The sequence below is a fragment of the Sedimenticola hydrogenitrophicus genome (assembly GCF_029017505.1).
Lineage (GTDB): Bacteria > Pseudomonadota > Gammaproteobacteria > Chromatiales > Chromatiaceae > Sedimenticola > Sedimenticola hydrogenitrophicus_A.
The window spans coordinates 1-57,671 of the sequence record NZ_JAQGEI010000035.1 but is presented as its reverse complement, the minus strand read 5'-3'; the positions used below and the strand labels follow the sequence as shown (position 1 = coordinate 57,671).

The window sequence follows — 57,671 nt, the reverse complement described above, 5'->3', positions numbered from 1 at the left end:
ACCTGCTACCCTCGGCTTAGAAGGCCGATGCTCTATCCGAATGAGCTACGGGCGCATGATCGATAATTTGGTCGGGGTAGAGAGATTCGAACTCCCGACATCCTGCTCCCAAAGCAGGCGCGCTACCAGACTGCGCTATACCCCGATAACCGGACCCCCGCCTCTGTGCGAAGAGGCCGGAATGATACGCAGCCAACCGCACTGAGTCAACGAATAATTTCCCCGTTCCAGGCGCTTGTGCGGTGAAAATTCCGGGCATTCGCGCTATCATGCGCCCCTTCCTTTGAAACTGTAGTGGAATCTCACCCATGAGTGCAAATATCCTTGACGGCAAGGCGATCGCCGCTGACCTGCGCAGCGACATCAAGGCCCAGGTAACCCGCATGACCGAGGCCGGGGAACGCCCACCCGGGCTGGTGGTGATCCTGGTGGGCGAGGACCCCGCTTCCCAGGTATATGTGCGCAACAAGCAGCGCTCCTGCGAGGAGGTGGGCTTTCTCTCCGAACTGCGCCGCCTGCCGGACGACACCACGGAGGCGGAGCTGATTGCCCATATCGACGAGCTGAACGGCCGCGAGGATGTGGACGGGATTCTGGTTCAGTTGCCCCTGCCCCGGCAGATCGACGAGGAGACGGTGATCGAGCGCATCCTGCCGACCAAGGATGTGGACGGCTTCCACCCTTACAACGTGGGCCGTCTGGCGCTACGTATGCCGATCCTGCGCCCCTGCACCCCGAAGGGGGTGATGACCATGCTGGAGCGTACCGGACAGCAACTGGAGGGGCTGGATGCGGTTATCATCGGCCAGTCCAACATCGTCGGCCGGCCGATGGCACTGGAGCTGCTGGCGGCCCGCTGTACCATCACGGTGTGCCACAGCCGCACCAAGGATCTGCCGCAGAAGATCGCCAATGCCGATGTGGTGGTGGCCGCGGTCGGCCGCCCCAACTTCGTCAGGGGCGAGTGGATCAAGCCGGGGGCACTGGTGATCGATGTGGGCATCAACCGGCTGGAGGACGGCAGCCTGTGCGGCGACGTGGAGTTTGCGGGCGCCAGCGAGCGTGCGGCGTGGATCACGCCGGTACCGGGCGGCGTTGGGCCGATGACCGTGGCGACCTTGTTGGAAAACACGCTGCAGGCGCGCGAGCTGCACGGCAGCTAGCGATCGCTACTCGTGTGCCGCCCCGCGCTCGCCGGCCTCCGGCGGGGCGCTCCGCAGCCACTCCAAGCGGGCGCGCAGCACCCGTTTCAGCAGCTGCCACAGCAGCCAGAGCGAAAACAGCGGAAACAGCACCGTCTGCATCAAAAACACCACGATCATGTTGATGGCATTCTCACTGATATTGGTCGCCGCCCGGTTGAACGCGGCCATCCGCGCCTCGATATCCACCGCCCGGGTAGCGGTATCGTAGACCCGCCGGGCCTGATCCAGCAGCGACTCCGCCTGCCCTTCCGGCAGGGTTGGCCGCAGCTCGCTGTTCACTTCACCGATCTGGCTCGCCGCCCGCTCCAGTTGCCCCCGCGATTCGCTGTACTGGGGCTCCAGAAAGGCCTGGTAGAAGCGCTCACCGCCGATGGCGATCAGGGCGATGGAGAGCCGCAGAATCAGCAGGGCGAGCGCCAGTCGGCAAACCATACGGCCGATCCCGCCAATGCGTCGCCGACCCGGCCACCAGATGACCAGCAACAGCGACAGGATGGCCACAACCGTGGCATAGGTCAGCCAGGGAGAGGCCATCACATCCAGCAGGATGCGCTGAATTCCGAACGAGGCGCTGCTGGCCAGCATGACCCAGGAGAAACGCTCCACCAGGTCGTTGATCGGGTCGAGGATCTCGCCCGGCTTGAAGTTGAGGCCGATGCCGACCGGTTCCACCGCTACCTCGGTGCCCTGGGCCACCGAGATCACCCCGTTCAACCCCCGGCTCACGGCAAATACCAGTAGCGCCCGTTTGAAGCCCGCCTCGGTCTGCGTATGACCGATCCGGTCCAGGCTGCCCTCCTGGATCACACCGACCAGCAGTAACAGCAGCAGGGTGATGGCGAGTTGTCTGAACAGCGGCTTGAGCATGATCCCTGGCGACCCGATAGCGTGGCGGAGGCCCCCATCTTACGTGAAGGTGCCGGCGCAAATCCATGTGTCGATCAAACTACCGCCGGTTGTCCGATCCTGTCCCGACGTTGTTCTATGCAGGGACCGGGGTCGGCGCCAGCCTTGACGCCGACCCCGGTAAGGTGGCTCAAACGGAGGGGTAGGCCTCCAGCCCCGGGTTGCCCGACATGCCCACCAGTTTCGGCGTGTTGAGCTTGTCGATCTTGACCTGTTTGCGGTCGCGCAGGTAATCCGCCACCACGTCCCAGATCGGCCTACCGGGCGACTCACTGCCGACCGTGGCCCAGCCGGCGACCATGTACTGCTTGCCGGCCTCGATGGCGGTGCCGTCGTTCAGGGTCATGTTGCTGATGCGCTGACCGAACGACTGGTTGGGATCGCACACATAGTCCATACCGCCCAGGCGCACCATGTCGCCCCCCTGCTGGAAATAGGGGTCGGGGTTGAACAGGTTGTCGCACACATCTTCCAGGATCGCCTTGATGTCGGCACCGCTCATCTCCCGGCGGTAGGTCTCCGGGTAGGTGATGCAGGTCTGGTCCATCACGTGCTCCATGGTGATGGTCTGGCCGGGTATCACCGTGGTGCCCCAGCGGAAGCCGGGCGAGAGCGAGATCTGCGCATCGTTCACCTTGAGCAGGGCATCGCAGATCACCTGATCGAAGGTGCCGTTGAAGTTACCCCGGCGGTACAGGGTCTCCTCGGCCACCGCCAGCGGCTCCTGCAGTCTGGCCAGGTAGGGTGCGCGCATTTCGTCGATATAGGCCTGCATCCCGGCATCGGCCGGCAGCAGGTTGGAGAAGATCGGCAGCAGGCGGTACTGATAGCCCTGCAGTTTGCCGTTGCGCACATCCAGGTCCATCACCCCGAGGAACTTGCTGTTGGAGCCGGCGTTGGTCACCAGGGTCTTGCCGGAAGCGTTCTCCACCACCGTGGGGGCCGGCATGCCGTCATGGGTATGGCCGCCGAGGATGACATCGATACCGGTTACCTGGGCGGCCATCTTCAGGTCCACGTCCATGCCGTTATGCGACAGCACCACTACCAGGTCCGGTTTCTCGTCGGCCCTTACCTTGTCCACCATGGACTGCATCCGCTCATCCTGGATACCGAAGGTCCAGTCCGGGATGAAGCGGCTCGGATTGGCGATCGGGGTATAGGGGAAGGCCTGGCCGATCACCGCCACCCGCACCCCGTTAACCGTGCGCAGGGTATAGGGCTTGAAGGCGAGCCCGGTATCCTCGTCAAATCCGCCGAAGTCACTGAATTTGTAATCGAACAGCGCCTCTTCCGTCACCTTCACATTCTGGGCGAGGAACGCACCCTTGAACTCACCGATATTCTCGATAATCTCACTGTCCTGATAGGTGAACTCCCAGTGGCCGGTCATGACATCGACCCCCAACAGGTTACACGCCTTCACCATGTCCTTGCCGCGGGTCCAGTAGGAGGTAGCGGAACCTTGCCAGGTATCGCCGCCATCCAGAAGCAGGGTGTTACCATCCCCGCGCTCCGCCCGCAGACGCTTGATCAGGGTGGCCAGGTGGGCAAATCCCCCCACCTTGCCGTAGGTCCTGGCGGCGTTGTCATAATCGAGATAGCTGAACGCATGGGCCGCGTGGCTGCCGGCGGCGATGTCGAAATGTTTCAGCAGGGCGCTCCCCACCAGATGCGGCGCCCGGCCCAGGGCGGCGCCGACCCCCAGGTTTACGTTGGGCTCGCGAAAGTAGATGGGATTGAGCTGGGCATGACAATCGGTCATGTGCAGCAGGCAGACATTGCCGAAACGGGGGACCTCGTAAAGGTCTCCCGGCCGTCCGGCGGTGGCCCGGAGCGAACCCGGCAACAGGCCCGCCACGCCTGCCATGCCCATCAGGTGCAGGAACTCTCTTCTGGATATGCTCATGTCGGATCAACCTTGGTGTCAGGCTCCGGTCAGCACTGCCGCCTGGCCTGTATTGTGTTATGTAGCGTCATATTATATAGCACCATGTGGTTCCCGGGATCCGTACGGATCCCGGGAATGGTGACGCCGGTTTGTGCTGCACCCGGGGTGCGGTTACCTCCCGATGAAGCGAATCAGCCGATGGCCTCTTCGACGCTGTCGCTCTTGCCCATGTTGTCGGTCCAGGTGAGCTTCAGGGTCTCGCCCTTGCCGCCATCGAACTTGAAGGAGAGATAGGGGTTCTTGGAGACACCGCCACTCCAGTGGGCGTTCATCACCATCTTGCCGCCCACTTCACACATCACCTCCTGGATAAAGTGTGCCGGCACCATACTGCCGCTCGTGGAGTCCTTGCGGAAACCGGATTCCATGGGATGGGTCATCAGGGCCTTGACGGTGGTTACCCCGTCCTTCTCTTTTGCGCGAATCTTGATTGTTGCCATGTTCTATACCTCGAAAAATAGTGTGTCTGCTGTCAAATGCCGATGGCGTTCTGACGAGGCTTAGCCGCCGCAGCCGCCGATCGTCACCTTGACCTCCTTTTTCGCGGTATAGAGCTTGCCACCGGCCTTGACCACCGCGACCACATCACCGCTCTTACCCATCTTGATCCGGGTGGAGGCGTAACCGTGGGCGCCGTCGGCCAGATCAAAACTGGCCACCAGCGGCGACGGATTGTTGGGCGCGGCGATGGTGATGGACTCCACACCGGCCATGGTGGCCGTCACGGTGACGGGAACCACCGCGCCGTTCTCGGCAATCTCCGGCGCCTTGATATTGATCTCCGCGCTCTCAGTCATCCCTCCGGAGCCCAGCAGGGTCGAGATCGCATCGTCCATCTTTTTCTCGCCAAACGCCTTGTCCGGCCAGGCGGCCAGCACGCTGGTGGGTACCAGCAGTCCGGCGCCCACGGCAACACCCAGTGTGCCGGCGGCCACTGAACCCTTGATAATCAGTCTGCGTAATTCATTCATAGCTGTTTCCTGTCTCTAGATGCTTCTGTAGATACTTCCGATCAGGGCATGACCGTGGTCAGACCGACGCTGACCCAGTCCTGCATACCACCGCGATACCATTTCAGTTTATAGGCGGGGTAACCCATCTTGGTCAGGGTCTTGATATTGACCGACGACTGGGGACACCAGATGCCGTTACAGAACAGCACCAGGGTCTTGGCTTTGCGGAAATCCCACTTGCCATCCACCATCTGTACGCCAAAGCTGTTGACCAGGATATCGCTCAGGGTCTCCGCCTCGGTTTCGATCTCGAAGTTGCCCGCCACATCGATATTGATCTTGTCCCAGGGAATATTGACCGCGCCGGGGATGGTGCCGCGCCGGGTCCAGTCCGGGGTGCGGGAATCCACCAGCATCACACTGCGGTCGCCATTGCTGATGCGCTTCAGGTAACCCAGCACATCCAGCTCACCGATCGTATCCACCCCAGGAATGAGGTGCATCGGCTGGATGCAGAAGGGTGGGCAGTGGCGGGAGGGATGGTTATAGGCTGCCGGAATAGTGGCATCCTTGTCATCGACCCGCCGGATGGTCACCGTCTTGCCGTTGTGCACCACGTCCAGCGACTCCATTCCCGGGGTAATCTTGGCCATGGGGCCGGCCATCGCCAGGCCGGCCAGCGCCACACCGCCAATCAGGGCCAGGGTAATCGATACCTTGCCGTATTTCATTATGTCTCTCCTTCGGTTTGATCCGTATCAGTACTTCAGATAGGAGGGTATTTTGAGCTCGCTCTGCGACACCTGCTGCTCATAGCCGAGCCGGCCTTCCGCTTCGGCCTTTTTGGCCAGTTTCACGGCCTTGTCATACTCACCGGCCTTGGCCGCGTCCTGGGCCTGCTTGATGAACTTGCCGGTATCCCGCCACTCGCCATTCACCGAGGCCGCCTGCTTGCGCGCCGCCTCCGCCTTGGCGATGGCATCGGCGGCCATCGCCGCATCGGCCTTCATGCCACCCGCCAGAACGGCGGCGGACCCGGCCAGCAGCCCGAATGCCAAAACCAGCATTGCTAGTACAGTTTTAATCTTCATATTCCTCTCCAGTTTCTCTTGTTGCCCGATCCTGAATGACAGGGGACGCCTATTTGCGGGCACTCGGACCATTCAGCTCCAGGCCGTTGCTCATAGCGGTGAGGAAATACTCCAGGTTGCGATACTCCTCACCCTGCGCCTTCAATGCCTTGGCACGGATGTTGTTGTTGCAGCCGGAGAAGCGGCGATGCAGCGTGCCGACGGTACCCCACTTGGAGCGATACACCGGCCAACCGGTGACATGACCGACCGTCGGACTGAGGATCTCGGTACGCACCCGCAGGCCGGCATTTTGCAGGTGACAGCTGGCGCAGGAGAAGTTCAGCTGACCGCGCCGGGTGAAATAGAATTTCTTGCCGTCCTCATAGGCCGCCATGGCGCGGGGATCGTCCTTCGGCACCTCCACGTTGATCACCTTGCCGCGGGACTGGAAGGCGACATAGGCCAGAATGTTGTTGATCGGCCCCTTCTTGTACTTGAGCGGTTTCTCGCCATTGGCCTCAAGGCACTGATTAAGCGCCAGCGGCAGGGTCACCACCATGCCCTGCTGTTTATCCCAGCTCGGATACTTGTCGGCCATCGCCGGTCCGTCCGGGAAACAGTCCTTGTAGCCCTTACCGTTGGCGAAGGGCTTCTCCCACATCGCCTGGCCGGCATCGATGAACGGCTCATAGGGAGGAAACTCCTCGATCGCTTCCCAGTTTTCACGCCCTATCGGATCGATGGCGTAGACCCCGTTGGCGTACTCCTCCATGGGCACTGAGGGGAACTTGGCCTTGTAGTACTTGATGAACGCCATGCGGTCCTCCTCGGGACCCGCCTGGGCGGTAACGGCGGTTATCGCCAGTAGCGCCAGAGTAATCAGTATTTTTTTCATAGTTTCTCTTCCCAAAACCCTAAACCAAAAATAATCAGTCGCGGTTGTGCAGCGCTGTTGCCTCAGAGGGTCCAGATATACTCGACGATCTTATCGATCTCTGCGTCCGACAGGACCTGCAGCCGACCGAAGGGCACCATGGCGGACTCGGGATTGGCCGCGGTGGCATCCCAGATCTGCGTGCGCAGCTTTGCCTTGTCGGGATAGCGCGCCTTCATCGCCAGCAGCGGCGGCCCGACATTCCCGGGCGTGGGCTCGTCTTCGATCAAGTGACAGGCGAGACAGTTGCCTTTTTTCCGGTCGACCGCGATGGCTTTGCCTTCGGCGACGACCGCGGGGTCAACCTGGGCGGCCATCGCCTTGGGCGCTTCTTTTGTCGTGGGTTTGCCGGAGCAGCCAGTCAACCAAGCCGCCGACGCTATGATGACCAGTGTGGAAACCAGTCTGACAGTTTTTTTCATCATCTCCTCCTAAGGAATGCTGAAGGGGTGACCGCCTGCCCAATAGCTGAACGTCAGCCTGTGCGCATCCCTGCACGTTCATTTATCGGACAAGAGGTCAGTTATGTCGTCACTCTACCTGATTTATTGGTTTAGCGGTCCCAGAGTATAGTCGGCAGGGTTGCGACCGGTTACTCGATTCCGTGGCAGATTTTCGGACGTAGCTGATTATGGAAATTGATCCAGGTTAAAGAAATTGGAATATACAGCAGCAGATATTGTGGTTTTCCACTACTGGGATTCCAGGGTCAACATCATGCGCATCAGGTCGGAGAGGGTTTTCGCCTCCATCTTGTCCATCACCTTGGCCCGATGGGCCTCGACCGTGGACTGACTGACCGATAGCTCGGCGGCGATCAGCTTGTTGCGCAGCCCCTGCACCACCAGCTCCAGCACCTCGCGCTCCCGGGGGGTGAGGCGCGACAGCTTCTGCTTGATCTCGGCCAGATGCGAGGCCTCGCCCCGCTGCCGGGCATCATACTCCAGCGCCCGATGCACACTGTCCAGCAGCGCCTGATCGTTAAACGGCTTCTGGATGAAATCCACCGCACCCGCCTGCACCGCGCGTACCGCCATCGGCACATCGCCATGACCGGTGATAATGATAATGGGCGGACAGAGCGGCTGCTCCAGCAGCTGGTTCTGCAGGTCCATGCCGCTCATGCCGGGCATGCGCACATCCAGGATGATACAGCCGGGCCGTGAGGCATCGAACTGATCCAGATAGGCATTGGCGGAATCAAACGACTCCACGTCGAGCCCGACCGACTCCATCAGCAACTGGAGTGCCTCACGGACCTCCCGGTCATCATCGACGATAAAGACTGTACTCTCGCTCATGTTTCTGTTTCTCTTTGTGGGCATGTGGGCAGCAGGAAAATAAAGCGCACCCCGCCACCCGCCACGGGTTCAACGAAAATCCGTCCCTTGTGCGCCTCGATAATCCCCTGGCTGATGGAGAGACCGAGTCCCATGCCGTTGGGCTTGGTGGTGACGAAGGGGTTGAACAACTGACCCGCCACCGCCGGGTCCAGCCCGGGACCGGTATCGGTAAGGGTGACCCGCGCATAATCGACCGCTTCGTTGCGCGTGGCGATACTCAACAACCGCGCCCCCTCCGGGATATCGGCCATCGCCTCGATGGCATTTCTCGCCAGGTTCAGGATCACCTGATCGATCTGCACATGCTGCGCCAATACCTTGCCGATCCGTTCATCCAGGTCCAGAACCACCTTGGCCCCGGCCTTCCTGATCTCGGTGCGCAGCAGGGTGATCACCTCATTGATCACCTCATTGATATCGATCAGGCTCAGTTCCGGCTGCTCTTTCTTTACGAACTGCCGCAGGTGGCGGATGATCTCGCCCGCCCTGGCGGCCTGGGCGCCGATACGCTCCATCACATCGATTACCCGTTCCGTCTCGCCATTGCCGCTCTCCAGCATGCGGATGCAGGCGTGAGCGTTGGTGGCGATCGCCGTCAACGGCTGATTGATCTCATGGGCGATGCCGGAGGCCATCTCACCCATGGTGCTGAGACGAGCCACGTGGGCCAGGTCGTCCTGATGTTGGCGCGTCTCCTCGCTGATCCGCTTGCGGTCGCTGATATCCCGGAACACCACCACACTGCCCACGGTCTTGAGCTGCCCGTCCCTGATCGGGGTGCTGGAATACTCCACCGGAAAGCTGCTGCCGTCCTTTTTCCAGAACACATCGTCCTCGACAAAGCGGGGGACCTGGTCACTGTTGGTGGCATAGACCGGGCACTGATCGGCCGGGTGCGGCGTGCCGTCGACGCGGGTATGGTGCAGGATCTGATGCTGATTGCGGCCGATCAGGTCGTCGGCCTCCCAGCCGGTAATCTGGGTCATGGCGCGGTTGGCAAAGGTGGTATTGCCGTTCAGATCAACGCCGACAATACCATCCGCCACCGAGTTCAGGATCAGTTCATACTGCCGCTCCAGGTGCCGTTTGGCCTTTTTCAACTCGCGGTTGAGCCGCGCCACCCAGGTGGTCATCAGCAACATGAAGAGCAGGAACACCAGGGCCACCAGCAGCCAGTACCAGTACTTTTTTATCGCGTCTTCGAGGGTAAAGCGCCCGGTGTACTCATAGGGGGGCAGCTGCAGCTCCCTGAACAACTCATGCACCGGTTGGTAATCCAGCGGAATGGTCCAGCCGGCATAGCTGCCGGCACGGGCGGCCGGATGGTTGCTCGGCATGTTCAGCAGCGCCACGGCGACCTTCTGCGCCAACTCGTTGGAGGTGTGGAGCACCTTGCTGAACGGCCACTCCGGATAGAGCCGGGTACTGCGGCTCAACAGGAAACCGGGATTGACCTTGCGGTTGATAATCTTGAAGTCAGCCATATCGATCTGACCGGCCTTGGCCATGCGCTCCAGAATGTCTGTACGCACCGTACCGACATCGACCCGGCCATCCCTGACCGACCTGACCACCCGGTCATGAATGCCGCCAAAAGTGATGGAATGCATATCCCGATACGGGTTCAGTCCCCGGGTGTTCATCTCCCGCCAGGCCATCTGAAAGCCGCCCAGGGAATAGACGTCCACCGCCATCAGGCTTTTTCCCTTGAGATCATCCAGGGTATTGATATCGTCGCGATCACGCCGGGTGAAGATCACGCCGCCAAATACGTTTTTTGCCGTCCCGCCCGCCAGGTTGTTGAGCGTGGCAATACGCGAGATACGATGACGCACCTCCAGATTCACGTACATCCCCGGGTTGGTGAGGATAAAATCCACCTGGCCGAACTTGACCGCCGGGTCCACATCGGAAAAATCGAGCGGGACAATTTCAAAGGTATAGTCGGGAATTACCCGACTCAGGTAGATCGCGGTGGGCGACCAGGCGTCAGAGGTGGCCTGGTCGCCGCGATGGCTCAGCACCCCGATCCGGATCAACTGATCCTCGGCCGGAAGCGACTCAGAAACCAGCGGCAGCAACAGAAATAACAACAGCGCCCGACGCCACATGCAACATTCCTTCAAGGGTAGTGAGTCGAGACTACGGAATATTCCCGGTACAGGCAAGCCCGGGCCGGGCCGGGCTACGGTGCCGACCACCCGCATGGGTAACCACTCACCCGAGGGATCCACCGGAGGCACACCAATGCACCACGGAGACACAGAGGCGAAACCGGGTGATGTAACGGAACGGATCGTTGGAACAGCCATTGCCCTCACGGACCCAAGGACGGAACCCACGGGAGAATCTTATGAATTCTCCGTGCTCTCTGTGTCTCTGTGGTTCCAATAGAAGCAAGCAGTTACCCCCAGGGGAGCATATGTCTGGAAAAAAAAGCCTGCGCGCACCATAATGGCTACAGCAGAGCGCAGGAGACAAGCGAATGGCCAATTATCAACACATCCTGGTGGCGGTGGATTTTTCCAAAGAGTCTGAAGCGGTCATGGCCAAGGCCATGGAACTGCAGAAGCTGTACAACACGCGCCTTACCCTGGTCCATGTAGTGGAGTATACGGGGGCCATGTATACCGGGGAGATCCCGCTCCCGGAAGACCTCGATCTGGACCAGCGGCTGGCCAAACAGGCGGAGACCAAACTGCAGGCGCTGATTGATCAGCACGGCCTGGCGAATGCCGGATTCCAGGTGGAGATAGGCACACCGAAGCGCGAAATCGTCCGGGTGGCCGCCGAGCAGAAGGCCGAACTGATCGTGCTCGGCAGTCACGGCCGTCACGGCCTGCAGCTGCTGCTCGGCTCAACCGCCAACGGCGTGCTGCACCAGGCCACCTGCGATGTCCTGGCGGTGCGGGTGGAGAACGGCTGAATGCCATCCCGGGGTATGCCAGTTTAGTAGGGTGGATAGGCCGGTAGGCGCATGCCATCCTCAAGTCCACAATCGGTACATCCCTGTACCACTTCTCACCGTTGTCGTGGTGGATGCGCTGTCGCTTATACCACCCTACATCCACTCCTCCCGTACATCCACCCCTCCCCGACATCCCCCTCACGGCGTCGTTCCATCCGCGTGGGCACGAAAAGCGTGCCCACCGACGGCGCCCACGGGGCGCCCTATTAGCTGAGACAGGTTGCGGGAAATGGCGGCTCCAACCTGCGCGCTAAACGAACCAGCCCAACTGGATCGCTGCCATATAGAACAGCGTGCCGGAGAAGATGCTGAGCAGGGCATTGCCGCGCCACAGGTGCAGCGGCGTGGTCAACAGCAAGGCCAGCAGTTCATTGACCCCGTAGGGCGCCTGGGTCAGGTCCAGCGATTTCAGGCTGTACAACACCAGCAGGGTCATGATGGCCGGTGGCATGTAGCGGCCCAGATAGAGCAGCAGCGGGTGGTCCCCCTTCTCGCGAAACGCCACGAACGGGATCAGCCGGGTGATGAAGGTGGCCACGGTCATCACCAGGCACACCAGCAGCAGATAATTGGTTGCACTCATGAGGCCACCTGCCGGGTACGGGTGCGCAACAACAGTAGGGCGATCGACAGGCCGATCGAGACCAACAGCATCTGCTCGCGGAACAGCCACAGCGCCGCCAGGCCGCACAGCAGGGCGATAGCGAAGGGATAGGGTTCGCGCAGTTTCTTCCACTGCTCCAGCATCAGCACCATGAACAGGGCGGTCAGGGCAAAATCCATCCCGCGGGTATCAAACTCCACACCGGCCCCGAACAGGGCACCCAGGGCACACCCGGCCACCCAGTACCCCTGGTTCAGCGCGGTCAAGGCCAGATAATAATTCTGCTCGTCGTGGCCATCCGGCGGATGGGTACTGGTGATCAGGGAGTAGGTCTCGTCGGTCAGGCCGAAGATGAGATAGAGCTTCTTCAGCCCGCGGGCACGGTAACGGCCGAGCAGCGACACGCCGAAGAACATGTGCCGGGAGTTGAGGATGAAGGTGGAGATCGCCACCTCGACCAGGGACGCCTGGGCCGCCAGCAACCCCACCGCCATGAACTGGGCGGCGCCGGCATAGACCGTCAGCCCCATCAACGGGGCGTAGTACCAGGCATAGCCGAGATCCTGGAACAGGATGCCGAACGCCATGCCCAGCGGGACATAGCCGAACAGCACCGGCACCGAGGCACGAAACGCCGCCGCCAGGGTGGACATCAGGCGCTCGACGGGCGCGGCCTAGCCCAGCCAGACCCGGGCATTGCGGAACAGCCGCAGCCAGGGCCCAGCCTCACCCCAGCCGTCGGGATGCCAGGAGTTCTGCACCGTGCGCACCACCCGCTCGGGATGGGGCATCATGATGGTGACCCGGCCATCCCGGCTGGTGAGGCCGCTTATGCCCTCGGGCGAACCGTTGGGATTGGCCGGATAACGGCTGGCCACCTCCCCGCTGTTCTCCACATACTGCATCACCACCTGCGCCCGGGCGGCGGCCAGGTGGGCCGCGTCGCGGAATTCGGCCCGCCCCTCGCCGTGGGCCACCGCGATCGGCAACACCGATCCGGCCATGCCCTGCAGCAGGATGGAGGCGGAGGCCTTTACCTCGACCGAGACGAAGCGTGCCTCGAACTGCTCCGAGCGGTTGCGCACGAAGTGCGGCCAGTGCTCCGCGCCGGGGATCAGCTCGTGCAGGTTGGAGAGCATCTGGCAGCCGTTACAGACCCCCAGGGCAAAGTTGTCTTCGCGTTCGAAGTAGGCCTGGAACTGGTCCCGCGCCCGGGGGTTGAACAGTACCGACTTGGCCCAGCCCTCGCCGGCCCCGAGCACGTCGCCGTAGGAGAAACCGCCACAGGCCACCAGTCCCTGGAAGCGCTCCAGCGACACCCGGCCGGAGAGGATATCCGACATGTGCACATCGATACTGTCGAAGCCGGCCTTGTGGAAGGCGTTGGCCATCTCCAGCTGCCCGTTCACCCCCTGCTCGCGCAGCACGGCGATCTCCGGGCGCACGCCGCGGTTGATCATCGGCGCCGCCACATCCTCGGCCGGATCGAAGCCCAGCCTCACCTGGATGCCGGGGTCACCGGCATCGGCGATGCGCTCGAACTCCTCGCGGGCGCAGTCCGGATTGTCGCGCAACTGCTGCATCGCCAGGGTGGTCTCGGACCAGGCCTGCTGCAAAGCCACCCGCGGCATCGCCAGCAGGGTCTGTGTGCCGCGCACAATCTCCACCCGGTCACCGTCGTTCAGGGTGCCGATCAGGTGGCTGTAGTGGCCGAGGCCGGCATCATGCAGCTGCTTCAGCACCGCGTCGGTGTCGCTGTGACGCACCTGGATCACCGCGCCCAGCTCCTCGTTGAACAGTACCGCCAGGTCATCCTCCGCCAGGTCATCCAGCCGTACCGTCACACCGGTATGACCGGCAAAGGCCATCTCGCACAGGGTGGTGAAGAGGCCGCCGTCGGAGCGGTCGTGGTAGGCCAACAGCAGGCCGTCGCGGTTGAGGTCCTGAATGGTGGCGAAGAACTGCTTCAGGGCGTGGGCGTCGTTCAGGTCCGCCCCCTGGTGTCCCACCTGGCGATACACCTGGGCCAGGGCGGAGGCCCCCAGGCGGTTGGCCCCCTTGCCCAGGTCGATCAGGACCAGGTCGCTGTCCCCCTGGTCGCTGCGCAGCTGCGGCGTGAGGGTGTGGCGCACATCGCTGACCGGGGCGAAGCCGCTGATGATCAGCGACAGCGGCGCGGCCATGGCGCGCGCCTCGCCCGCCTGCTGCCAGACCGTCTTCATGGACATGGAGTCCTTGCCCACCGGGATGGCAATTCCCAGGGAGGGACACAGCTCCATGCCCACCGCCTTGACCGTGGCATAGAGGCTGGCGTCCTCACCGGCGTGGCCGGCGGCCGCCATCCAGTTGGCGGAGAGCTTGATGTCGCCGATGTGCTCGATGGCGGTGGCCGCCAGGTTGGTGATCGCCTCGCCGATCGCCATGCGCCCGGAGGCCGGGGCATCGATCAGCGCCAGCGGCGTGCGCTCGCCGATCGCCATCGCTTCACCGCGGTAGCCCACATAGTCGGAGAGGGTCACCGCCAGATCCGCCACCGGCACCTGCCAGGGACCCACCATCTGGTCGCGCGCCACCTGGCCGGTGATGGAGCGGTCGCCGATGCTGATCAGGAAGGTCTTGTTGGCCACGCTCGGCAGGCGCAGCACGCGCTGTGCCGCCTCGGCCAGGGTCACCCCGCTGAAGTCCAGTTCCGGCTTGTGGAAAGGTCGATGCTTCACATCCCGCAGCATGCGCGGCGGCTTGCCGAACAGCAGCGGCATGGAGATATCGATCGGGTTGTTCTCGAACTGGGCATCACCCAGCAGCAGATGTTCCTCGTCGGTAGCCTCACCGACGATGGCGTAGGGGCAGCGTTCGCGCTCGCAGATCGCCTTGAACTCCTCCAGGCGCTCGCTGTCGATCGCCATCACATAGCGTTCCTGGGCCTCGTTGCACCAGATCTCCATGGGCGACATGCCGGGCTCGTCGTTGGGTACGGTGCGCAGCTCGAAACGGCCGCCGCGGCCGGCATCGTGCACCAGTTCCGGCAGGGCATTGGAGATACCGCCGGCGCCCACATCGTGAATGAACAGGATCGGGTTCTCCGCGCCGCGCCCCCAGCAGCGGTCGATCACCTCCTGGCAGCGCCGCTCCATTTCGGGGTTGGAACGCTGCACCGAGGCGAAATCGAGATCCTCCGCCGAGGTGCCGCTGGCCATGGAGGAGGCGGCGCCGCCGCCCAGGCCGATCAGCATGGCCGGCCCGCCCAATACCACCAGCGGTGAACCGGCCGGAAAATCGTGCTTCTCGATATGCTCCTCGCGGATATTGCCCAGACCGCCGGCGAGCATGATCGGCTTGTGATAACCGCGCAGCTCCGGTCCCTCCGGCCCCATCACCCGCTCCTCGAAGGTGCGGAAATAGCCGCACAGGTTGGGGCGGCCGAATTCGTTATTGAAGGAGGCGCCACCGATCGGCCCCTCGAGCATGATATCCAGGGCGGAGACGATGCGCTCGGGCTTGCCGAAGTCCTGTTCCCACGGCTGCTCGGCCCCGGGAATACGCAGGTTGGAGACGGAGAAGCCGGTCAGCCCGGCCTTCGGCTTGGAGCCCTTGCCGGTGGCCCCCTCGTCGCGGATCTCGCCACCCGAGCCGGTGGCCGCGCCGGGATCGGGGGAGATGGCCGTCGGGTGGTTATGGGTCTCGACCTTCATCAGGATATGGATCGGCTCGGCACTGTAGCTGTAGCGGTGGCTGCCGGCCTCAGTCAGGAAGCGCTGTCCCGGGTGGCCGCTCATCACCGCGGCGTTGTCCTTGTAGGCCGAGAGCACGTTCTCCGGGGAGTGCTCGGTGGTGTTGCGGATCATCTTGAACAGGGAATGGCTCTGCCGTTCGCCATCGATAATCCAGTCGGCATTGAAGATCTTGTGCCGGCAATGCTCCGAGTTCGCCTGGGCGAACATCATCAGCTCCACATCGGTGGGATTACGCCCCAGGCTCTGAAAACTCTCCACCAGGTAGTCGATCTCGTCCGCCGAAAGGGCCAGCCCCAGCTCGCCGTTGGCCACTTCCAGTGCCGGTTGGCCGCCGCCCATTACGTCGACCGTGGTGAAGGGGCGGGGTTCGGCCCTGGCAAACAGGCAGACCGCTTCCTCCAGATCGTCGAACACCACCTCGGTCATGCGGTCGTGCAGTACCGAGCGGGCCGCCTGCAGTTCATGTTCGCTGATGGCCGCGCCCGCGCCGCCAGTTCCCCCACTTTCGACCAAGTAGTAGGCGGTGCCCCGCTCCAGCCGCTCGACCTTCTCCAGACCGCAGTTGTGGGCAATATCGGTCGCCTTGGTCGACCAGGGCGAAATGGTGCCGGGCCGCGGCACCACCAGCAGCAGTTGTCCCGCCGGTTCATGCTCCGCCAGATGGGGGCCGTAGCGCAGCAGCCGATCCAGGACCGCCCGCTCATCCTCATCCAGGGTTTGACTCAATTCGGCAAAGTGGATGAACTCGGCATACAGCCCCAACGGACGGCCGACGGCCTCGGCAAGGCGCCGTTCAAGTTTGTTCTGACGGAAATCGGAGAGGGCTGGAGCACCGCGAAGAGTGAGCATGGGGTACCTTGGTTGCTGGGCGGAAAACCAAATCGGTAATGATACTCCAAGCGGCCGGAAATTTCCGCATAGGACCATCGCGTGCACAGCACGACGGCATCCAACTTTGGACCGGGCGAGGATCTGCCTACTTGCCTGCCGGGACGCCGTAAACCCTTTCATGCTACGCATCCTGCTTCGCATGAAAGCCCGGCCCACCCGTCCCTGGGTGGGCGTTCGCTGCTGCGCAGCTCACCCCTGGGGGCTTGCCGCGGCCATCCATGGCCGCGGACACCCGTCAATCAAGCAGTCAAATCCTCTTTTTCAGTAACTACTCACCCGGTCTGTAAGTGATTGGCCTGCCTTGTTGGCCGATCTTGATCCAGCCATCACGTGGGGCCGGCAAGGTAGGCCAATCACCCCGTGAGTAGTTACCTTTAACAATTATTTGCACGTTTAGATGACGTGGTCCTGATCGCGTGCAACGGCCGGCCTTTTCAAACTTCACCCTTCAAACTTTATCAGTTTGACTCCGACCCCTGTCGATGCAGATCCCCGGACTCGATCCGGCGCCGGTGGTAGAGGGAGTAGTAGCGCACCTGGGCGGTGGCGTGGGCAATCCAGCCGGACAGGAGGATGATGAGGATAAACAACTCCGCCCGCAGTTGCGGGAAGGGGATCATAAGGGCCAGCAGAGCCAGCTTGAGAAACACCACCTGACCGCGTAGCTGAATCAGCCAGATACCGTTGGAGTAGATGGAGATCAGGGAGAGGCCGACACCCGAGACCAAGGTGATCTGCAGATAGAGTTGCCAGCTGTCGTCCGCGGCCGGATAGAGAAACCCGGCCCCCAGACCACCCAGCCCCACCAGGTGCAGGGTGCGGAACAGCACGTTGAGCCAGCGCTGGCCGGGCAGATACCGGGATTGCCGGGGAAACAGTTGCGCTTTCAGACTCATGACTCACACCTCAAACCAGGGACTCACCTGTGACTGACAGGTCAGGGTAAGGCGTGGCGCCAGTTGTGGCAACCGGGTAAGGATCACATCCCGCACCCGTTCCGGGTGATTGTTCTGTTCGCTCACATGGGCCACCACCAGGTGTCGCAGCCCGGCATGCTCCAGCTCCGCCAGCAGCGCCACCGCCTGTTCGTTATTCAGGTGCCCCAGCCGGCCGCCGACGCGACGCTGCAGGGCCGGCGGATAGGGGCCGTCGGCCAGCATCCGCCGGTCGTGATTGAACTCCAGCAGCAGGGCGTGACAGCCGCTCAGCACCTGCTGGATATGCGGCGTGATGCTGCCGCTGTCGGTCAACACCCCCAGGCGGGACTCCTCGCTGCTGAAGATGTATTGCGCCGGTTCCCGCGCGTCATGGGGTACCGGGTAGGGTTGCACCGTGATGTCACCGATCCGGAACGGCGCCTGGTGGCTGTGGATCAGTTGCACAGCGGGGAGCTCGCCGCAGCGATTCTGCCGGTAGGTGCCGTGGGTGATCCACACCGGCAATCGGTAGCGCCGGGCCAGCGGCCCGACCCCCTTGATGTGATCCTGATGCTCGTGGGTCACCAGGATGGCGGCCAGGCTCTGCGGCGCCACCCCGAGCAGGTCGAGACGGTGCTCGGTCTCGCGGGCGGCAAAGCCGCAGTCCAGCAGCAGCCGGGTCGTTCCACTCTCGATCAGGGTGGCGTTGCCCCGGCTGCCGCTACCCAGGGAAGCGAAGCGCACCGGACGCTCCTGGCCGACTTACTGGATCTGCTCGTGCAACAGGGTGAGGATGCGCAACGCGGTTTCGGAGTTATCCTGAACCCCCTCCTTGTTCCGTACCACCACCCGGGTGCCGCGGCCCTCGGCATCCAGCCCGACCTGGTACTGACTCTCCTTGTCGATGTTCCGGTCGTTGTCGCGCCAGAATGCCAGCTTGCTGAGCAGGCCCGGCTCATCGACCTCCTTGAGCGGATCGTTATAGCGGACGTAATAGACCCGCTTGGTGCGGTCCCGGTCTTCCACCGCGAACCCGACCCGGTCCAGCGCCACACCGGTGAGACGCCAGGCGCGGTTGACCTCCTCATCCATCAGCAACAGCACCTCGTCGCCATTGCGCACCAGCCGCGAACGTGCCTGGGCCGCCCCGCCCTGCGCCAGGGAGCGACGGGATTGCTGATCGGCCACGCCCATGTAGTTCATCAGGCGGCGCAGCATCTCGGCCTCCAGGCCGTGATCGGTGGGCCGCGGATTCCATACCGTGCGCTCCGGATCGCCGCCGCCATCCAGGACATACTTCTCCTCCATGCCGCGATGGGTCAGGTAGAGTTCGGTGACCTCCGGGTTGGCGCCCTGTTCGATGCGCAGGCGGTACTGGTCGCGGGTGGCCGCCGAGTAGGCGCCTTCAAACACCGAACGGATCTTGTCGGTAATGAAATCCCGCTTGATATCGGCCCGGTTCTCCAGCCAGTCGGTTACCATCACGCCCACGCTGGGATCCTGCTGCGCCAGCAGGATGCCGTTCTCCTGCCAGAAGGCGACCGTCTTGTACCAGACATCCTCCGGAGTGCCCTGGATACGCAGCCAGCGCTGGTTGCCGTCGCGCATCACCTCGATCTGCTCGATCGTCGGCAGCACGCTGGTACGGGTGGCGACCCGCCCCTGGATGCGCTCCCGCGCCAGCTGACCCGACAGGGTGGTCGCCTCGGCCCCGGAAGAGCCGGGGATCACCAGTTGATCATTGATGGTGCTCTTGGTCAGATCCGGCGGGATCTCCAGGTTGGTACCGGCATCCTTGGCCTTCTTGTATTCGACCTTGCGGTCGGGCAGCACCTTATCCATGCTCGGCAGGGCGCCGCACCCGCTCAGCAGGGCGGCAACCAGGAGAGAGACCAGGGTATTGGGATTCGTAAAAGCCATAGTTGTAGAGAACCTTGTTGCCGGTAATCCGGCGTATTTAGGGCCTGGAAAGAAATAACTGTAACATATTGCGCCGGATTTTCGTTTGCCTTCAAGGCACGGCAAGGCGCGCATAGTCGTTCTATGTAAGTCTTGCCGTAACGCCGAAGGCGGACGAAAAGACCAGCAAGATGTAACAGTTATTTATTGACAGGTCCTTAGATGAGACCCGCGTTGACCATCGACTGGCGCAACTGCGCCCGGTACGGCTCGGCGAACCAGGTCAGCGGCAGGCGGATCCCCTTGGGAATGCGGCCCATCTCGGCCAGCGCCCATTTTACCGGGATCGGATTGGACTCCAGGAACAGATCCCGGTGCAGGCCGGCCAGCGGTGCGTCGATGCGCGCCGCCTCGGCCACATCGCCACGGCGCGCTGCCGCGATCATCCGCTGCATGGCGGCCGGGGCTATATTGGCGGTCACGGAGATGGTTCCGACACCGCCGGCCAGAATAAATTCACGCGAACTGGCGTCATCGCCGGTGATCAGGGCGAACTCCTCGCCACAAAGCTCGCGCAGCAGCGCCACCCGGCTCAGATCACCGGTCGCCTCCTTGATGCCGACGATATTGGCGATGACGGCGAGCCGGCCCACCGTCTCCGGCAACATGTCGCAGGCGGTCCGGCCCGGCACATTGTACAGCAGCTGGGGGATATCCACCGCTTCCGCCACCGCCTTGAAATGCCGATACAGCCCCTCCTGGGTCGGCTTGTTGTAATAAGGGGTGACCAGCAGGCAGCCGTCGGCCCCCGCCTGTTTGGCGCAGCGGGTGAGCTGGATCGCCTCGGTGGTGGAGTTGGCCCCGGTGCCGGCAACCACCGGCAGCCGTTTGGCGGCAAATTCAACCACCTGCCGGATCACTTCACAATGTTCCTGCTCATCCAGGGTGGCGGACTCACCCGTGGTGCCCACCGCGACAATGGCGTCGGTACCCTGCTCCACGTGCCAGTCCACCAGGTTGCGCAGGCTGTTCTCATCGACGCTGCCGTCTTCCCGCATCGGGGTGACCAGCGCTACCATACTGCCTTGAAACATGTGAAAAAACTCCCAGTTACCCGCTCAATCACGCATTCTAAAACGGCGGCTTGGACGCTGACAAGGAAGATGGCCGATAATACGGTAATTCCGATTCGTTTCCGTCTGAATACCACCCCTTCCCCCCCGGCGTGAGCGGCCCAAAATTCCAGAGAGCGCAAGACAAGCGGGCCTTCAGGAAGCTACACTCAGGGGAAAAGTCACAGGAGCAAAATTTATATATGTCCGCACAGAACTATTTGGTGATCTCCGCACTGGGCAAGGACCGTCCCGGCATTGTCGACGAACTCTCCAAGGCAATCCTGGATATCGGCTGCAATATCGCCGACAGCCGCATGACCGTCCTCGGTGGCGAGTTTGCCATCCTGCTGTTGGTGGAGGGCAACTGGAGCAGCCTCGCCAAGATGGAGGAGGCGATGCCCACCCTGGAGCGCCAACTCGACCTGACCATCATCGTCAAACGCACCGAAGGCCGTGACCGGTCCACCCCCTCCCTGCCCTATGTGGTGGATGTGATATCCCTGGATCATCCGGGCATCGTGCACCAGTTGGCCAACTTCTTCTCCACCCGCCGGATCAATATCGAGGACATGGCCACCACCAGCTATGCCGCCCCGCACACCGGAACCATCATGTTTTCGGTGCACATGACCGTGGGCATTCCCGCCGACATCCACATCGCCTCACTGCGGGAAGATTTCATGGAATTCTGCGATGCCATCAACCTGGACGCCATTATCGAACCGGCCCAGCGTTGAGGCACCAGAGTTGAAGCACCAGTGTTGAAACGGAAGCTCCACCCAGCAACCCATTCGTAATTCTATGCAGGAAAAACCGCCGATGAATGACCCGGAGAAGCGCCGCCTGTTTGTGCTTGATACCAATGTACTGATGCACGACCCCACCTCCATATTCCGCTTCCAGGAGCACGACATCTTCCTGCCCATGGTGGTCCTGGAGGAGCTGGACAAGGGCAAGAAGGGCGTGTCCGAGGTGGCGCGCAACGTACGCCAGGCCTCCCGTTTTCTCGATGAGCTGATGTCCGGCGCCAGCAAGCAGCAGATCGACGCCGGCCTGCCGCTGCCGGCACCGGGCAACGGCAAGAGCGCCAATGCCGCGCCGGCCGGCCGGCTCTTCTTCCAGACCACCGCGCTGGCCAAGGACCTGCCGGCCAGCCTGCCGGGCAACACCCCGGACAACAACATACTCAGCACCGCCCTCACCCTGCAGCAGGCCCACCCGGAGATGCTGGTGGTGCTGATCTCCAAGGATATCAACCTGCGCATCAAGGCGGCGGTGCTGGGGGTGCCGGCGGAGGATTACTACAACGACCAGGTGCTGGACGACGTCAACCTGCTGTACAGCGGCGAAGCGGAACTGCAGAGCGACTTCTGGGAGAGCCACAGCAAGAACCTCGACTCCTGGCAGGAGCAGGGGCGCACCTATTACCGGGTCAAGGGCGAGGACACCCGCACCTGGTATCCCAACCAGTGCCTGTTCATGGATGACGACTCCAACTTCGAGGCCATCGTACGGCGCCGCGACGGCGACGATGCGATCATCGAGATGGCGACCGATTTCCGTAGCGCCAACCACTCGGTCTGGGGCATCCGGGCACGCAACCGGGAGCAGAATTTCGCCATCAACATGCTGATGGACCCGGAGGTCGACTTCGTCTCGCTGCTCGGCACCGCCGGCACCGGCAAGACCCTGCTGGCCCTGGCGGCCGGACTCACCCAGACCCTGGACATGAACATCTACCGCGAGATAATCATGACCCGGGTGACGGTGCCGGTGGGCGAGGATATCGGCTTCCTGCCCGGCACCGAGGAGGAGAAGATGACCCCGTGGATGGGTGCCCTGATGGATAACCTGGAGGTGCTGACCCAGACCGACGGCGGCGAGTGGGGCCGTGCCGCCACCGATGAACTGCTGCGCTCGCGCATCCGCATCCATTCACTCAATTTCATGCGCGGTCGTACCTTCCTGAAGAAGTACATTATCCTGGACGAGGCGCAGAACCTCACCTCCAAGCAGATGAAGACCCTGATCACCCGTGCCGGCCCCGGCACCAAGATCGTCTGCCTGGGCAACGTGGCGCAGATCGACACCCCCTACCTGACCGAGACCACCTCCGGCCTCACCTACGTGGTGGATCGTTTCAAGGACTGGGGGCACAGCGGGCACATCACCCTGCTCAGGGGTGAACGTTCGCGGCTGGCAGATTACGCCTCGGATACGCTGTGATCGGAGGACGGCGCCCGCGGGGCGGCCTATAGCCCCATAGGGTGATGAGATGGTCTCCTCCCCACTCCAACCGGTGTCACGATGCACCAAGATAAAGGTGAAACCTTTTATCTGATGAGTTGAGGAGGAGACCATGAACAAGCTTACGACCGTCGGAATCGATCTGGCAAAGGATTTGTTCGCGCTGGTGGCCTTCAGCCCAAGTGGGCACGTAGCCTGTGCCGAATGACACTTAACTTAAGGCGAATTGCAGGATTTTCGTCATTCCGGCGCAGGCCGGGATGACGGTGATTCCTGGCTTAAGTTAAGTCATCCCGAGTGTAGTATCCGCGTGGGCACAAAAAGCGTGCCCTACCAAGCTGCCGAGATAAATAACGACCCGGCGGAACGCCCTCCATGGTGGATGCACTTTGGCTTATCCACCCTACATTTGGGGCATGGCACTACAGGCAGTAGCTTTGTAGGGTGGATAAGCCGGTAGGCGCATCCACCATAAGTGTCCGCCGTCGCCTGCACGACGCACAGCGACCACCGGGCGTTCCATCACATTGGATTCAATAGCCGCAGGATCGCATTCCGGTTGGTCCAGGAGCTGGCCCGGCACGCCGCCTGGGCCGCGTCGAGCCAACGCAGCTCACCATGCTCACGGGGATTGAGCCGGATCAGCCGGTGCCCGGGCAGGCGGAAATAGAACAGATGCTCCCGGTTATAGTGCGCCGAGGCGGCGAAGCGGCCGCGCCAGGCCGGCAGGATGGGGAAACGCTCGGTATGACGGGCATCCCGGAGCCGACCGTGGTGGTGCAGCCCGGTCTCCTCGAACAGCTCGCGTTCTGCCGCCTGGCGGGGCGTTTCGCCCCACTTCAGACTGCCGGTGACGGACTGCCAGAACCCGTTGGGTTGGGTGCGGTTGAGCATCAGCACCTCGCCCTGATCGGTATAGATGACCACCAGGACCGATTCGGGGCGTTTGTAGGTTTTGTCCACTCTTCCCCCCAACAACCCCTGGTGATTCAGCCCTTGTCTTCTTCCAACAAGGGTTCCACTTGGGGCACCTGGGGCGTGCGCACCCGGATTGAGAGCTCGCGCAGCTGTGCCGGGCTCACTTCGGACGGGGCCGAGGTGAGCATGCAGGCGGCTGTCTGGGTCTTGGGGAAGGCCATGACGTCGCGAATCGAGCTGGCGCCCGCCAGCAGCATTACCAGCCGGTCCAGGCCGAAGGCGAGACCGCCGTGGGGCGGGCAGCCGTACCGGAGCGCCGACAGCAGGAAGCCGAACTTCTCCTCGGCCTCCGCTTCGCCGATGCCGAGCAGCCGGAACACCTTCTCCTGTACCGCGCCGGTGTGGATACGGATGGAGCCGCCGCCCACCTCGGTGCCGTTCAGCACCATGTCATAGGCGCGTGACAGGCAGGCGCCGGGATCGCTCTCCAGCAGCTCGATCTGATCCTCCTTGGGGGCGGTGAACGGATGGTGCAGGGCGTTCCAGCGGGCGCCGCCATCATCCCATTCGAACATCGGGAAGTCGACCACCCAGACCGGGTGCCAGCCGGGCTGCATCAGCCCGCGGTCCTCGCCCAGCTTGACCCGCAGGGCACCCAGCGCCTCATTCACTACCGTCGCCTTGTCGGCCCCGAAGAAGATCAGGTCGCCGTCCTGGGCGCCGGTGCGCTGCATGATGCCGTCGACCGCCGCGTCCGGCAGGAACTTGAGGATCGGCGACTGCAGGCCATCGCGTCCCTGGCCGGCCCAGTCATTGACCTTGATATAGGCCAGGCCGCGGGCGCCGTAAATGCCGACGTACTTGGTGTACTCGTCGATCTCCTTGCGGGTCAGTTCGCAGCCCTTGGGCAGACAGAGGGCGGCGACGCGCCCCTTGGGATCCTTGGCGGGACCGGAGAACACCTTGAAATCGACCCCGTTCATCAGGTCGGCCACATCCACCAGCTCCAGCGCACAGCGCAGGTCGGGGCGATCGGAGCCGAAACGGCGCATCGCCTCCTGATAGGTCATGTGCGGGAACGGATCGGGCAGATCCACGTCCATCACCTGTTTCACCACGCCACGGATCATCTCCTCCATGGAGTCCATGATCTCGGCCTCGCTCATGAACGAGGTCTCGATATCCAGCTGGGTGAATTCGGGCTGCCGGTCGGCGCGCAGGTCCTCGTCGCGGAAGCAGCGCACGATCTGGTAATAGCGGTCCATACCCGACATCATCAGCAGCTGCTTGAACAGCTGGGGCGACTGGGGCAGGGCGAAGAACTGGCCCGGATGGGTGCGTGACGGCACCAGGTAATCGCGCGCCCCCTCGGGGGTCGCCTTGGTCAGCATCGGCGTCTCGATATCCAGGAAACCGTTGTCGTCCAGATAGCGGCGCAGCGCCCGGGTGACCGCGGCGCGCAGCTTGATGCGCTTCTGCATCTCCGGGCGGCGCAGGTCCATGTAGCGGTAGCGCAGCCGCACCTCTTCGGAGACGCGCTCGTGCTCATCCAACTGGAACGGCGGGGTATCGGCGCGGTTCAGCACCTCCAGGTCCAGGCCCAGGATCTCGATCTCACCCGTCGCCATCTCGGGATTGACCGTACCCTCGGGACGGGCGCGCACGCGCCCCCGCACCTTCAGCACATACTCATTGCGCACATGTTCGGCGGTGGCGAAGATCTCCGGCAGGTCCGGATCATAGACCACCTGGACCAGCCCCTCACGATCCCGCAGATCGATGAAGATCACCCCGCCATGATCGCGTCGCCGGTGAACCCAACCGCAGATTTCGACCTCCTGGTCGATATGTGAGGCGTTTATATGACCGCAATAGTGGGTGCGCATGCTCGATATTACCGTTACTGACTGAATTTCGGGCGAGGAATTCGTCCGACGAGAAAACCGGAAATTTTAAGGTTTGGGCCCTGCAGGCGCAAGCACTGAGTCGATTTAATTGGTGTTGAACGAATCAGGCCCCGGAATCCAGCGGCTCAGCGAGCGGGGCCGGTATCCGCCCAAGGGGCACCACCGCGCCCATTGACATGAGCATTTTCAGACCGTCATCCACGCTCATCTCCAGCTCCACCACGTCCTCCCGCGGCACCATGACGAAGTAGCCGCCGGTTGGATTGGGGGTGGTGGGGACGTATACATTGATCACATCCCGCCCGGTCTTGCGCTGCGCCTCCCCCAGATCGATACCGGTCTGGAACGCCAGGGTCCAGAGTCCCCGGCGGGGAAACTCGATCAGCAACACCTTGCGGAACGACTGCCCCGCCTCGCTGAACAGGGTCTCTGCCAGCTGCTTGGCACCGGAGTAGATCGACCGGACCAGGGGAATGCGCGCCAGCTGGCGCTCCCAGACAGAGACCAGGGAACGGCCGAACAGATTTGCCGCCAGCACGCCGGTGACGAATACGATCAGGACCGAGACCACCACCCCCAATCCCGGAATGGAGAACCCCAGCAGGTGCTCCGGCCGGTACGCCTCCGGTATCAGCAGCAGGGTGCCATCCAGCCAGTGCACCAGCAGGCGTACCACCAGCAGGGTGATCCCGAGCGGCACCCAGACCAGCAGACCGGCCACCAGGTAGCGACGGATGAATTTCATGCTAGTGCTCCGTCAACGTAATAATTGCGAGTTCAGTGAGTTTGTCAGCGTTCATGGCAAGGCGCGCCTCGCCGGCAATGGCTGTCTCCCTTGGCAAGAGGCGCAACGCAGTCCATGGGCGCTGACAAGCTCACCCTTCGGGCGTCCCTGTGGCGCCCCGCAGCCGCGTTGCAGCGCTTGACAAGGGAACCCGCCATTGCCTGCGCGCTGCGCCTTGCTGCGCAACACCACAGGGACGCTGAATCCGTAATTATTACGTTGACGGAGCACTTGGGGGTCAGGCATCACAGCCGCCGCATCCGCCGCCGGCACAGGCCGGGGCCGGCTTGGCCTCCGCCTTTTCCGCGCTGTGCAGGTTCTTCTGCTTACCGCTCTTGAAGTCGGTCTCGTACCAGCCCTGCCCCTTGAGACGGAAACCGGCGGCCGATATCATCTTTTTCAGCGCCGGTTCGGCACACGCCGGACAATCGGTCAACGCCGCGTCGCTCATCTTCTGCAGCGCCTCCAGCTCATGGCCGCAGGCATCACAACGGTACTCATAAATCGGCATGCATCACTCCTGAAATTCAACCGCCCCGCCTCACCGGGGGCACCAAATCGCTGTGGATATTAGCACAGTTGTCTTCCGCTCAAAGGTTTTCATGCCGGTCCGGCGACAGGAGGCCCGCTCCGCTGGGGAGGCACCCCGCACCCCGACGCCTGATAAGGAATATATTCCCTTTTACCGGTGCCGCGGCAATTCACTCCGCGGCAACCGCCGTGCCAATATCCTGGACAGGGAGGAAGATGGGGTTGTTGACCGTCACTTCAAGGTCCGTTGCCCCCCTCGTGAACAGGGGGGCGGGGTGAATTCAGACAGGTCGCGATCAGATGGCAGACTGCCTATTTCAGGCTCTTGAGAAACTCAATCAGGAAATCCTGCTCGGTGACATCAGTGATGGAGACGTGGCGCATGCGGGTATTGGGGACCAGTTTTTCGTTGTCGGCGATCCACTTGCGGATATTCTCCTCACTCCAGACCAGACCGGATTCGAGCATGGCCTTGGAGTAGGCGAAGCGCGGCAGGCTGCCGGCCGGCCTGTCGATCACGCCCCGCAGGGAGGGCCCGAAGGCGTTCTTGGCCGAATCGAGCGAGTGACATGCCATGCAGCGATGCTGAAACGCGGCTTCGCCGGCCGCCACCATGGCGTCCCGGGCGGTCCCCTCACTCATGGCAAATGCGGTGTTTAGCGAGGCGATCAGGAGGGTGCTGATCGCCACAAAAAGAGACAACGGTTTTTTCATTTTCGGGCGTCCTGTAGTGATGGATTTAGCGATATTTATAGGCGTTCCGCCCGGTTCGGCTCAATAAGACTTAAGTATGAACGGCCCGTGCGGCGGCCAGCCAGTGCGAAGTGGCTTAGGGCTCGCGGTGGTAACTACTCACGGGGTGATTGGCCTGCCTTGCCGGCCTCACACGATGACTTGTCTCCTCGAATCCGGCCCAATTTTCAGCGCCTGCCCAAACTCGCTTCGCTCAAACAAGGGCAGGCTTGAATCTGAAAAAGGGGCCAGATTCGAGGCGCCATCAAGATCGGCCAACAAGGCAGGCCAATCACTTACAGACCGGGCGAGCCCTTAGGAGTCAATTGCGCTGGAAACGCCACACCGCCAGGGTGAGGAACAGCGCCAGCGAGGCACTGACCACCACCACCGAGAGGCCGTCCAGCTTCAGGTGCAGACTGAAGCGGATGAACTCCACCACATAGGTGAAGGGATTAAGGCGGCAGATCTGTTCCAGCAGCGGGCTGGCCTCTCCAATCTTCCAGATGGGGTAGAGCGCCGAGGAGAGGAAAAACATGGGAAAGATCACGAAGTTCATGATACCGGCGAAATTTTCCAGCTGGCGGATGGCCGACGAGAGCAGCATGCCCAGGGAGCCGAGCATCACCCCCGACAGCATCAGCGCCGGCAATACGGCGACATAACCCAGGAGCGGCAGGCGAATATCGGCAAACCAGGCGATGACCAGGAACAGGTAGACCTGCAGCACCGAGACCACGGCGCCGGCCAGTAGCTTGCTGAACAGCAGAAACCAGCGCGGTGTCGGTGCCAGCATCAGGATACGCATACTGCCGAGCTCCCGGTCCACGATCAACGACAGCGAGCTCTGCATACCGTTGAACAGCTGCACCATGGCCACCAGGCCGGGCACGATATAGGTCTCGTAGGTGATGTAGGTTTCATAGGGCGGGATGATGGAGACACCGAGCGCGGCACGAAAACCGGCGGCGAACACGAACAGCCACACCAGCGGCCGCACCAGCGCCGCCAGAAACCGTTCGTGCTGCTGCAGGAAGCGCAGGCACTCGCGCACCACAATGCCACGGAACGGTGTCCAGTAGGCGTGCCGACCGTTCACAGGGCGACCTCCCGGGCGGCGTAATCCCGCGCTGCCAGTTGGGCGAACAGCTGTTTGAGATCCGCCGCCTTGCGCTCCTGCAGCAACTGGCGACAAGTGCCCTGGGCCACCACTCGCCCCCGGTCCAGCAGCGACACGGTATCCCCCGGATACACCTCATCGATCAGGTGGGTGGTCCACAGCACGGCGATATTCTGCTCCTCGGCGAGCCGATGGACATGATCGACAATCTGCTGCCGGGTGGGCACATCCAGACCCACGGTCGCCTCGTCGAACAGCAGCAAGCGGGGCTCATGCAACAGGGCGCGGGCAATCTCGACCCGGCGCCGATGGCCCCCGTTCAACTGACGTATCCGCTCGCGGCGGCGTGGCGTCAGATCGAAACGTGCCAGCTCCTCGGCGATGCGCCGCCTGGCCTGTTTGGCGCCCAGCCCGTTGAGCGCGGCGAAGTAGCGCAGATTCTGCTCCACCGTCAGGTCCAGATCCAGGGTCGGCTGCTGGAACACCACGCCCATGCGCGAGAGCGCCGTGAGGCGCTGGCGCGCGATATCCGCCCCGGCGATGGAGACGCTCCCCTGCTGGAGACCGCTGAGACCGGTGATCAGGGAAAACAGGGTGGTCTTGCCGGCCCCGTTCGGGCCCAGCAGGGCGTGGAAGCCGCCCCCCTCGATGCGCAGGCTGATATCGGCCAACGCCGCCTGGTCCGCGCCCCGATAGCGGTAGCAGAGCGCGGAGACATCCAGGAGATAGGGGACCGGATCGGGCATTGCAGCTCCTAGGGACGCACCGCGATGCCCCAGGGGTAGCGCCCCACCTTGATCGACTTGATCGGCTTCAGCTCGGCCAGGTCGATCACGGTGACATCGCCGCTCACCCCGTTGGTGGTCATCAGGTAGCGGTCGTCGGGGGTGAACGCCATGTGCCAGACGCGCCGCCCCACCAGAATATACTTGACCACTTCATAACTTTTACGGTCCACCACGGCCACGTGGTTGGCCGGGCCGAGCGCGACATAGGCATAACGCCCGTCCGCCCCCAGCTTGATACCGACCGGCTGCACCCGGTCCGGGTGGATCCCCTTGATCGAGAAGTTGATCTTGTGCCTGACCAGCTTGCTGTCGGTATCGATAATGGAGACGGTTCCGCCGATCTCGGACGAGGCCCACAGGGTCTTGCTATCGGGCTCGAACTCCACATGCCGGGGACGCTGATCGACCAGCGTGTTATCCACCAGTTCGTGGGTCTTGGCATCGATCCAGTGCACCATGTTGGTGGTCTCTGAGGTGTTGACCGCCCAGCGTCCATCAGGGCTGACCGCCATGCCTTCCGGCTCCACCCCGACATCGATCTGCGCCACCACGTCGCGCTTCACCACATCCACCACCGTCACCAGGTTGTCATCCTCGTTGGAGATATAGAGGTGGCGATTGTCGGGATGCAGGGCGAACTGCTCCGGATCGGCCCCGGAGGGCAGTTCACCGACAAATTTCTGTTGTTCGATATCGTAAATCTGCACCGTGTCGTCGTCCGAGGCGCAGATATAGAGGGTCTTCATGTCGTGGCTGAGAATGATGCCGCGCGGCCGCTGCCCTACGTCGATGGTTCCGGTCACCTCCATGCGCTCGGTGTCGATCAGGGTAACGGTATTATCCTTCTCATTGGAAACATAGGCGGTGGCCGCGTGAAGCGCGGAGAAGACGCCGCTGGCCAGCCAGAGTACGACGATGGATCCATTACGAAACAGCATTTTAATTCCTCTTGCATTGAACCTCGGGTTGATCGAATCCCAGGGTGTCCAGTTCACTCACCCGGTGCAGAAAGCCCTCCTGTGGCGACTGGGTCACCAGCGAGCGGGCGGCGCTTAGGGCGATGGGCTGGCGCAGCTGACCCGACCAGGGCCGATAGGAGAGTTTGCGCCCCTTGTAGGCGGCCAGTTCAAACTCGGGGCTTTGAATATAGGTGCCGATCATGGCCGGCTCCGCCGAGCCGCTGCGAATCGCCGCCTCGCTGATCGAGCGCAGCGCGGCCCAGGCGGCATAATCCCGGGCGCCCATCGGCCGCCCGGCGGCCTTGCCGAAGCGCACCTGCAACTGGGTCGCCCCCCACTGTTCGATAGTCCGGTACCAGGCAGTGGCGAAAAGCCCCTGGGTACCGGCTATCGGGCGCGGTTCCCAGGTGCGGTACATCAGGTACTCCCCGAAGTCGCCCCACTCATCGGCCACCATCAGGACATCGTACTCAACCCCCTGGGTCAGCCGCGGCACCTCCGCCTGGGCGGTGCGCCGGGCATCCCGCGCGCCGTCCCAGACCTTGTGCCCGACAATCCTTGCCCCAAACTTTTCAGCCGAGCGCCGCAAGGCATCGGCGAACAGCCGGTCACCCTCCAGCGGCCCCTCGATCAACAGCCATTTGCTCCAGCGTTTTTTTACCAGATACTGGCTCAGGGCATCGGTCAGCATGGCGCGGCTGGGCAGGGTGTGCAGCAGATCCTTGCGGCAGAGCTCAGTACGGAAACGGTTGTCCGGCGCGCCGACATTGAACAACAGCCGCTCCCGGCCCAGGTCGGCCTGTAGCACCGCCTCCAGGGTGGCGGCCGGCAGATCGAGAATCACAAAATGTTCTTCCGCGGCTTGCAGCTGACCGATGATCGCCGCCGGGTCCGCCGCCGGCTCAAAGGCCAGTTCCCGCAGGGAGAACTGCTGCCCGGTAAAGCGCCCCGTAGTATTGCTGTCCTTGATGGCCAGTCGCGCGCCGGCCAGCCCCTCATCCACGGGAATGTCGTCAAGATTGGAGAGTACCGGCGGCCGTTCGACTTGCTGTTTGATATAGAGCACCGGGACCTGTACGGTGCCGGCCGACCAGGCCCGGGTCGCCACCATGAGACAGGCAAGGCAGCCAATGACAAGTGTCCGTAACATCCGCGCTCCCATGGTCTGAATAATCCAGTGCGCAGTAGTTTAGCCCGTCCGCACCGGGCACGCTCAATGCGACAAAAGTCGCATTGAGGAGAGACCGCAGGAGCGTGAGACTCTCTCTATACCAACCACCACATCAAGGAAAAACTGATATGAAAAAACTGCTACCGGCGCTCGCCCTGCTCGCTTCACTCATTCCCCTGGCAGGCCATGCCGAAGGCTTCCTGGCCACCAAGCCGCAGGCGCTGCCAGACTTGGTATTCGGTATCGATGAAGCTGGCTACCAGGTATCGCAACCCCGCTACGAACTGGAGACCGGGAAGTCATACAGCCTGAAGATCGTCAGCACCGGTCGCAAGGAGTATGCGGTACGCGCCCCGGAGTTCTTCACCTTTATCTGGCTGCGCAAGGTCGAGGCCGGGGGTATGGAGATCAAGGCCAGCGCCCTCTATGAATTGGAGTTCGAAGAAGAGGGCGAGGCGGAACTCTTTTTCGTGCCGATCAAGCCCGGCACCTATAGCATCAGCGCGGCCGGACTGGAGCACAAGGGAGCCGAAGCGCAGATCAAGGTGAAATAGTGCGCCACCTTCCGATAATCTTGATACTGACCCTGTCTCTTGCCGGTGCCGGGTCGACTCAGGCCGCGGAGCAGCCGTGGCTGTTGTTCGAAAATGTGTCGGCGCATGACGTCAAGGTGGTCGGACCGGGGCGCGCCTTTATCCTCAAGGCCGGCGCGCCGGCTGAACGGGTGACCTTCGAGGCGAACGACAGCCTGGGCATCGATCTCAACATCTGGTGGAAAAACAACCCCCGTGAGCTGTGCCAAATCTCTACCCCCTGGTCACGTCGGGTACGCATCGCCGGTCGGCACACCATCGTCTGCCTATCCAATGACCCGTCGTAGTCACTCCGGGTAAGATCATGAAGCGAGGTAAAACCATGTCGTCAATCAAAGCCTGCCTGGCCGGCGCGCCGGCCCTCCTCCCGCGACTGCTCTTACTGATCGCATTCGCTGCCACCACACCCGCCGCCTTGGCACTCTCCTATGACGAGATTCAGGACAAGGAGGAGATCACCATCGCGGTGTATCGCGACTACCCGCCCTTCTCCTACCGTCAGAATGGAGCCCTGGTCGGTATTGATATTGATATCGCCAACCACCTTGCACAACAGCTGAAGGTACGGCTCAAGCTGATCGAACAGACGGCCGATGAAAATGTCGATGACGACCTGCGCAATGCGATCTGGAAAGGCTCAATGCTCAGCGGCGAGGTGGCCGACCTCATGCTGCACATCCCCTATGATCGCGAGCTCGCGCTGCGCAATGAGCTAGTGGTGCTGTTCGGTCCCTACATGAAGGAAGAGATTGTAGCCGCGCGCAATATTGAAAAACTGGGACGGGATGCCACCCTCGCCCTGTTTCGATATGAAAATATAGCCGTTGAACTGGACTCCCTGGCCGACCTCTACCTGTCCGGTGCCTTCGGTGGAACCATCCGCGACAACCTGCTGCATTTCAAGACCACTGAAGAGGCGGGGCAAGCCACCCTGCGCGGCGAGGCCGCCGGCCTGATGGGGCCACGCTCGCAAGTACAATACAGCCTGCTGGGCGGGATCGAAGCCTTCGATCTGGGCAAGGTCCCCACCCCCGGCCTGGTCAAGGCCGACTGGCTCATCGGTGCCGCGGTCAAGAATACCTACCGGCAACTGGGCTATGCGGTGGAGGACATTCTCGCCAGTATGGTTCGCGATGGCGACATGGCGACGATATTCAAGCGGCACGGGATCGACTATGTGCCGCCAAGTCTCGACTACCTTGCCGGCGCCGGCCAGCAATAACAACACCTGCCGCGCACAAATACAGTTCAGGATATCACCCGCCATGGAGGGCTTACCGGACATAGAGCGGGCCGTGCCCGCCGAACGCATCAGCCCGTAGGTTGGGGTGAGGAACGAACCCCAACATCATGGCGCATACCCAGGCACCACCGTTGGGGTTCGCAGGCTCACCCCAACCTACGGCCTGACTATCAAGTCCACCTGTGCATTCCTGCTTGGTAGGGTGGGCACGCTTTTTGTGCCCACGCGGAAGGAGCAGCGGCCAGGGCAAAAAGGTGGGCACAAACTACGTGCCCACCCTACGCGACTTCATACTTCAAACTTCACACTTCACCCTTCAAACTTCCTCAGTCACCCGTATTCGACTTTCGGCCAAGCTACTTTCGTGCATACGACTTTTGGTCAATCTACTTTCTATCAATCAACTTTTCTCCAATCTACCTTTTTCCAATAGCAGGCAACACCCCGCTCCCCTAAAAATTACCGCGCAGCAAAATACTGTGGAGGGTGCGTCCTACGGCGCCACTCTCATAACAAAAACCGGATGGGCACTTGGGGAAGCAGATCAAAAAGACCTGAACGGTTTCTCACGATAAATCCAGAGGAGTACAACTTAAATGAAACTATCCAAACTCGTAGCGGCCATGTTGGGGGGAGCCTGCGTGGCGGGCGCCGGCAGCATCCAGGCCGCCTCCTGGCAGGCCGGCGACTGGACCCTGGGTCTGGGCGGCAACATAAATGCGTTTTATACCGTCACCTCCTGCGACAGCGGCGACCTGAATTCCGGTGGGACTACCCTGGCGGGACTGGCGTGCGGAACCGCCGGTGACAGCCATTCGGTCTCCAACGGCCTGTTGCCCGCCTCGCTGAACTTCAGCGCCACAACCCACCAGGAAGGTTACGACATTGGTGCCAACATTAATGTCTACTATGGCCTGACCTCGCAAGGCGGCGCCGGCAGCGACGCCCTGGCGTTCTCCACAGTGGATGCCCGCCAGGTCTACCTGACCTTTGGCAATGAAAACATGGGCACCATCACCATGGGGCGCAACTTCGGCCTGTTTGCATTGGACGCCATCCTCAACGATATCAGCCTGGTCGGCGCCGGCCCGTCCTTTTCCGCGTCCGATCCGGGCCACACCACCCTGGGCGGCCTGGGTTACGGTTATCCCTATACCGACCGCCTGGCCCAGATCAACTGGACCCTGCCCACCTCGGGCGGCCTCTCCGCCACCATCGGTGTGTTCAATCCGCTGGATGGTGTCGAAGTGGGCGGCGGCCAGGCGGCGGGACACGCCAACCCCGGTTTCCACGGCAAGGTGGGTTATGCCTGGCAGGGCAGTACGCCCGGCCTGATCTCCGCCACCTACCTGATGCAGGATGTGGACCTGACCTCCGGCGCCTCCAGCCAGATCGAGGGCTGGGATATCTTCGCCAAGGTGAACATCAACAACTTCGATCTGGCCGGGTATTACTTCCAGGGCGACGGTATGAGCACCCTGGCACTCGGTGGCCTGGTGTTCCCCGGGTTCGACCCCGCCACCGGACAGGCCGAGGAGTCCAACGGTTATTACCTGCAGGGCAGTTACAAGTTCGGCAAGACCAAACTGGGTATCAACTGGGGCGAAAGCGAACAGAAAAAGATATCACCGGTGGAGAACACCCGCGTTACCCTTGGTGTTTATCATAACCTGACCTCTTCCCTGACGCTGTTGGCCGAATACTCCGATATGGAGAGCGAGACCTCGGTCGGCTCGGATGAAACCAACGCCTTCAACCTGGGTGCCATCCTGTTCTTCTGATCCACTGTGCCAAGCAGTCATATCCGCACCTGATTCCCTGCGGATAGTTATGCGCGTCCGGCCGGGCTTTGCCCGGCCGTTTTTTGTCCTCTGAAAACCGGGTAGGCACGGGGGCCTACCCCTACGGATCGGGCGGTGGTTGTTTTCGATACCGCGTAGGGGCAACCCCCCGTGGTTGCCCGGATCGACGGGCACCTGAAAACCGGGTAGGCACGGGGGCCTGCCCCTACGGATCGGGCGGTGGTTGTTTTCGATGCCGCGTAGGGGCAACCCCGTGATTGCCCGGATCGACGGGCGCCTGAAAACCAGGTAGGTACAGGGGCCTGCCCCTACGAAATACGATTACGTATAGCCTTTTTGCTCTTGGCGTTCTTGGCGAGAGGCAACGTCTTCTCTACGCGACTGGAATACAAAGATTGCCTTGGCTTTTGACGGCAATGTACGAAGCATCTTCCACCCCGTTCAATTCGACCGGAAGGATCGTCTTGTACCTTTGTAGGGGTCGACTTCGCAGACTGCGTTGGGGCATTCGACTTTTTTCCAATAGAGGCCTTTGCGGGTATCAACTACAACTGTACAGGCTGTATATACCATGAGGGACACCACCTGGCACCACCCTCATGTCAGATAACCAAATGGATAACCATGGGGGAGTAGAATGAAACAAGTCTCACTAGCACTGGCCATTTCGCTGGCCATTTCCGTCACCGCGCAAACCGCCAGCGCCACCGTCACCGATCAGGATATTCTGAGCGATCACAGCATTACCACCCAGGTCGTCACCAACGGTATGGGTCTTCAGGGGCAGCGTTTCAGCCCGCTCAAACAGATCAATCAGGGCAACGTGAAAAAACTGCTGCCCGTCTGGTCGTTCTCCTTTGGCGGAGAAAAACAGCGTGGCCAAGAGGCACAGCCGATTGTCCATGATGGCGTGATGTACGTTACCGGATCGTACTCACGATTGTTTGCCATCGACATAAAAACCGGCGAAGAGCTCTGGCAGTACGATGCCCGTCTGCCGGACGGCATCATGCCCTGCTGTGACGTAATCAACCGCGGCGCGGCCATCCACGGCGACTTGCTCTACTTCGGCACCCTGGATGCCAAACTGGTCGCCCTCGACCGCCTGACCGGCAAGGTCAAGTGGTCAAAGAAGATCGGCGATTACAAGGCCGGTTACTCGATCACCGCCGCGCCCACAATTGTTGAGGGCAAGGTGATCACCGGCGTCTCCGGTGGCGAGTTCGGCATTATCGGAAAAATCGAGGCCCGCGATGCCAAGACCGGCGAACTGGTCTGGTCACGCCCCACCATTGAGGGCCACATGGGCATGCTCAATGGCAAAGAGAGCACCATGACCGGCACCAAGAACGCCACTTGGCCGGGCGACATGTGGAAGTACGGCGGCGGCGCCACCTGGCTGGGCGGCACCTACGATCCGGAGACCCGTAGCATTTTCTACGGCACCGGCAACCCTGCGCCCTGGAACTCCCATCTGCGTCCGGGTGACAACCTCTATTCCACCTCGCGCATCGCCATCAATCCGGATAACGGCGAGATCAAATGGCACTACCAGACCACACCGAATGATGGTTGGGATTATGACGGTGTGAACGAGGTCGTCTCCTTCAACCAGGACGGCAAGAAACTGGCCGCAACGGCGGATCGAAACGGTTTCTTCTATGTCTTTAATCGTGAGGAAGGCAAGCTGGTCAATGCCACGCCCTTCGTCCGCGACATCACCTGGGCCAAAAGCATCGACCTGAAGACCGGGCGTCCGGTCTATGACGACGCCAACCGTCCGGGCAACCCGACCGCGTCCGCCGACGGAAAAAAAGGTAAATCGGTGTTCGCCGTTCCCTCATTCCTCGGTGGCAAGAACTGGATGCCCATGGCCTACAGCCAGGAGACCGAACTCTTTTATGTCCCGTCCAACGAGTGGGGCATGGAGATCTGGAACGAGCCGGTGAACTATAAAAAGGGCGCCGCCTATCTGGGTGCCGGTTTCACCATCAAGCCGCTGTTCGAGGAGTATATAGGCTCACTCAAGGCGATCGACCCGAAGAGCGGCAAGATCGTCTGGGAATACAAAAACAACGCGCCACTCTGGGGTGGTGTGATGACCACCGCCGGCGGCCTGGTGTTCACCGGGACTCCCGAGGGCTATCTGAAGGCGTTCGACTCGAAAACGGGTAAGGAGCTGTGGAAATTCCAGACCGGTTCCGGCATCGTCGGCTCCCCGATCACTTGGGAACAGGATGGCGAGCAGTATGTGTCGGTGGTCTCCGGCTGGGGTGGCGCCGTGCCGCTATGGGGTGGCGAGGTGGCCAAGCGGGTCAAGGACCTGAATCAGGGCGGCAGTGTCTGGACATTCAAGATCCCCAACTGATTCGCCCCGACCACCCATCGGCCGACCCGGTAACCCATTGGCCCCGGTAGCGCATTAGAGAAGCGACGACGACGCCTCTCTTCGCGCCACCGGACGACCACAGGGGAGCGGAAAGGCTGATAACCAAGGCAGTGGGATCTTACGATCCCACTGCCTTCATCCGTTGCGGCAACGGATACCGGGAGACGCAGCGCTACCGGGAAACCACCGGCCGACGCGCAGCGGGCTATCCAAGAGTGCGGCGATCTGAGAGAATCGGCCGAACCGTCCCATGCTGTTGAGTTATCGGTTTTTTATCGAGCCGGGTCATCGATCAACAGGGTGATATAATTAATAAAACAGACGAATCACCAGTCACTGTTCAGCTAAAGAGCCTTGAAACATGCCCAAGTTCCTTGTAGCAGATGATCACCCCTTGTTCCGTGACGCCCTGCGACAGGTCATCGAAGAGTATTTCGATGATGTCGAAATCATTGAAGTCTCCACCCTCGAGGAGGCAGTCCAGCGGGCCAGCGAGGATTTCGATCTCGATCTGATCCTGCTCGATCTTCGCATGCCGGGTTCGGAAGGCTTCTCGGGCCTGGTCTCCATCCGCAATGCGGCCCCCACCATCCCGGTGGCCATTGTGTCGGCCTCCGAGGATCCGGATGCAATCCGCCGCGGGCTCACCTGTGGCGCCTTCGGCTTCATTACCAAATCGAGCCCCAAGGCACGGATTGCCGAGGCGATACAGACGGTGCTGGCCGGTGGAACCTACGTACCGGATGAGCTGGAAAATGCCGATCTGGTAACCGGTCCACGCTCCACCCTCGACCATGAATTCCAGAAAAAATTTGCCCTCCTGACCCCGGCGGAACTCAGCGTACTGCACCACCTGACCGAGGGTAAACCGAACAAGATCATCGCCTGCGAACTGGATATCAAGGAGTCGACGGTCAAGGCGCACATCTCATCGGTATTGCGCAAGCTCGGCGTCAACAGCCGCACCCAGGCCGTGCTGGCAGCACAAAAACTGGGCAAGGCTTAACCCTGCCGCGCCCCACAGCAAACCGCCCGCCCAGACCGTAGGTGGCCACGCTTTTTGTGCCCACGCGGACGCAACAACATGGGATGACAGTTTGTAGCTTGGGGTAAGCCTGCGAACCCCAACGGGGTTTCAGAAGTTTGAAATGCGTGTGCGCCATGATGTTGGGGTTCGTTCCTCACCCAAATCTACAGGCTAGTTAAATTTACAGCGTAGGATGCGAAGTTACCCCTGGGAGTTGCACTCCTGCGACTTCATGCTGTGCGCCATCCATGCCCGCAAACGATGGGGCTTGAGGGGTTTATGCAGCACCCGATAGCCCGCCTTGGTTACCTGGTGGCGCATTTCATCACTGCGATCGGCCGTCACCACGATGGAGGGAGCGCGTATATCATATTCACGCTCCAGATAGAGCAGGATATCCACGCCGGTGATCCGGTTGTCCAGATGGTAATCGACAATCAGAAAATCCGGCTGAAGATTTCCGCTCTCCACCAACCGGCGTACCTCGTCCAGGTCAGCGGCGGTAAACACGTCGCAGCCCCATGAGGTCAGCAGGTGATACATGCCCTCGCGGATTGACGCCTCGTTGTCGATCACCAGCACCGAGGCCCCGTGCAGCGGCATCTCCAGGCTGGGCACGAGCCGCCGCGACGGTGGGCTGGACTGGATCTTCCGGTTGGATATGGGAATCTCCACGGCGAAGGTTGAGCCGCGCCCCAGGCGGGAGTCGACGATCACAGGTACATCCAGCATCCCGGCAATCCGCTTGACAATGGCCAACCCCAGGCCGACCCCGGGCGCCCCATTGTCCCCGGACTGTTTCAGCTGGTGAAACTCGTCAAAGATGGTGTCCAGGTCCTTGTCGCCGATACCGAGACCGGTATCGCTCACCTGCACGAGCAGCTTACCCTTGCGGCGCCGGCAGCCGATAAGAATTTTTCCGTTATAGGTGTATCTGACCGCATTGGAGAGAAAGTTGCGTAAAATGCGCTCCAGCAACTTGCGATCGCTGTTGACCGTCACCGATGAGTCGATCATGCGCAGCTCCAGCCCCGCGTCACTGATCACGGGTTGATACTCCTCCGTCAGCCGCTTCAGGACATCGGAAATCGGGAAGTCGCGCAGCTTGGTCGGCACCGCCCCGGCATCCAGCTTGGATATCTCCAACAGGGTGCTCAACAGATTCTCCACGCCCTGTAGCGCCAGGTCGGTCCGTTCCACCAGACGCTCGGTCTTCTCCGCCAGACGCTGCTCCTGCAGGGTGGAGATGAACAGGCGCGCGGCATTCAGCGGCTGCAGCAGATCATGGCTGGCGGCAGCCAGGAAGCGTGTCTTGCTGAGATTGGCCTCCTCGGCGGCCTTGGTGGCCAGGCGCAGCTCCTCCTCCACATCGAGGCGCTCGGCAATCTCCTGGCGCAGCTGTTCATTGAGCGTGGAGAGCGCCGCGGTGCGTTCCCGCACCCGCTCTTCCAGATGCTCCTTGGCCTCGCTCAACTGCACGGCGGCCTGGCGTCTGGCGGTGATATCGGTATAGGTGGTGACGAAACCGCCATTGGGCATGGGATTACGACGCACCTCGAGGACCCGCCCGGTGGGCCGCACATACTCGAAAAAGAAGGAACTGGATGCAGTCGCCTGCTCCAGCCTCTCCCTGACCGAACGCTCCATGTCAGTCGCGTACTCCTCGCGGTTGGCATTGAACTGGAGATATTCCTGGAACGGCATCCCCAGACGAACCAGCCCGTCGGGCAGCTCCAGCAGGTCGACGAAACGCTGGTTCCAGGCGACCAGCTTGAGCTCGCTGCTGTATACCGCCACACCCTGGCTCAGGTTGTCGATGGAGGCCTGCAACAGCACCGACTTCTCGGCCAGCTCTTTCTGGCGACGCAGCTCTTCCTGTTTCTTGATCTCGGTGATGTCGGTATAGATACCGACCACGCCGCCATCGCCGGTGCGCCGCTCGGTCACCTTGAGCCAGCGCCCGTCGAACATGCGCATGACAAAGGCACCATCGGGATTCTTGTGGCGCTGAAAACGGTCCTCCAGCCACTGCTGGCGATCCTGCAGCGCCAGCGGCACCCGGCAGTTGTCGATCAGGCCCTGGGAGAGCACCTGGAAGGAGCTGCCGTAAGGGATATCATTCTCGTCCATCCCCCAGTATTCGCGGAATTTCGAGTTGCACAGAATCAGGCTGTCCGTTTCATCAAACAGCGCAAACCCCTCGGAGACGCTCTCCACCGCCTCGACCAGCCGCAGCCGCGCGGTGTGCGCCTCCGCATTGGCGGAGTTCAGCTCGTCGTTGGTCTCCTCGAGGCGCTTCATTGCCGCCTCGAGTTCACCGGTACGGCCACGCACCTTATCGTCGAGCAGGATGGCCGTCTGGAACAGCGAGAAGGCCCCACCCTGGACATCCATGGTGCGTTCCACCTGATTCATCAGCGCGGTGACGATCTTGCGCAGGCGCTGCACCTCGTCGGTGGAACCCTGCTGGATATCCAGATAGGCGACCATCAGTCCGTCCCCTCCGATTGCGGGGCACCGATCGCCACACCGGTGAAGGTCTGGTTGACATGCATCCCGCCGAACTGCTCACCGTAGGTATTGAAACCGATGACCCGATTGGCCTGGAACAGCCCTTCGACCCGTTTCGCCACTTCGGGGTCCTGCATATACTCCAGCCGGCGAAACACACAGTCGCAGCCGATCACCAGTTGCGGTTCCCCCACATGGTCACGGATCTCCGCGAATGTCTGGGACAGGTTCTCCACCAGATCCACCCCTTCAGCCACGGTCAGGACAATCCCCTCACCAATGGCGCAAAAGAAGGTCAGGCTGTCATCTTCGGCCAGTTGCCGTATCGAACGGACATAATAGGCACCGCCGACACGCACCATGACCGGATGGGAGGCAAAGGTCATAGGGTCGAGGCGGTCATACTGGATGCCCACCAACCGCGCATACTCCATCCCCGCCGAAACCCCGTTGATCTCGCTGACATTGCGGGTCGCTATATCCGCCTCGGTAATCACCATCTTGCGTTCGCCTGCGACGAAATGCTGGGTGCGGAACACCTTGAAGGGACAGGTGGTGTTGATCATGCACAGTACCGCCACATCCTCGCGGGTCTGGCCGTTGTAATAGATCAGGGTCTTGCTGAAGCGCAGATCGTCGGCGGCCGAGCCACCGAACAGGGGAATATCGCCAATCTCGCCGTGAACCGCACTGAGCACGATCTCCTCCACCCCGCTCAACCCATCCACCAGCAGAAAGGCGAAGGTATGTCCGCTCACCGGCGCCACCCCGCGCACCGCGAGGTCGGTATGCAGCTCGGTCACCAGGCCGCGCGCCAGCTTCATATCAAAGCGGGAGAGATTGGGCAGGAGGGTCGAAGCGAGGCTGAAGCTGTCGCCCGGCAGGGCAAATCCGCACAGGCTCCGGTCCAGGCAACCGCGGGCGTTGATCTCGCCGGCGGTGGTACAGCCGATGACCTGGGCCTGTGGATAGCGCCGTGACAGGGCCGCGCCCACCCGCGCGATGTCGTAGTGGCTGGAGCAGAAGAACAGGACCGCTTCCGGCGCCATAACGCCAAAACAGCTAATCAGCTCCGCCACCGCCTGCTCGGCACCGTCTTTTACCGACACCCCGGATGCAATCTGTTGTTCCTGTCCTGTCACTTAATTCACTTCACCCTTAGAGTCTGGCTGGGGGAGTCTGTCGGGATTGACCGATGGTAGCGAGGAAAAGCCGGCTTGTTCAGCACATCCCTGCGTTCACCCCTTCGGGGTTTACGGGGTCACGCCAGCGGCCGGTTCAATCCTCACCCATCGAATCGATATAGGTGCGGATGGCCCATAGCCCTTCCTGAGGAATGGTGCCTTCGAATTTCGGCATATACACCTTGCCATCGCGCACGGCCCCGTTGATGACCCGCTCCTTGAACCAGTCGTCGCCATCAAAATCCTCTTCCAGGTAGCGCAGGTCGGGGGCAATGCCGCCCGAGATCACTTCCAGGCCGTGACAGCGGGCACAATTCTGGTTGTAGGCGGATTTTCCGATCTCGATGGCCAGCGGCTTCAGCTCGCCGTCCTCGCGAAACGGGTTGGTATCTACCCACTCATCCCCCAACTGCGGCAATCCGGCTGTGTCCACCGCCTGCGGCGTGACATCCCCATGGGCAAAAAGCTGCGCCGGCAGGCCAAGCGACAGGGTCAGTCCAATGATAAAAAGCGGACGATAGGTAAGCATTAGCGGTCTCCTCCTACGACAGGCATCGATCCCGCCATAGCACACGATTCAAGTCTCACCCTGGGGGTGTGAATGTTGTTTGGAAATATCGCTGACAACCCGGATCTTCATCTCGTCCTGCTCCCCGTGTCGGGAAGTGGGGAAGTGAAGTGGCATCCCGGGTCATCCAGCGCTGGGCCGGTCAGTTTCAACCTGAATCCGCCGTTGCGGATTCAGGACATTTATAAACCATGCCGAGACCCGAGACTCTTCAACTTTGGTTGAATCGGCCCGCGACGCAGGATGCCGGACATCGTGGTTTTTAGCGCGCAGGTTAGGGTGAGGAGGGAACCCCAACATCATGGCGCACACGCGTGCAACCCCGTTGGGGTTCGCAGGCTCACCCCAACCTACAGGCTGACAATATGCACTTCGGTTATTAGCGGTTTGACTCCACCCCCACCTGACCGGCGAGGGGGAGTTCTGGGAACAGCCGCGGGTAGAATTACCGCTGTGCGCAGGCGAGGTAGGCATCCATGATCAGGTGGGGATTTTTCTTCAACCGCTCCTTCCAGGGACCCAGTGCAACCCGGCCTTCAATCAGCCCGCGGATGACACCGACATGGTTGGTGCGGCCGACGCATTGCGCGCCGACCAAACGCTCGCCATCGAATTCCAGGCGCATATACCGATAGCCCTGCTGATCCTGCAGGACCGCCTGATCACCACCCGGTACGCCGTCCCACTCACCAAACGAAACCGAGATGAGACCCAGCGTATCCAGCACGTTCATCTGCATGGATCCCCGGTAGGGGGTCGGTTTTCCCACCATGTTCAGTGCGGCGATCCGACCATGATCCGTCGCCGTCGGCTGGATGGCGTGTACCACCCGGTCACCATTTTCAAAATCCGGACCCTGGGCGACATCCCCCACGGCATAGATGTGTGGATCGCTGGTGCGCAGGAATTCATTGACCAGAATGCCCTGGTCCACCGCCAGGCCCGCATCCTGCAGATAGTCGAGGTTTGACTTCACCCCGGCGGCGACCACCACCAGGTGGGCCGGTATCTGCTGTCCGTTATCCAGATCGACCAGCAGGGTATCCTCGCTGTTGCCCGGATTGGGCTCCACCCGGGTGATCCGGGTCGAGGTATGCACCGCCACGCCTCGCTCCTGGCACCAGTGTTTGAGCAGCGTGCCCGCCACCGGGTCGAGCATGCGCGGAACCATGCGGTCCCCCATCTCCACCACGGTCAGGTTGACGCCGCGCAGGGCCAGCGCCTCCAGGATAATACAACCGATGAAACCGGCCCCCATCAGCACCACGTTGGCGCCTTCATGGGCCAGTTCGATAATGTGACGGGCATCCTTCAGGGTCCAGCAGTGGTGCACCCGTTTCTGATCCAGTCCGGGAACCGGTGGGCGGATCGGAAGTGCCCCGGTAGCCAGGCAGAGCTGTTCATATTGAACCCCACTGCCATCGCTCAGGGCGACACGCCTGGCCGCCGCATCGATGCCGGTGACCCGGGCATTCCGCAACTGGATACCGAGGGCCTGGTAATGGTTCTCCTGTTGCCGCAGGTGGGTACCCGTCTCCCCCACCTTACCGACCAGCAGATAGGGAATCGCCATGCGCGAATACGGGGGTTCCGGCTCGTCACCCAGCAGCAGGATGGAACCTTCCGCATCGTTCCGGCGCAGATTCTCCACCACCGACACACCGGCCGGTCCGGCGCCGACGACGACATAGCGATAGACGGCATCCGCTGCGACGGACCCGGTATCGGTGACCTCTTGTGCCTGACCCATGTTGTTGCCAAACACTCGCTTCAGTAAGCCTATCAATTTTCGGTCTCCTCTATATGAGCGAATTCGTCCCCATAATTCCAAGTGATGCGGTTCGCAGGCCCGGCGCATCCCACATCCGAAAGCGCATTGGGCACTGGGCCGGATCTCGCCATCGGATGCAGGATGCGACGAGAAACGAACCGCATCAATCGGGTTATTGGCGGCGTCGGATCGGTTAGCGGCAGCGAGTTTGACTACTCACAAGCCGCGCGATCCGACGCCGGGGTTACGGCCGCCTCAGGCCAGGCCGAGACGTTCCAGGGTGTCACCCGTCGGTACGCCTTCCGCATTCCAGCCACGCAGCTGATAATATTCCGGCAACATCTTGCCCAGCTCATTCACCTTGCCCTTGGCCGGCCCGGTCTTGGCCGCATCCTTGAGGATACGCTTGGGCAGGGTATCGTCCGCACCGGTGAAACCGGCCGCCAGGTTGAACTGACGCTCCATATTCCAGATCCGCTCACCCATTTCGAGCATCGATTCAACGGTCCAGTCACCCTCACAGGCACCGTTCACCTGGGGCGCGATATCCTCCATGCTCCAGGCAAAGGTGGTGAAGATGCACAGCCCGCTGGCATCCACCGCCGCGGTCGCATCCTGGAACGCCTTCACCAGGCCGGCCTTGCCGGTGGTCTCCAGCGGATCGGTTTTCTCCGGAATACCCAACACCTCGGAAGCCACGGTGTAGGAGCGCAGATGGCAAGCGCCACGGTTCGAGGTGGCATAGGTCAGACCCATACCCTGAATACCGCGACTGTCATAGGCCGGAAACTCCTGTCCCTTGACACCCATGTGCATGTCGATGTGGCCATATTTCTCGCACAGCCGCTTCGAACCCAGCCCGATTTCACGCCCGAAGCCCTCGCCCTTCGCCGTCAGTTCGGTGATCTGCACCAGCGCCTCGGCGTTGCCGAAACGCAGTTCGATACCACCGGTCTCCTTGGTGGTGATGGCACCCGCTTCGAACATCTCCATGGCCGCCGAGATGGTCGCGCCGAGGGTGATCGGGTCCATGCCCTGCTCATTGCAGATAAAGTTGGCAAAGGTGATGGCTTCGAGATCGTTGACCCCGGTATTGGCACCCAGGGCCCAGGCATTCTCGTATTCCAGTCCACCCGACGCCACCTGATACTGCGGGCGATCCTTGACCGTGAAGTGTGAACGCTCAATCTTGGAGACCCGCTGACAGGCGATGGTACAGCCGAAGCAGGCGGCATTGGTGACCAGGTTCTTGGTACCGTCCTTGCGCACCGCGTGCATCGCCTCGCCGGAGATGTCGTTGGCCCGGGCGAACTGCACCTCCTGGTGATTGTTGGTCGGCAGGGCGCCGATTTCGTTAATCACGTTCATCAGTACCTGGGTACCGTAGGTGGGCAGCCCCACGCCGGTCACCGGATTGCCGGCCAGTACCGCCTTGCCCGCCTTGACCGCCTCCAGGAACTGCTCCACGTTATCCACCTTCACACCCAGGTTGCCGCGAATCGCCACCGCCTTCAGGTTCTTCGAACCCATCACGGTGCCGACGCCGGAACGCCCGGCGGCGCGATCCATGTCATTGACGATACAGGCGAACTTGCAACCCTCTTCCCCCGCCTTGCCGATGGAGGCGACACGGATCAGCGGATCCTGATGTTTCGCCTTGATCCCCTCTTCGGTATCCCAGACCGATTGGCCCCAGAATTCCGCGGCATCGACCAGTTGCGCCTGCTCGTTCTGCAGCAGCAGATAGACCGGCTTCGGGGACTTGCCCTCGAAGATGATCATGTCCCAACCGGCGTTCTTCATCTCGTTGCCGAAGAATCCGCCCGAATTGGAGCAGGCGATCGCACCGGTCAGCTCGCCCTTGGTGGTTACGGTATAGCGTCCGGCGGTGGAGGCCGAAGTGCCGGTCAACGGCCCGGTGGCCATGATCAGCTTGTTCTCCGGCGCGAGCGGATCGACCTTGGGGTCGATCTCCTCCACCAGGTACTTCGCGGCAAGCCCGCGTGAGCCGAGGAACTGGTGCGCCCATTCCATATTGAGCGCTTCGGTGGTGCAGGTGCCAGCCGTCAGGTTGACACGCAGAAGCTTTCTAGCCCATCCCATAAGATTAACTCCCGATTGCTGTGGTTATGCGGTGGCCGATGCGCCAGTGTCTGTCTTGGCTGCCCAGGCACGCATCTTCTCGAACCCGGTCGCTTCCGCATCGATAAACAGAATGGCCCCTGTAGGACAGGCCTTGGCGCAGGCCGGATCGCCGCCGCAGAGATCGCATTTCGCCACCTTGCCGCTGTCCGGAACGTAATTGATGGTGCCGAAGGGACAGGCGATGGTGCACACCTTGCACCCCACGCAGGCCGTCGCCAGCACCTCCTTTGCCCCGGTCCGCGCATTGATATCGATCGCGCCGGTGGGACAGGCCCGCTGGCACCACGCCTCGGCACACTGGGTGCAGGTATAGGGGACAAAGCGTCCCTCATCGTGAAACTTGAATACTCTGATCCGAGATTTGCTGGAGCTGAAAATACCCTCATGTTCCATCGAACAGGCGATTTCACACTGGGTACAGCCGGTGCATTTCTCGGGAATGATGTGCAGCGATTTTTGCATTATCTCCTCCCCGGAAGTTTACCCATCTCCAGCCGCGCGTAGCCTGATGCTGCTGGTTTCAAGGCGTAAAAAGGTGAATAAAATCCACTCATAGGCGAGTGTACCCAGGCACTCAAATCTCACAATTGAACTAAAGGCTTATGCTTTCCAAGACATAACGCTACTGCAGTGGAACGGCTCCACGATGCGCCGACCCGCATTGGCTTGAGAAGCAGGCCACCTACCAAAACTCGACCAAAGTCGAATACTCCCAATTGACAGTGATCAAGTCACAATCCGCCATCCGCGCTGAAAATAGGCGCTCCCTGATTCATACCGATTTATCGAGGCAAGAGAGTTGACACTGCTTGGACACAATTCGGCCGACCTGACGGTCAGCATCACAGTACGCGCCTTCAATTCCATGACCCGGTTCTGCGATCCGGAGCGGCTGGAGCGCGAAATCAGTTATCCGGTCGGGGCCACCATCGGCGACATCGTCAGGGACTTCAATATCCCGCTCGCCGAACTGTTCCTGATCCTGGTCAACGGCCGCGACGTGGCCCCGGGGTGCGTGGGCGACATACGCCTGGCCCATCAGCTCGAAGACGGCGATGTCATCGCCCTCTCCGGCCCCGTGCCCTACAGTTTCGGTTACGGTGCCCCGGTGGTTTGAGCGCCGCCGCGAGCCCTTAGGGTTCGCGCAAGAATAATTCCGTAGTACCGAGGGCGTTCCTGGACCACGCTGGCAAGGCACGCTTTGCAGGCAATGGCCGTTCCCTTGCCAAAAAGCGTAACGCCGCCAGCGGGGTCCAGGGGCGTCCGAATACAGGAACTTATTCTTGCGCGAGCCCTTAGACTTAGGTTGAATGGAGCGCACCCAGCCGATCGGCTAGCTTCGATTCCCTATGGATGTCATGTCGGGGGGATGATCGTTGCCACGTCTGCTGGGTGCCTTACTGTTATGGGGAGCGTTTTTCGGCTGGTCGTCGGCAAGCGCAACATCCCTGACCGCCGACCAGCTCTCCCGCTTTGTGGTCCCGCCGCTGGCACTCGGGACAAAGGACGCGCAACTGCCCGTCTGGCAGTTGCTGAACAGCGGTGGGGCCCTGGCCGGCTATATTTTCGAATCCCGGGAGCTGGCCCCGATTCCGGGCTTTTCCGGCACCCCGATGAATCTGCTGGTCAGCATCGACACCGACGGCAACTTCCTCGACATCAAGGTCCTGGACCAGAATGAACCGGTCTTTGTCAGTGGCCTGGGGCCGCGCCCTTTCCATGAGTTCGTCTACCAATATCGCGGCAAGTCCCTGGCCGACAACATCAAGGTGCTGCCCGCCGGCGCCAGCAAACCGGCCGACGCTGCCGCCGGCGCCAACAGCTATATCGACGGCGTCACCAAGGCCACCGCCTCGGTGCGGATCGCCAATGAAACCATTCTCGCCGCGGCGCTGAGCGTCGCCCGGGAGAAACTCGCCCATATCGCACCCAAACCGGCCGGCCATCCGCGCCAGGATCTGTTCGAGCCGATGAGCTGGGCGCAGCTGGCGGACAGCAGTCTCATGGAGCACCTGCGGATCGGCAACCGGGATCTGCAGCAGGCCTTTGCCGCCACGCCGTTTGCCGATGACGACAGTGAAGCCACCCGGGATCCGGATGGGCTCTATCTGGATCTGTGGATTGCCGACCTGAATCTGCCGAGCGTGGCGGGAAATATTCTGGACCCGGCAGCCCTCGCCACCCTGAAGCGGCAGCTGGAGCCGTCCGAAGAGCCGATACTGGTACTGGCCAATGGCCGGCACCGGCTGGTGGCGGAGGATTTTGTGCGCAACTCGGCGCCCGACCGCATGTCCATCCGCCAGCAGGGCTTTCCCATCAGCCTGCGGGATGCCGATGCCGAAATGGCATTCTTGCCCGGGGTGCCGGCGTTCGACCAGGCGATGATCCTGCGGGTCGATACCCGTTTCGGTTTTGATCCCGCCTCCCGCTGGGATTTCATTATCAAGGTGCTGCGCCAGCACGGCTCATTCCGGCCGACCACCGGCAGCCGGGACTTTGTGCTCAGCTACAGCCCGGACCCGCGCTACTTCATCCAGCCGCTGCCGGACACGGGACAACAGCCGGCCTGGCTGGCATCCTGGCGCGACAAGGCATGGGACCTGCTGTTGCTGACGCTGTTCCTCGGCCTGCTGAGTTACCTCCTCTTCAATCACCGGCGCAGCGTCACCGGCCCGCAGCGCCTCGCCACGCTGCGCCCGCTATTGCTGCTGATCACCCTCTTCTTCGTCGGCTGGTGGGAGCAGGGCCAGCTCAGCATCGTCACCCTGATCGGCCTGGTGCGGGCGATCTTCCAGACGCACAATTTTGCCTTCCTGCTGTATGACCCGATTTCGCTGCTGTTGTGGATCTTTACCCTGATCACGCTGGCCATCTGGGGCAGAGGCACCTTCTGCGGCTGGCTCTGCCCGTTCGGCGCCCTGCAGGAGTTCGCCCACACCCTGGGCCAAAAACTGGGGATCAGGGAGCTGCGCCTGTCGGCGGCGGTGACGGAAAAACTGGGCTGGATCAAGTTCGCCATTCTGGCGGCACTGCTCGGCAGCCTGTTCTTCTCCGCCTCGCTGGGTGACCGGCTGGTCGAGGTGGAGCCGTTCAAGACGGCCATCACCCTGAGCTTCCAGCGCGCCTGGCCCTATGTGCTCTATGCCCTTGCCTGCATCCTGGTCTCGATGGTCGTCTTCAAGGGTTACTGCCGCTTTCTCTGCCCCCTGGGGGCCGCCCTGGTCCTCGGCGGCCGGTTACGGCGCTGGGACTGGCTGGTGCGGCGCCGCGAGTGCGGCACCCCCTGCAAACTCTGCGCGGTCACCTGCCGCTACGAGGCCATCGAACGCCACAGCGGCGCGATCCGCTACGATGACTGTTTCCAGTGTCTGGAGTGCGTGGAGATCCATGACGACGCCACGCGCTGCGTGCCGCTGGTGCAACAGAACCGTCAGCGGGTGCGTTCACCTAATGCCGACGAGACATCTATAACTTAATGACATAGTAACGTAGGGTGGATAAGCGATAGCGCATCCACCAATGCTGTGGTGGATGCGCCTACCGGCTTATCCACCCTACGAGACTACGGTACTTGCCGGCAATGTAGGATGCCGGTGAGGCACGAACCGCATCAATTTGTACCGTATTTGATGCGGTTCGCAAGCTCACCAGCATCCTACCCCAGCATTGGGGTTTGTAGCTCGCGCAGCCTGCATCAAAAGGGACTGGGCACTCGGCCCTCGGCAAAAAACGCCTGAACCCGTTGCGCCAGCCCGCCGGCCGACGCCTCGAACAGCGCCCGCCCCTGTGCCGGGGTGGCCAGGTCGGGCCAGGAGCCGATCCGGCCATCCGGGTATTTCGCGCGGAAATCCTCCGCCCCCTGCACCTCGCCCTGCAGTGGCCCGGGCGGCGGCAGGGACCCGGCCTGGATCAGATCCTCGCGAAGATACTGGACCACCGCGATCTCGCTCGGCGTGGCGTGGCGCCCCTCCCGGTCACCGTAGTACTGTTTGCGCAGACCCACCACCGCCGTCACCTCGTACCAGTTGGTCAGGGTGCAGCGTAGCGCAAGCCCGGCCCCCTCACCCCGCTGTTCGGCGTGGATCTCACTGAAGGCCGCCTTGAGGGTGGCGATATTGCCGCCGTGGCCATTGATAAAAAAGAACTGGCGAAAGCCGTGCTGGGCCAGGGAGTGGATATAATCCCGCACCAGGGCGATCAGGGTGGCGGGGCGGAGCGACAGGGTTCCCGGAAAGGCCATATGATGTTCGGCGGCCCCGATACTGATCACCGGACCGACCAGCAGGTCCGCACGCCGTCCCGCCTCCCGCGCGATCGCCTCGGCCACCATGGCGTCGGTGCCGATGACACCGCTGGGGCCGTGCTGTTCAGTGGAGCCGATCGGAATGATCACGCCGTCGCTGCGCCGCCGGTAGGCCTCGACTTCCGGCCAGGTTAGATCGTGAAGCTGCATTCTCACTCCTCTCCCACGGGGGGTATGCCCCGCCATTTCCGGGTGGGTTATCCAGCAAAATGTACCCACGGATCCCTCACGCCAATCGGTGGGTTACGGCGCGCGCGGGCACCATACAGACTCCCAGCGACTGCGCAGGGCGCGCCTAACCCACCCTACGGAAGCGCCCTATTCCGGCTTCCCGCACCTTCTCTTTAAAGTAGATGTAGGGTGGATAAGCGACAGCGCATCCACCGTGGCCGTTCCCCGCCATCCATGGCCTTCACGGCATAAATCCATTCCTGGACAAAGCATTGGTGGATTCGCCTAGCGGTTTATGCACTCTGTGAAGCGTTTTATCCCCCAGACGCCGCAACCGCTCGGCAAGCCTTGGGTGGGAATGATAGACCAAGCTGAACCAGGGGTCCGAATCTTCCGCCGCGCCGTTGTGACGGGTCAGTTTGACCAGGGCGCGGGCCAGGGCGTCCGCGTAGCCGCAGGCCCCGGCGAAGGCATCGGCCTGGTGTTCAAAACCACGGATCATGCAGGAGAACAGCGGCTTGACCAGCAGGGCCGCACTCGGTGTCAGCAGCCAGAGCAGGGCCAGCCCCGTACCCGACGCCATATCGGCTGTCCCGGCGGCCAGGCTGAACAGGCCGATCCACAGGGCTGAGACCAGCAACGAACAGAGCTGAAAGAGCGGCATGTGCCGGGCACGCAGATGGCCGGCCTCATGGCCCACCACCGCCGCGATCTCCCCGGTGTCGAGGATCCCGCTCAGGGTATCCAGCAGCACCACCCGCCGCGATCCGGCCGCCCCGGTGACATGGGCATTGCCATGCGATGAACGGCGCGAGCCATCCATCACCAGCAGCGGCCCCAGGTCAATACCGGCCTGCCGCCCGATCGCCCGCACCCGGCACACCAGATCCGGATCATCAACCGGGCGATAGCGGTTGAACAGGGGCGCTATCAACGCCGGATAGAGCCAGGAGCGTACCCAGACAAACCCGCCCCAGAGCAGCGCCAGCAACCACCAACCCGCCTGCCAGCCTGGCTCCAGCAGGCGCGTGGCGGCGGCCGCCAGGCCGGTGCCGACGATCAACAGCAGGCCGGCCTTGACCAGGGTGTCGCGGAGAAACCCGCCAAGACGCTGGCGGGAATAACCGAAACGGCGTTCGACACACCAGACACGCAGCAGGGTGATGGCCCGCTGCACGGCCGCCAGCAACAGCAGCACCGAGAGCAGCAGGGCCCACTGGAGCGCCCAGCCGGAGAGACCGGCCGCCAGCCACAGCCGCTGCAGCAGCTCCAGCCCGGCCACCAGCATCAGCAGCACAAACAGCGCTTCGAGTATCAGCCCCAGCGCCGCGAAGCGCAGCCGCTGACGGCTGTAGTCGCTGCTCCGAGCCCCGGCCGGTGCCGATTGCCGTTGTTGATAGCGGAGCTCCCGCCCGTGCAGCCAGAGCTGCAGCAGCAGGCCCGTGATGACCAGGGCGGCCAACAGCGACGGGGGCATCAGGCGGCCTCCTCCCTATGTGGACCAGGGCGTGGATCGGGGTGAAGCTGTTCCAGCCACCGTCCGGGGAGGCCCGGACCCTGCCCGAGTACCGCACTGAACAGCTGTACCGCCGCCGCCCCGGCCGCTAACCGGCCCGTTAGCTGAGTCGGGCAGACTATACCGCCCACCGAAATCAGCGTCATCTCCCCAATCAGATCCTTGACCTGGCGCAGGCAGTGGCAGACCGCCGCCTCCGCCTGCCCGGGAACCGCCACCAGCAACACCCCGTCCAGACCGGCGCGTCGGCACGACAGCAGCGCCTGTTGCTGACGCCGCGACACCCGGGGCGCCAGCGCCACCTTGATCGCCAGCGGCACCCGCCCGCCCCCGTCGCGATGGTATTGGTCGCGCGCCTCCACGGCCCGGGTCAGCAGCGACTCCAGCCAGACGGGATCGGCCGCCCAGCCGCGGCGGGCGAAAGGCGAGCTCAGGTTGAGTACCAGGTAATCCGCCACCGGCAGCAGGCGACGCAGGCAGTGCAGGTAGTCGTCGATCATCCGCTCGGCGCTGGCACCCGCGGCGGGACGGATATTCACCCCCCGCGGCATGATCCGTCCCGGTGGCCGGCGCCGGCCCAGCCGGCGCACGCTGGCCGCCAGCGACTGCGGGGTCACCGACCCCACTTCGCTGAAACCGTACCCGGCCCGACTGGCGCCGCGTAACAGGCGGCCGCTGCGGTCGATACCGGCCGCCAGGCCGATCGGGTTGGCGATGTCGAGCCCCATCAGCCGGGTGGCATGTGGGTGCTCCCGTAAGGCGTGGCGTGGCGCTTCCGGCAGGCCACCCAGGCCCAGGAGCCAGAGCCGGAACGCCGCCCACAGCAGCCACCCGTTGCGCACATAGAACCCCGCACGACCCGTCCAGGCGCGACGCTGACGCTCAGGCGACGCTGGAACGGGGTCAGGCGACGCTGGCATGACGCAGGGCAAAGTCCCGCATGAAGCTCACCAGTGCCGCCACCGCCGACTCGCTCACCGCGTTGTACAGGCTCGCGCGCAGCCCGGTCGCGGCCGCGTGTCCCTTCAGATTGTGCAGTCGCCGTTCCCTGGCCTCGGCGAGAAACGCCCGTTCCAGCCGTGGCGTAGGCAGTTCGAAGCAGACGTTGACCGGCGAGCGCGCGGCTTCGGCCGCCCGGCAGTGGTAAAAACCGCTCTCATCGATGGTCCGGTAGAGCCATCCGGCATGGCGACGATTGCGTACCGCCATCTCCCCGAGTCCGCCCTCGGCCTGAATCCATTTGAACACCAGCCCGGCCATATAGATGGCCCAGACCGGTGGCGTGTTGACCCGGGAGTTGCTCGCCGCCAGCAACTCGTAGTTGAACACCGTGGGGGTGATCGGCAGGGCCCGTCCCAGCAGCGCCTGTTTGACGATCACCACCGTCAGACCGGCGATACCGGCATTCTTCTGTGCCGACGCATAGACCAGGCCGAAGCGGCGGATATCCAGCGGCGCCATCAGGAAGTCCGAGGTGATATCGGCCACCAGCGGTACCCGGCCGGTATCCGGCAGTTCGCGGAACCGCACCCCGTTGGCGGTCTCGTTGGTGGTGATATGGCAGTAGGCCGCGGTGGGGTCGAGTGACCATGCCGACCAGTCCGGGATAGCGGTATAGCCGCTGCTCGCGCCGTCGGCGGCGATGTTCACCCGGCAATAGCGCTTCGCCTCGTTGGCCGCCCGCTGGGACCAGTGGCCGGTCAGCGCATAGTCCGCGCACTCGCGGCCGCGCAGCAGGTTCATCGGCAGCAGGGAGAACTGCCCGTAGGCGCCGCCCTGCAGCAGCAGTACATGGTAGTCCGGGGGAATCTCCAGCAGGTTGCGCAGGGTCGCCACGGCCTCGTCGTGGATGCGGGCAAACGCCTCCCCGGTAAACGGGATCTCCATCACCGATTGACCGCTGCCGGCCCAGTTGTCCAGTCCCTCCCGGGCCTCCGCCAGTACCGCCTCGGGAAGTACCGAGGGCCCGGCGGCGAAATTATAGCCCGTGATCACCGGCCGGCCGTCAGGTGAACAGCGCGGCGCCATGGGAACCGGCGATCATGAAGAACAGGGCGGAGAAAGAGAGGATGGTGTTGCTGCGGGAGGAGAGAAAGGTGATCCGCGAGCAGCGGACCCGCTCGGTATGGCTGGCCGGGACGAAACCGATCACCTTTTTCTGGTGCGGCCAGAGCACCAGCCAGAGATTCAGGGCCATGGCGATGCCCGCCCAGACGCCGATACCCAGTACCGCCAGTCCGCCCTGCAGGGTCAGCACATCGATCAGGATGCCACGCTGCCAGAGCATGAAGAAGCCGCTGCCGAGCACCACCAGCGAGGCGTAGCGGAAAATCCCGTGTTCGCGCTGCAGGGCCGCCTCGAACTGCTTGCCCAGCACCTCCAGCGGCGCTTCGGGGCTGGCTGGCCGGTAGCCCGGGTTGACCACCACACTGGCATAGTTGTGGCCGATCCAGACCAGGATGCCCAAAAGATGCAGCCAACGGGCGGCCACGTCGAGCAGTTCGAGGGTCATCATCGGCTCAACCGCCCGCCAGCCACAGGGCCACCAGGGAGAGCAGCCCCACCAGGGCCAGGCCGGCTGTCAGCGTCCCGCCGAGGGTTTCGTGGGGCAACCTCATGGACGTATCAACCGCATCTTGCCGTTGATCGCCCCGCGTGAGCGCATCACCAGCGGCATCTGCGGTCCACTGTTGATGCGTGCCGCCGCCACCGCGGACTGAATGATGTCGAAGTGCCGGGACTTGGAGCAGGCCGGGTCGGTATTGGTGGCATCACCGGTGAGCAGGTAGGCCTGACAGCGACAACCGCCGAAGTCCTTCTCCTTCTCGTCACAGTCGCTACAGGGCTTCTTCATCCAGGCGTCGCCGCGATACATTTCGAAGGCCGGCGACTCGCGCCAGATCCACCCCAGGTCGTTATCCCGGACATTGGGGAAATCCACCCCCTCCATCACCTGCGCCTCCTGACAGGGCAGCGCCGAACCGTCCGGGGCGATGGTCAGGTGAATCGCGCCCCAACCGTTCATGCACGCCTTGGGTCGACCGTCGAAATAGTCCGGCACCACGAAGTAGATGGTCATGGTGTTGCCGAGACGTTTGCGCGCCTCATTGACCCGCGCCTCGGCGTATTCGATCTGCTCCCGGGTGGGCAGCAGCGCGGCACGGTTTAGTAACGCCCAGTTGTAATACTGGATATTGGCGAATTCGATATATTCCACCCCGGTACGCGCCGCCATGTCGATGATGTCGTCCACCGCCTCGATGTTGTAGCGTGACAGCGGGACATTGAGCACCACCGGAAAGCCCTGCGCCTTGACCTCCTCGATCACCGCCATCTTCTCGTCGTGGGACTGGACCCCGACCATGATGTCGTTCTTCTCCCGGTTGCTGTGCTGCAGACTCAACTGAATCTGTTTCAGACCGCAACGTTTGAGTTCGCTGAGCCGGTCCTTGCTAAGACCCATGCCGGAGGTGATCAGGTTGGTGTAGTAACCCAGCCGGTTACCCTCGTCCACCAGCTCCTCCAGATCCGGTCGCAACATCGGCTCGCCGCCGGAAAAACCGAGTTGCAGGCTGCCGATAGCGCGGGCATCCCGCAGCACTTTCTTCCACTCTTCGGTGGTCAGTTCATTTTTCAGCTCATCGAAATCGAGTGGATTGTTGCACCAGGGACACTTCAGCGGACAGCGGTAGGTGAGTTCCAAAACCAGCCACAGCGGCTTGCCGTTTCCATCAATCTTAAGCTTTGATCCAGCCTTTGCCACGGGCCACCTCCATAAAGTTGTAGATGTCACCATCGATATCGTCAGCGCCGAACAACTCTTTCAGTTGCGCAATGATCGACTCCATGGTGCGTTCCCCATCACACAGATTGAGGATGTTGCCGGCGGAATCATTCAGTTTGATAATGCCTTCCGGATAGAGCAGCAGGTAGGCCTGCTCCTGCTCTTCCCAGCGGAACAGAAACAGCGGGTTGATCACCGGCCGGTCATGCGGATTGAAAGGGGTATTCGATAGCGTCACGAGGCAACTCTCCATTCGACGGGCTTTGCGCTGACGGAGGTTGGCATCCTTGCAACTCCACACCGGAGCCGATCATCATTAACAGCAGTCCAGAACAGAGTTGGGGAGTCTTCATTGCGAAAACCCCCCAATTCATCACGGCTTAACGGGTATAAACGTAGGCCGTTACTTCGAAGCCCATACGGAGCTCACAAAAATCCGGAGTTTCCCACTTCATAGCATTCTCCTCTGTTTGGATTTATAAACCATCCTGGGACCCGGTGAACCTGAGGCAGTAACCCGGTTGCATTTGGAATAGCGCCGGTATCACCCAAGTATCAAGACTCAGGAACACTCTAGTATCCGGCCCACAGGCGAACAATTAGCCAAAAGTCGAAGGGGTGAATGCCGGATTAATAAATGTCGTAGATCGTAGCCCGGATGCAGCCCGCCCCACGAAAGCCCGACAGATACTCATCCCCGGACGGGCGGAATCCGGGGCATTGCCCTGCATTCGCTCCGCGCCCCGGATTGCGCCGCCGTGGGCACGTGCGGTAATGCCTGTTTCGGTGGCGGCGGCTTCATCCAGGCTATGCTACCGCGCATGCAGATGGATATACGATGGGCGGTAGGGGCAGGCCCCTGTGCCTGCCCTTTTTCGACGGAGCCGCGACCAGCCGGGCAACCACGGGGGGTTGCCCCTACACTGAATCTGAAGCAACCACCGCCCCACCCGTAGGGGCAGGCCCCCGTGCCTGCCCTTTTTCGACGGAGCCGCGACCAGCCGGGCAACCACG

The 57,671-nt window shown here is 62.1% G+C and carries 52 protein-coding genes and 2 tRNA genes (1 of these 54 running past the window's edge); 12 read left to right on the top strand and 42 right to left on the bottom strand.

Annotated features, from left to right (window positions below; all coding sequences use genetic code 11):
• Together O9K64_RS18835 and O9K64_RS18830 are read right to left on the bottom strand one after the other, a co-directional pair.
• Nucleotides 1–55: transfer RNA gene (locus O9K64_RS18835), tRNA-Arg, on the bottom strand (it extends 22 nt beyond the left edge of the window).
• Nucleotides 56–68: 13 nt separating this feature from the next.
• Nucleotides 69–145, bottom strand: a tRNA-Pro gene (locus O9K64_RS18830).
• A 163-nt stretch (nt 146–308) separates the two neighbouring features.
• Between O9K64_RS18830 and folD the strand changes: the two genes are divergently transcribed.
• Complete coding sequence (folD, locus tag O9K64_RS18825) at nt 309–1,163, top strand: bifunctional methylenetetrahydrofolate dehydrogenase/methenyltetrahydrofolate cyclohydrolase FolD (RefSeq protein ID WP_275099649.1); 855 nt, start codon at nt 309–311, stop codon at nt 1,161–1,163.
• A gap of 6 nt (nt 1,164–1,169) precedes the next feature.
• Here the strand turns inward: folD and O9K64_RS18820 are convergent, their stop codons facing one another.
• The 10 genes from O9K64_RS18820 to O9K64_RS18775 form a co-directional block, all read right to left on the bottom strand.
• Nucleotides 1,170–2,072: a hypothetical protein gene (locus tag O9K64_RS18820; RefSeq protein ID WP_275099648.1), complete on the bottom strand. Its 903-nt coding sequence runs from the start codon at nt 2,070–2,072 to the stop codon at nt 1,170–1,172.
• Between the two features lie 169 nt (nt 2,073–2,241).
• A complete protein-coding gene (gene soxB / locus O9K64_RS18815) occupies nt 2,242–4,020 on the bottom strand; it encodes a thiosulfohydrolase SoxB (RefSeq protein ID WP_275099647.1) in 1,779 nt (592 codons plus the stop codon).
• Nucleotides 4,021–4,193: 173 nt separating this feature from the next.
• Nucleotides 4,194–4,502, bottom strand: a complete 309-nt coding sequence (gene soxZ / locus O9K64_RS18810; RefSeq protein WP_275099646.1) for a thiosulfate oxidation carrier complex protein SoxZ — start codon at nt 4,500–4,502, stop codon at nt 4,194–4,196.
• A 60-nt stretch (nt 4,503–4,562) separates the two neighbouring features.
• Nucleotides 4,563–5,033, bottom strand: a complete 471-nt coding sequence (gene soxY, locus O9K64_RS18805) for a thiosulfate oxidation carrier protein SoxY (RefSeq protein WP_275099645.1) — start codon at nt 5,031–5,033, stop codon at nt 4,563–4,565.
• A gap of 41 nt (nt 5,034–5,074) precedes the next feature.
• A complete protein-coding gene (locus O9K64_RS18800; RefSeq protein ID WP_275099644.1) occupies nt 5,075–5,746 on the bottom strand; it encodes a rhodanese-like domain-containing protein in 672 nt (223 codons plus the stop codon).
• A gap of 27 nt (nt 5,747–5,773) precedes the next feature.
• Entirely contained in the window at nt 5,774–6,106 is a 333-nt protein-coding gene (locus O9K64_RS18795) for a SoxXA-binding protein (RefSeq protein ID WP_275099643.1), read from the bottom strand.
• Nucleotides 6,107–6,155: 49 nt separating this feature from the next.
• Nucleotides 6,156–6,983, bottom strand: coding sequence for a sulfur oxidation c-type cytochrome SoxA (soxA, locus tag O9K64_RS18790; RefSeq protein WP_275099642.1), 828 nt, complete (start codon nt 6,981–6,983; stop codon nt 6,156–6,158).
• 62 nt (nt 6,984–7,045) lie between these two features.
• On the bottom strand, nt 7,046–7,447 hold the full coding sequence (soxX, locus tag O9K64_RS18785; protein WP_275099640.1) for a sulfur oxidation c-type cytochrome SoxX: 402 nt from the start codon (nt 7,445–7,447) through the stop codon (nt 7,046–7,048).
• Between the two features lie 267 nt (nt 7,448–7,714).
• The gene (locus O9K64_RS18780; protein WP_275099639.1) at nt 7,715–8,323 is read right to left on the bottom strand and encodes a response regulator transcription factor; all 609 of its coding nucleotides are present in this window, start codon (nt 8,321–8,323) and stop codon (nt 7,715–7,717) included.
• Complete coding sequence (locus O9K64_RS18775; protein WP_275099638.1) at nt 8,320–10,476, bottom strand: PhnD/SsuA/transferrin family substrate-binding protein; 2,157 nt, start codon at nt 10,474–10,476, stop codon at nt 8,320–8,322. Before O9K64_RS18775 ends, O9K64_RS18780 begins: the two co-directional genes overlap by 4 nt.
• A 374-nt stretch (nt 10,477–10,850) precedes the next feature.
• Between O9K64_RS18775 and O9K64_RS18770 the strand changes: the two genes are divergently transcribed.
• Nucleotides 10,851–11,291: a universal stress protein gene (locus O9K64_RS18770; RefSeq protein ID WP_275099637.1), complete on the top strand. Its 441-nt coding sequence runs from the start codon at nt 10,851–10,853 to the stop codon at nt 11,289–11,291.
• Between the two features lie 292 nt (nt 11,292–11,583).
• On the opposite strand, the gene O9K64_RS18765 is transcribed toward O9K64_RS18770, so the two are convergent.
• The 7 genes from O9K64_RS18765 to dapA all read right to left on the bottom strand — a co-directional run bounded on the left by O9K64_RS18765 (nt 11,584) and on the right by dapA (nt 20,472).
• Nucleotides 11,584–11,916, bottom strand: a complete 333-nt coding sequence (locus O9K64_RS18765; protein WP_275099636.1) for a branched-chain amino acid transporter permease — start codon at nt 11,914–11,916, stop codon at nt 11,584–11,586.
• Nucleotides 11,913–12,590 (bottom strand): AzlC family ABC transporter permease, encoded by a 678-nt coding sequence (locus O9K64_RS18760; protein WP_275099635.1) that lies wholly within the window; start codon nt 12,588–12,590, stop codon nt 11,913–11,915. Before O9K64_RS18760 ends, O9K64_RS18765 begins: the two co-directional genes overlap by 4 nt.
• Before the next feature lie 21 nt (nt 12,591–12,611).
• Complete coding sequence (gene purL, locus O9K64_RS18755; RefSeq protein ID WP_275099634.1) at nt 12,612–16,520, bottom strand: phosphoribosylformylglycinamidine synthase; 3,909 nt, start codon at nt 16,518–16,520, stop codon at nt 12,612–12,614.
• A 500-nt stretch (nt 16,521–17,020) separates the two neighbouring features.
• Entirely contained in the window at nt 17,021–17,458 is a 438-nt protein-coding gene (locus O9K64_RS18750) for a hypothetical protein (protein ID WP_275099633.1), read from the bottom strand.
• Nucleotides 17,459–17,461: 3 nt separating this feature from the next.
• Nucleotides 17,462–18,223 (bottom strand): MBL fold metallo-hydrolase, encoded by a 762-nt coding sequence (locus tag O9K64_RS18745; RefSeq protein WP_275099632.1) that lies wholly within the window; start codon nt 18,221–18,223, stop codon nt 17,462–17,464.
• An 18-nt stretch (nt 18,224–18,241) separates the two neighbouring features.
• Nucleotides 18,242–19,399 carry an outer membrane protein assembly factor BamC gene (gene bamC / locus O9K64_RS18740; protein WP_275099631.1) on the bottom strand — a complete coding sequence of 386 codons (1,158 nt, stop codon included), beginning with the start codon at nt 19,397–19,399 and terminating at the stop codon, nt 18,242–18,244.
• Between the two features lie 197 nt (nt 19,400–19,596).
• Nucleotides 19,597–20,472, bottom strand: coding sequence for a 4-hydroxy-tetrahydrodipicolinate synthase (gene dapA / locus O9K64_RS18735; RefSeq protein ID WP_275099630.1), 876 nt, complete (start codon nt 20,470–20,472; stop codon nt 19,597–19,599).
• Between the two features lie 221 nt (nt 20,473–20,693).
• Between dapA and O9K64_RS18730 the strand changes: the two genes are divergently transcribed.
• On the top strand, nt 20,694–21,230 hold the full coding sequence (locus tag O9K64_RS18730; protein ID WP_275099629.1) for a glycine cleavage system protein R: 537 nt from the start codon (nt 20,694–20,696) through the stop codon (nt 21,228–21,230).
• Nucleotides 21,231–21,312: 82 nt separating this feature from the next.
• Entirely contained in the window at nt 21,313–22,719 is a 1,407-nt protein-coding gene (locus O9K64_RS18725; protein WP_275099628.1) for a PhoH family protein, read from the top strand.
• A 543-nt stretch (nt 22,720–23,262) separates the two neighbouring features.
• Here O9K64_RS18725 and nudB read toward each other — a convergent pair.
• The 9 genes from nudB to O9K64_RS18680 all read right to left on the bottom strand — a co-directional run bounded on the left by nudB (nt 23,263) and on the right by O9K64_RS18680 (nt 31,629).
• The gene (nudB, locus tag O9K64_RS18720; RefSeq protein WP_275099627.1) at nt 23,263–23,703 is read right to left on the bottom strand and encodes a dihydroneopterin triphosphate diphosphatase; all 441 of its coding nucleotides are present in this window, start codon (nt 23,701–23,703) and stop codon (nt 23,263–23,265) included.
• A 26-nt stretch (nt 23,704–23,729) separates the two neighbouring features.
• Nucleotides 23,730–25,544 (bottom strand): aspartate--tRNA ligase, encoded by a 1,815-nt coding sequence (gene aspS / locus O9K64_RS18715; RefSeq protein ID WP_275099626.1) that lies wholly within the window; start codon nt 25,542–25,544, stop codon nt 23,730–23,732.
• A 124-nt stretch (nt 25,545–25,668) separates the two neighbouring features.
• Nucleotides 25,669–26,310, bottom strand: a complete 642-nt coding sequence (locus tag O9K64_RS18710; protein WP_275099625.1) for a DUF502 domain-containing protein — start codon at nt 26,308–26,310, stop codon at nt 25,669–25,671.
• 277 nt (nt 26,311–26,587) lie between these two features.
• Nucleotides 26,588–26,860, bottom strand: coding sequence for an FmdB family zinc ribbon protein (locus O9K64_RS18705; protein WP_275099624.1), 273 nt, complete (start codon nt 26,858–26,860; stop codon nt 26,588–26,590).
• Nucleotides 26,861–27,192: 332 nt separating this feature from the next.
• A complete protein-coding gene (locus O9K64_RS18700; protein ID WP_275099623.1) occupies nt 27,193–27,594 on the bottom strand; it encodes a c-type cytochrome in 402 nt (133 codons plus the stop codon).
• 340 nt (nt 27,595–27,934) lie between these two features.
• Nucleotides 27,935–28,711, bottom strand: a complete 777-nt coding sequence (locus O9K64_RS18695; RefSeq protein ID WP_275099622.1) for an ABC transporter permease — start codon at nt 28,709–28,711, stop codon at nt 27,935–27,937.
• Nucleotides 28,708–29,478: an ABC transporter ATP-binding protein gene (locus O9K64_RS18690; protein ID WP_275099621.1), complete on the bottom strand. Its 771-nt coding sequence runs from the start codon at nt 29,476–29,478 to the stop codon at nt 28,708–28,710. The genes O9K64_RS18695 and O9K64_RS18690 overlap by 4 nt, the downstream gene beginning before the upstream one ends.
• 8 nt (nt 29,479–29,486) lie before the next feature.
• The gene (locus tag O9K64_RS18685; RefSeq protein WP_275099620.1) at nt 29,487–30,458 is read right to left on the bottom strand and encodes a YVTN family beta-propeller repeat protein; all 972 of its coding nucleotides are present in this window, start codon (nt 30,456–30,458) and stop codon (nt 29,487–29,489) included.
• A 1-nt stretch (nt 30,459) separates the two neighbouring features.
• Nucleotides 30,460–31,629 carry an ABC transporter substrate-binding protein gene (locus O9K64_RS18680; protein WP_275099619.1) on the bottom strand — a complete coding sequence of 390 codons (1,170 nt, stop codon included), beginning with the start codon at nt 31,627–31,629 and terminating at the stop codon, nt 30,460–30,462.
• 149 nt (nt 31,630–31,778) lie between these two features.
• On the opposite strand from O9K64_RS18680, the gene O9K64_RS18675 reads away from it, so the two are divergent.
• The 6 genes from O9K64_RS18675 to O9K64_RS18650 all read left to right on the top strand — a co-directional run bounded on the left by O9K64_RS18675 (nt 31,779) and on the right by O9K64_RS18650 (nt 38,683).
• On the top strand, nt 31,779–32,204 hold the full coding sequence (locus O9K64_RS18675; RefSeq protein WP_275099618.1) for a copper-binding protein: 426 nt from the start codon (nt 31,779–31,781) through the stop codon (nt 32,202–32,204).
• A gap of 20 nt (nt 32,205–32,224) precedes the next feature.
• Nucleotides 32,225–32,530 carry a hypothetical protein gene (locus tag O9K64_RS18670; protein WP_275099617.1) on the top strand — a complete coding sequence of 102 codons (306 nt, stop codon included), beginning with the start codon at nt 32,225–32,227 and terminating at the stop codon, nt 32,528–32,530.
• Nucleotides 32,531–32,565: 35 nt separating this feature from the next.
• On the top strand, nt 32,566–33,465 hold the full coding sequence (locus O9K64_RS18665) for a substrate-binding periplasmic protein (RefSeq protein WP_275099616.1): 900 nt from the start codon (nt 32,566–32,568) through the stop codon (nt 33,463–33,465).
• Nucleotides 33,466–34,082: 617 nt separating this feature from the next.
• On the top strand, nt 34,083–35,267 hold the full coding sequence (locus O9K64_RS18660) for a porin (protein WP_275099615.1): 1,185 nt from the start codon (nt 34,083–34,085) through the stop codon (nt 35,265–35,267).
• A gap of 658 nt (nt 35,268–35,925) precedes the next feature.
• A complete protein-coding gene (locus O9K64_RS18655; RefSeq protein WP_275099614.1) occupies nt 35,926–37,656 on the top strand; it encodes a PQQ-dependent methanol/ethanol family dehydrogenase in 1,731 nt (576 codons plus the stop codon).
• Nucleotides 37,657–38,038: 382 nt separating this feature from the next.
• Nucleotides 38,039–38,683, top strand: coding sequence for a response regulator (locus O9K64_RS18650; RefSeq protein WP_275099613.1), 645 nt, complete (start codon nt 38,039–38,041; stop codon nt 38,681–38,683).
• 222 nt (nt 38,684–38,905) lie between these two features.
• Here O9K64_RS18650 and O9K64_RS18645 read toward each other — a convergent pair whose 3' ends face one another.
• The 6 genes from O9K64_RS18645 to O9K64_RS18620 form a co-directional block, all read right to left on the bottom strand.
• Nucleotides 38,906–41,194, bottom strand: a complete 2,289-nt coding sequence (locus O9K64_RS18645; protein ID WP_275099612.1) for a NahK/ErcS family hybrid sensor histidine kinase/response regulator — start codon at nt 41,192–41,194, stop codon at nt 38,906–38,908.
• Entirely contained in the window at nt 41,194–42,357 is a 1,164-nt protein-coding gene (gene nosP, locus O9K64_RS18640; RefSeq protein ID WP_275099611.1) for a nitric oxide-sensing protein NosP, read from the bottom strand. The genes O9K64_RS18645 and nosP overlap by 1 nt, the downstream gene beginning before the upstream one ends.
• A 136-nt stretch (nt 42,358–42,493) precedes the next feature.
• The gene (pedF, locus tag O9K64_RS18635; protein WP_275099610.1) at nt 42,494–42,928 is read right to left on the bottom strand and encodes a cytochrome c-550 PedF; all 435 of its coding nucleotides are present in this window, start codon (nt 42,926–42,928) and stop codon (nt 42,494–42,496) included.
• Between the two features lie 484 nt (nt 42,929–43,412).
• Nucleotides 43,413–44,753 (bottom strand): NAD(P)/FAD-dependent oxidoreductase, encoded by a 1,341-nt coding sequence (locus O9K64_RS18630; protein ID WP_275099609.1) that lies wholly within the window; start codon nt 44,751–44,753, stop codon nt 43,413–43,415.
• A 240-nt stretch (nt 44,754–44,993) separates the two neighbouring features.
• A complete protein-coding gene (locus tag O9K64_RS18625; RefSeq protein WP_275099608.1) occupies nt 44,994–46,841 on the bottom strand; it encodes an aldehyde ferredoxin oxidoreductase family protein in 1,848 nt (615 codons plus the stop codon).
• 24 nt (nt 46,842–46,865) lie between these two features.
• Nucleotides 46,866–47,345 (bottom strand): 4Fe-4S dicluster domain-containing protein, encoded by a 480-nt coding sequence (locus O9K64_RS18620; protein ID WP_275099607.1) that lies wholly within the window; start codon nt 47,343–47,345, stop codon nt 46,866–46,868.
• 337 nt (nt 47,346–47,682) lie between these two features.
• On the opposite strand from O9K64_RS18620, the gene O9K64_RS18615 reads away from it, so the two are divergent.
• Nucleotides 47,683–48,000 carry a hypothetical protein gene (locus O9K64_RS18615; RefSeq protein WP_275099606.1) on the top strand — a complete coding sequence of 106 codons (318 nt, stop codon included), beginning with the start codon at nt 47,683–47,685 and terminating at the stop codon, nt 47,998–48,000.
• 259 nt (nt 48,001–48,259) lie between these two features.
• Nucleotides 48,260–50,359, top strand: a complete 2,100-nt coding sequence (locus tag O9K64_RS18610) for a 4Fe-4S binding protein (RefSeq protein ID WP_275099605.1) — start codon at nt 48,260–48,262, stop codon at nt 50,357–50,359.
• 218 nt (nt 50,360–50,577) lie between these two features.
• On the opposite strand, the gene O9K64_RS18605 is transcribed toward O9K64_RS18610, so the two are convergent.
• From O9K64_RS18605 to pqqA, 8 genes are all read right to left on the bottom strand, one after another.
• Nucleotides 50,578–51,336 (bottom strand): creatininase family protein, encoded by a 759-nt coding sequence (locus tag O9K64_RS18605; protein WP_275099604.1) that lies wholly within the window; start codon nt 51,334–51,336, stop codon nt 50,578–50,580.
• A 262-nt stretch (nt 51,337–51,598) separates the two neighbouring features.
• Entirely contained in the window at nt 51,599–52,834 is a 1,236-nt protein-coding gene (locus O9K64_RS18600; RefSeq protein WP_275099603.1) for a M48 family metallopeptidase, read from the bottom strand.
• Nucleotides 52,834–53,715 carry a hypothetical protein gene (locus tag O9K64_RS18595; protein ID WP_275099602.1) on the bottom strand — a complete coding sequence of 294 codons (882 nt, stop codon included), beginning with the start codon at nt 53,713–53,715 and terminating at the stop codon, nt 52,834–52,836. The genes O9K64_RS18600 and O9K64_RS18595 overlap by 1 nt, the downstream gene beginning before the upstream one ends.
• A gap of 61 nt (nt 53,716–53,776) precedes the next feature.
• Nucleotides 53,777–54,901: a 3-phosphoserine/phosphohydroxythreonine transaminase gene (gene serC, locus O9K64_RS18590; RefSeq protein WP_275099601.1), complete on the bottom strand. Its 1,125-nt coding sequence runs from the start codon at nt 54,899–54,901 to the stop codon at nt 53,777–53,779.
• Nucleotides 54,879–55,388, bottom strand: a complete 510-nt coding sequence (locus tag O9K64_RS18585; protein WP_335342319.1) for a hypothetical protein — start codon at nt 55,386–55,388, stop codon at nt 54,879–54,881. Before O9K64_RS18585 ends, serC begins: the two co-directional genes overlap by 23 nt.
• A gap of 99 nt (nt 55,389–55,487) precedes the next feature.
• Complete coding sequence (gene pqqE, locus O9K64_RS18580; RefSeq protein ID WP_275099600.1) at nt 55,488–56,636, bottom strand: pyrroloquinoline quinone biosynthesis protein PqqE; 1,149 nt, start codon at nt 56,634–56,636, stop codon at nt 55,488–55,490.
• On the bottom strand, nt 56,611–56,895 hold the full coding sequence (pqqD, locus tag O9K64_RS18575) for a pyrroloquinoline quinone biosynthesis peptide chaperone PqqD (protein WP_275099599.1): 285 nt from the start codon (nt 56,893–56,895) through the stop codon (nt 56,611–56,613). Before pqqD ends, pqqE begins: the two co-directional genes overlap by 26 nt.
• Before the next feature lie 142 nt (nt 56,896–57,037).
• Complete coding sequence (pqqA, locus tag O9K64_RS23815; protein ID WP_260292450.1) at nt 57,038–57,112, bottom strand: pyrroloquinoline quinone precursor peptide PqqA; 75 nt, start codon at nt 57,110–57,112, stop codon at nt 57,038–57,040.
• Nucleotides 57,113–57,671 lie beyond the last annotated feature (559 nt).

Excerpts from the sequence above, each read along its gene's own strand:
- folD (WP_275099649.1), top strand. The coding sequence starts at position 309 with ATGAGTGCAAATATCCTTGACGGCAAGGCGATCGCCGCTGACCTGCGC.
- O9K64_RS18820 (WP_275099648.1), bottom strand. The coding sequence starts at position 2,072 with ATGCTCAAGCCGCTGTTCAGACAACTCGCCATCACCCTGCTGCTGTTA.
- soxB (WP_275099647.1), bottom strand. The coding sequence starts at position 4,020 with ATGAGCATATCCAGAAGAGAGTTCCTGCACCTGATGGGCATGGCAGGC.
- soxZ (WP_275099646.1), bottom strand. The coding sequence starts at position 4,502 with ATGGCAACAATCAAGATTCGCGCAAAAGAGAAGGACGGGGTAACCACC.
- soxY (WP_275099645.1), bottom strand. The coding sequence starts at position 5,033 with ATGAATGAATTACGCAGACTGATTATCAAGGGTTCAGTGGCCGCCGGC.
- O9K64_RS18800 (WP_275099644.1), bottom strand. The coding sequence starts at position 5,746 with ATGAAATACGGCAAGGTATCGATTACCCTGGCCCTGATTGGCGGTGTG.
- O9K64_RS18795 (WP_275099643.1), bottom strand. The coding sequence starts at position 6,106 with ATGAAGATTAAAACTGTACTAGCAATGCTGGTTTTGGCATTCGGGCTG.
- soxA (WP_275099642.1), bottom strand. The coding sequence starts at position 6,983 with ATGAAAAAAATACTGATTACTCTGGCGCTACTGGCGATAACCGCCGTT.
- soxX (WP_275099640.1), bottom strand. The coding sequence starts at position 7,447 with ATGATGAAAAAAACTGTCAGACTGGTTTCCACACTGGTCATCATAGCG.
- O9K64_RS18780 (WP_275099639.1), bottom strand. The coding sequence starts at position 8,323 with ATGAGCGAGAGTACAGTCTTTATCGTCGATGATGACCGGGAGGTCCGT.
- O9K64_RS18775 (WP_275099638.1), bottom strand. The coding sequence starts at position 10,476 with ATGTGGCGTCGGGCGCTGTTGTTATTTCTGTTGCTGCCGCTGGTTTCT.
- O9K64_RS18770 (WP_275099637.1), top strand. The coding sequence starts at position 10,851 with ATGGCCAATTATCAACACATCCTGGTGGCGGTGGATTTTTCCAAAGAG.
- O9K64_RS18765 (WP_275099636.1), bottom strand. The coding sequence starts at position 11,916 with ATGAGTGCAACCAATTATCTGCTGCTGGTGTGCCTGGTGATGACCGTG.
- O9K64_RS18760 (WP_275099635.1), bottom strand. The coding sequence starts at position 12,590 with ATGTCCACCCTGGCGGCGGCGTTTCGTGCCTCGGTGCCGGTGCTGTTC.
- purL (WP_275099634.1), bottom strand. The coding sequence starts at position 16,520 with ATGCTCACTCTTCGCGGTGCTCCAGCCCTCTCCGATTTCCGTCAGAAC.
- O9K64_RS18750 (WP_275099633.1), bottom strand. The coding sequence starts at position 17,458 with ATGAGTCTGAAAGCGCAACTGTTTCCCCGGCAATCCCGGTATCTGCCC.
- bamC (WP_275099631.1), bottom strand. The coding sequence starts at position 19,399 with ATGGCTTTTACGAATCCCAATACCCTGGTCTCTCTCCTGGTTGCCGCC.
- dapA (WP_275099630.1), bottom strand. The coding sequence starts at position 20,472 with ATGTTTCAAGGCAGTATGGTAGCGCTGGTCACCCCGATGCGGGAAGAC.
- O9K64_RS18730 (WP_275099629.1), top strand. The coding sequence starts at position 20,694 with ATGTCCGCACAGAACTATTTGGTGATCTCCGCACTGGGCAAGGACCGT.
- O9K64_RS18725 (WP_275099628.1), top strand. The coding sequence starts at position 21,313 with ATGAATGACCCGGAGAAGCGCCGCCTGTTTGTGCTTGATACCAATGTA.
- aspS (WP_275099626.1), bottom strand. The coding sequence starts at position 25,544 with ATGCGCACCCACTATTGCGGTCATATAAACGCCTCACATATCGACCAG.
- O9K64_RS18710 (WP_275099625.1), bottom strand. The coding sequence starts at position 26,310 with ATGAAATTCATCCGTCGCTACCTGGTGGCCGGTCTGCTGGTCTGGGTG.
- O9K64_RS18705 (WP_275099624.1), bottom strand. The coding sequence starts at position 26,860 with ATGCCGATTTATGAGTACCGTTGTGATGCCTGCGGCCATGAGCTGGAG.
- O9K64_RS18700 (WP_275099623.1), bottom strand. The coding sequence starts at position 27,594 with ATGAAAAAACCGTTGTCTCTTTTTGTGGCGATCAGCACCCTCCTGATC.
- O9K64_RS18690 (WP_275099621.1), bottom strand. The coding sequence starts at position 29,478 with ATGCCCGATCCGGTCCCCTATCTCCTGGATGTCTCCGCGCTCTGCTAC.
- O9K64_RS18685 (WP_275099620.1), bottom strand. The coding sequence starts at position 30,458 with ATGCTGTTTCGTAATGGATCCATCGTCGTACTCTGGCTGGCCAGCGGC.
- O9K64_RS18680 (WP_275099619.1), bottom strand. The coding sequence starts at position 31,629 with ATGTTACGGACACTTGTCATTGGCTGCCTTGCCTGTCTCATGGTGGCG.
- O9K64_RS18675 (WP_275099618.1), top strand. The coding sequence starts at position 31,779 with ATGAAAAAACTGCTACCGGCGCTCGCCCTGCTCGCTTCACTCATTCCC.
- O9K64_RS18665 (WP_275099616.1), top strand. The coding sequence starts at position 32,566 with ATGTCGTCAATCAAAGCCTGCCTGGCCGGCGCGCCGGCCCTCCTCCCG.
- O9K64_RS18660 (WP_275099615.1), top strand. The coding sequence starts at position 34,083 with ATGAAACTATCCAAACTCGTAGCGGCCATGTTGGGGGGAGCCTGCGTG.
- O9K64_RS18655 (WP_275099614.1), top strand. The coding sequence starts at position 35,926 with ATGAAACAAGTCTCACTAGCACTGGCCATTTCGCTGGCCATTTCCGTC.
- O9K64_RS18650 (WP_275099613.1), top strand. The coding sequence starts at position 38,039 with ATGCCCAAGTTCCTTGTAGCAGATGATCACCCCTTGTTCCGTGACGCC.
- O9K64_RS18645 (WP_275099612.1), bottom strand. The coding sequence starts at position 41,194 with ATGGTCGCCTATCTGGATATCCAGCAGGGTTCCACCGACGAGGTGCAG.
- pedF (WP_275099610.1), bottom strand. The coding sequence starts at position 42,928 with ATGCTTACCTATCGTCCGCTTTTTATCATTGGACTGACCCTGTCGCTT.
- O9K64_RS18625 (WP_275099608.1), bottom strand. The coding sequence starts at position 46,841 with ATGGGATGGGCTAGAAAGCTTCTGCGTGTCAACCTGACGGCTGGCACC.
- O9K64_RS18620 (WP_275099607.1), bottom strand. The coding sequence starts at position 47,345 with ATGCAAAAATCGCTGCACATCATTCCCGAGAAATGCACCGGCTGTACC.
- O9K64_RS18605 (WP_275099604.1), bottom strand. The coding sequence starts at position 51,336 with ATGCAGCTTCACGATCTAACCTGGCCGGAAGTCGAGGCCTACCGGCGG.
- O9K64_RS18600 (WP_275099603.1), bottom strand. The coding sequence starts at position 52,834 with ATGCCCCCGTCGCTGTTGGCCGCCCTGGTCATCACGGGCCTGCTGCTG.
- serC (WP_275099601.1), bottom strand. The coding sequence starts at position 54,901 with ATGGCGCCGCGCTGTTCACCTGACGGCCGGCCGGTGATCACGGGCTAT.
- O9K64_RS18585 (WP_335342319.1), bottom strand. The coding sequence starts at position 55,388 with ATGATGACCCTCGAACTGCTCGACGTGGCCGCCCGTTGGCTGCATCTT.